This is a genomic window from Streptomyces chrestomyceticus JCM 4735 (assembly GCF_003865135.1).
GTDB classification, from domain to species: domain Bacteria; phylum Actinomycetota; class Actinomycetes; order Streptomycetales; family Streptomycetaceae; genus Streptomyces; species Streptomyces chrestomyceticus.
The window spans coordinates 8,692,061-8,748,825 of record NZ_BHZC01000001.1 but is presented as its reverse complement, the minus strand read 5'-3'; the positions used below and the strand labels follow the sequence as shown (position 1 = coordinate 8,748,825).

Sequence of the window (56,765 nt, the reverse complement as noted above, 5' to 3'; positions counted from 1 at the left end):
CCTGCGCGGACTTCTGCGCCGCCGCTCCCCCGCCACGCCCTGCCCGGCCTGCGGCAGCACGGACGTGCTGTGGGAGGACGAGGGGGTCTACGGCGCCGGCGAACTGCTGTGGTGGTGCGCCTCCTGCCTGCATCAGTGGCACCCGGGCGACCTCGGCACCGGCGCGGACGGGGGCCCGGCGGCTCCCGCGAACGGCGCAGTATCGGTACCTCCCGCACAGCCCGCCACCACGATCACCCCACCGAAGCCCGCAGTACCGGCTCCTGCCACGCCTCCCGCGCCGTCCGTGCCCCCTGCCGCCCCTCCGCCTCCACCCCCGCTCCAGCCGCCGAACGCCCCCGCCACCGTCGCCGAACGGGTGATGCACGCCGCCGGGCTGATCCCGCTGGGCCCCTGCCCCGGCGCCTACGAGCCGTGGCCGTGCCGCTGTGCCCGCTGCGGCCGCGCGACCAGCCCCACCTACCGGCAGGTGCGGGACGAGGGCACGGGCTGTGCCTGCAGTACGGGCCGCCGCCGCAAACCGCGCTTCCTCACCAAACCCTGAGGAACCACCCGGAATCGCCTGGACCCCGCCGCCGGCCGATTTCCGCCGTTACGGCAGGAACAGCTTCCACGGCAAGGTGATCCAGACGGTCTTGCCCCCGGCCGCGGTGGGTTCGACCGTCACCTGCCCGCCCGACTCGGCGGCGAGGAAGCGGACGATCACCATGCCCCGGCCGTTGTCCTGCTGCACGGCGGCCGGCAGCCGCTTCGGCCAGCGCGGATGGTCGTCGGTGACACCGATCCACAGCCGTTCGTCGCGGTCCAGCCGGACATCGACGGTGAAGGCCGGTGACTGCCCGAACGTGTGCTGCACGGCGTTGGTGGCGAGTTCGGAGACGATCAGCCGTACGGCGTCGGCCGTCTCCGTCCCGTCCGGCAGGCCCCATTCGGCCAGTACGTCCATGACGTACCTGCGGGCCTCCGCCACCGAAACCGGTGCGCTGGGCAGAGTGAGTGAGGATTCCTGGTGGTCTGCCATCGCGACGCCGTCCCTTTCCCACCGAGGCTCGACTCCGGCCCGCCGCCGAAGGAAGCCGCCATCGCGTGCGGCCTCCCGGGCCCTTTCCGGTCCCTTCGGCTCCGGCCTCGGACTGCTCATGTGCGCCAGCCTGCCACTCATGCTGCGGCGGTGACGTGTCATCCACCAAGAAGTGCATATATCTGTCGCCCGAAGCGGTGAACTCTGCTACGCGAGACCGGATTTGCGCGGCACACTGTCGGATCGGAACCGGCCATCAGGGAGCGGGCGCATCCGCGGCGCACCCGTGGAGAAGTACGGAGGGAGCGGTATGCGGTACGGGCCCGCGGTGCGTCGCCGCAAGCTGGGCGCGGAATTGCGGCGGCAGCGGACACTGGCCGGATTGACCAGTGGTGAGGCGGCCCGGCTGGTCGGCTGGCACCAGTCCAAGGTCAGCCGCATCGAGACCGGACGCAGCGGCGCCCGGCCGGCCGACGTCGAACTGCTGCTGGACGCGTACGGCGTGCGGGACGCGGAGCTGCGCGCGCTGCTGGCGGCGCTGTGCGGGGGCGACACGCAGGACGGTGACGGCGGCAGCGGACGGCACGGCTGGTGGCACACGTACCGTGACCTGTTGCCGCCGGAGTACCGGGACTTCATCAGCCTGGAGTACGGAGCCTCCCGGGCGCGCACGCTGGAGACGACGGTGGTGCCGGGCCTGCTGCAGACGCCGGACTACGCGCGGGCGGTGACCCGCGCCACGCTGTCGGACCTGCCGGCGAAGCAGGTCGAGGAGCTGGTGGAGGTGCGCATCGCCCGCCAGGAGGTGCTGCGGGGCGAGCGGCCGCTGGAGTTGTGCGCGGTGCTGGACGAGGCGGTGCTGCGCCGGGAGGTCGGCCCGCCCGGGGTGATGGCCGCCCAGCTTCGGCACATTCTGGACGTGGGGCAATTGCCGCATGTGCGACTCCAGGTACTGCCCTTCGCGTCCGGTGTGCACATCGGCATCACCGGCCCTTTCGTTATCTTCTCATTTCCGCTCACTTCTGACTTGGATGTGGTTGTTCTCGACCACTTGACGAGTAGCCTCTACTTGGAGCAGAAAGCAGACCTCAGGGCGTACAGCGATGCGTTCGACATGCTGCGGGGGCGCGCCCTCTCGTGCGACAAGTCAGCGCAATTCATCGCCCGGATCGCCGAGACCTCGTGGGCCGGCTCCGGCGTCTGAGGAGGCACCCATGTCACTCCCGCCCGGGCACGACCCGGCCCGCACCGTGCCGCACGGCGTGCGCTGGCGGCGCAGCAGCCACAGCACCGCGATGAACAACTGCGTCGAGACGGCACGCGTCGGCTCCGGCCTGCTCGCGGTACGCGACTCCAAGAACACCGCGGGCCCGGCACTGCTGTTCACCACGGCGGCCTGGCGGTCCTTCGTCGACGGACTGGCCGACAGCCGCTTCGCCGAGGCCGGCTAAGCCGGCCCGCGCGGACGGCCGGCCCTGTCAGGTGACCGGTCCTAGCAGGCGGCCGGCGCCGTCCGTACGACGGTCCGGACCGCTTCCCTCGCCTGCCGGGGGGACAGGTCGGCGCGGGCCGTCAGGCGCAGCCGGGAGATGCCGTCGGGTACGGACGGCGGCCGGAAGCAGCCGACCACGAGGCCCGCGTCCCGGCAGTCGGCGGCCCACCGGACGGCCAGTTCCGGCGAGGGCGCCCGTACGGACACCACCGCGGCGTCCGGGCGGACGACCGTCAGCCCGGCGGCACTGAGCCGCTGGTGCAGTTCCGCCGCCACCGCGCGGACCTGGGTGGCGCGTTCCGGCTCGCGCCGCAGCAGGCGCAGCGCCGTGCGGGCGCCGCCGGCCGCCGCCGGGGCGAGGCCGGTGTCGAAGATGAACGTCCGTGCCGTGTTGACCAGGTGCTCGATCACCCGGGCCGGGCCGAGGACCACGCCTCCCTGGCTGCCGAGCGACTTCGACAGGGTGGCGGTGGCGACCACGTCCGGGTCCCCGGCGAGCCCGGCCGCGTGCACCGCGCCCCGCCCTCCGTCACCGAGGACGCCCAGGCCGTGCGCGTCGTCGACGAGCAGGGCCGCGCCGTGCGCCCGGCAGGCGTCGGCGAGGGACCGCAGCGGCGCGGCGTCGCCGTCCACGGAGAAGACGGAGTCGGTGACGGCGAGCGCCGGGCCGGCGTGGCCGTCCAGGGACTTGCCCACCGCGTCCGGTTCGGCGTGCGGGACCACGACGGTCCTCGCCCTGGCGAGCCGGCAGCCGTCGATGAGCGACGCGTGGTTGCCCGCGTCCGAGACGATCAGGCCGCCCGGGCCGCCGAGCGCGGTGACGGCGGCGAGATTGGCCGCGTAGCCGGAGGACAGCACCAGGGCGGCCTCGAAGCCGCAGAACTCGGCGAGTTCGGCCTCCAGACGGGCGTGCAGCTCGGTGCTGCCGGACACCAGCCGCGACCCGGTGGCCCCGGCACCCCAGCGGTGCGCGGCCTGCGCGGCGCCACGGGTGACCTCGGGGTGCCGGGCCAGGCCGAGGTAGTCGTTGCTCGCCAGGTCCAGCAGCGGCGAATCGACCGGCCGCGGCCGCAGCGTACGGACGAGTCCGGCCCGGCGGCGCTGTTCGCGGGCCGCATCGATCCAGCCGAAAGCGGCGGTGCGCGCGTCGGCACCCGGCCCGGTGCCGCGGCCCGGCGCGGACGTCCCGGCGGGCCCGTCGTGCGGCGGCGCCGGTACGTCGCGGAGCAGGGGCGAAGCGGCGTCGTCCTGATGCATCAGCTTCCTTCGTGTTTGTGGGCTGTCGATAGACGTTAGCGGTCGTTACACCGTCCTACGGTGTGGCCATGCACACACCCCGGATCGGCGCCCTTGTTGGGTTCCTCCATGGTCGCGGGCCATGGCCGTACGCCAGGATCGTCGCCATGGATCTGCTGACAACGCTGGTGGACAAGGGGCTGCGGCGCGAACTGCCGACCCGCGAAGAGGCGCTCGCCGTACTGGCGACGTCCGACGACGACCTGCTCGACGTGGTGGCCGCGGCCGGAAAGGTACGCCGCCGGTGGTTCGGGCGACGGGTGAAGCTGAACTATCTGGTCAACCTGAAGTCGGGGCTGTGCCCCGAGGACTGCTCGTACTGTTCCCAGCGGCTCGGGTCCAAGGCCGAGATCCTCAAGTACACCTGGCTCAAGCCGGAGCAGGCGTCCGAGGCGGCCGCGGCCGGGGTGGCCGGCGGCGCCAAGCGGGTCTGCATCGTGGCCAGCGGCCGCGGGCCGACGGACCGGGACGTGGACCGGGTGTCGCAGACCATCGCCGCCATCAAGGAGCAGAACGAGGGCGTCGAGGTGTGCGCGTGCCTCGGCCTGCTCTCGGACGGCCAGGCCGCCCGGCTGCGGGCGGCGGGCGCGGACGCCTACAACCACAACCTCAACACCTCCGAGGCCACCTACGGGGACATCACCACCACCCACACCTACGCCGACCGGGTCGAAACGGTCCAACAGGCGCAGGCGGCGGGGCTGTCCGCCTGCTCCGGTCTGATCGCGGGCATGGGCGAGAGCGACGCGGACCTGGTCGACGTGGTCTTCGCGCTGCGCGCCCTGGACCCCGACTCGGTGCCGGTGAACTTCCTGATCCCCTTCGAGGGCACCCCGCTGGCCAAGGAGTGGAACCTCACGCCCCAGCGCGCGCTGCGCATCCTGGCGATGGTCCGCTTCGTCTGCCCGGACGTGGAGGTCCGGCTGGCCGGCGGGCGCGAGGTGCACCTGCGGTCGATGCAGCCGCTGGCGCTGCACCTGGCCAACTCCATCTTCCTCGGTGACTATCTGACCAGCGAGGGCCAGGCGGGCAAGGACGACCTGGCGATGATCGCCGACGCGGGTTTCGAGGTGGAGGGCACGGACACCTCCACGCTGCCGGAGCACCGTGCGGACGCGCTCGCGGGCGGCGGCTGCGGTGGTCACGGGGGTGGCGGCTGCGGGCCGTGCGGGGACGGTGAGGCGGCGGCGGAACCGGCCGTACGGGCCGAGGCCGTTCCGGCACCTGCCGAAGAGGTGCGGACCGAAGAGGCACCGGCCGCCGCCCCGTCCGGTGAAGCCCGTACCGACCTCGTCTCCGTACGCCGCCGCGGCGCCGGTACGGAGCTGCCGCCGAATGCCTGAGGCCGCGCAGCTCTCCGTCCCCGAACTGCTGGCCCTGGACCGGCAGCACGTCTGGCACCCGTACGGCCCGATGCCCGGCCGGGACGATCCGCTGGTCGTCGCGTCGGCGTCCGGCGTACGACTGCGGCTGGCCGAACCGGTCGAAGGCCGGACCGAACTGGTCGACGGAATGTCGTCCTGGTGGTCGGCGGTGCACGGTTACAACCACCCCGTGCTCAACGAGGCCGCCTGCGGCCAGTTGGACCGGATGAGCCATGTGATGTTCGGCGGGCTCACCCACGAGCCCGCCGTCCGGCTCGCCGCCCGACTGGCGGAGATCGCCCCGGACGGCCTGGAGCACGTCTTCCTCGCCGACTCCGGTTCGGTGTCGGTCGAGGTCGCCGTGAAGATGTGCCTCCAGTACTGGCGCTCGGTCGGAAAGCCGCGCAAACAGCGGCTGATGACCTGGCGCGGCGGCTACCACGGCGACACCTGGCAGCCGATGTCGGTGTGCGACCCGGACGGCGGGATGCACGAGCTCTGGCAGGGCGCGCTGCCCCGGCAACTGTTCGCGGACGCGCCGCCTCCGGGGTTCGACGCGCCGCCGGACCCCGCGTACGAGGCGCACTTGCGCGAGCTGGTCGCGCGGCACGCCGGTGAACTGGCCGCGGTCATCGTGGAGCCGGTGGTCCAGGGGGCGGGCGGCATGGTCTTCCACTCCCCCGGCTACCTGCGGGTGCTCCGCGAGGCGTGCGACGAGCACGGCGTTCTGCTGGTCTTCGACGAGATCGCCACCGGTTTCGGCCGTACGGGATCGCTGTTCGCCGCCGGGCACGCGGGCGTCACTCCGGATGTGATGTGTGTCGGCAAGGCGCTGACCGGCGGGTATCTGACCATGGCGGCGACCTTGTGCACGCCGGCCGTGGCGGACGGGATCTCCCGGGGCGAGGTGCCGGTGCTCGCGCACGGGCCGACCTTCATGGGCAACCCGCTGGCCGCCTCGGTGGCCAACGCGTCGCTGGACCTGCTGCTGTCCCAGGACTGGGCACGGGAGGTCAAGCGGATCGAGGCCGGACTGCGGGACGGCCTCGCCGACGCCACCACTGTCGAAGGCGTGCGGAACGTACGGGTCCTGGGCGCGATCGGTGTGCTCCAGCTCGACCACGAGGTGGACATGGCGGCCGCCACGAGGGCCGCCGTACGGGAGGGCGTGTGGCTGCGCCCGTTCCGCGACCTCGTGTACGCGATGCCGCCGTACATCACCGGGGACGAGGACGTGGCACGGATCTGCGCCGCGATGCGCGCGGTGGCGCGCGAGGGCTGAGAGGGCCCGGCCCACCCCCCGTATTCATCAGACCCCGGGGGCTCCGTCGCGGAGCCCCCGGGGTGACCACCCTGCTCGACGACAGGAGAACGACGTGTCGGTGCTGTTCGTGACCGGAACGTGCACAGAGATCGGCAAGACCGTGACCACCGCGGCCCTGGCCGCGACGGCGCTCGCCCAAGGCCGTTCCGTCGCGGTGCTCAAACCGGCGCAGACCGGAGTCACCGCGAACGAACCGGGCGACGCTGCGGAAGTCGCCCGGCTCGCGGGCCCCCGCGTCACCACCGCCGAACTGGCCCGCTATCCCGAGCCGCTGGCCCCCGAGACGGCCGCGCGCCGCGCCGGCCTGCCGCCCGTACACCCCGAGGAGATCGCGGAGGCGGCGGCCAAACTGGCGGCCTCGCACGACCTCGTCCTGGTCGAGGGCGCGGGCGGCCTGCTCGTACGCTTCGACGAGCAGGGCGCGACGCTCGCCGACGCGGCGCGCCTGGCCGGAGCGCCCGTACTGGTGGTGGCCCAGGCGGGCCTGGGGGCGCTCAACGCGGTGGCGCTCACCGCGCTGGCCCTGCGCACCCACGGGATCGACTCCCCCGGAGTGGTGGTGGGGAGCTGGCCCGAGGCCCCTGGCCTCGCCGCCCGCTGCAACCTCGACGACTTCCCCCGGGCGGCCGGCGCTCCGCTGCTGGGCCGCGTGCCGGAGGGCGCCGGGAGCCTGCCGCCGGAGCGGTTCCGCGCGCAGGCTCCCGACTGGTTGGCCCCCGCTCTGGGCGGCACCGCCGCGCTTTGACAGTGGTGTCCCGGCGCGGCACGGCGGACACTCGAACCGGTGGACGTCGTACGGCGAAGGGATCCGGCCATGTCGCAGCGCACGCGGGTCGAGCGAGGAGTCGTGCACCATCCGGTCTTCGCCCGGTGGTACGCGCGGCTCGCGGACCATCGCGCCGGACTCACGGAGCTGCGGCGCGACATGCTGGCCGGGCTCTCGGGCCGGGTGATCGAGATCGGTGCCGGTACGGGCGCGAACTTCGCCCACTACCCCCGGACCGTCGCGGAGGTCGTGGCCGTCGAACCCGAACGCACCCTGCGGCAGCGGGCCTTGACCGAGGCGGCTCGGGCCGGCATCCCGGTGGACGTCGTACCGGCCACGGCGGAAGCCCTGCCGGTCAAGAGCGAAGCCTTCGACGCCGCGGTGGTGTCGCTGGTGCTCTGCTCGGTACGTGACGTGCAGCGTTCCCTGTCGGAGCTGCGGCGGGTCCTGCGGCCGGACGGCGAACTGCGCTTCTTCGAACACGGACGCTCCCTGCGCCACGGCCCCGCCACCGTGCAGCGCGCCCTGGACCGCACGGTGTGGCCCCTGCTGATGGGCAACTGCCACCTGGCCCGCGACCCGCTGGCCGAACTGCGCACCGCCGGCTTCACCGTCAGCACCTACCGCCGCAGCAGCATCCTGGGCCCCGGCCCCGCCCTGCCGTGGACGGTACTGGGCGTGGCGCGACCAACCGAAGAGGGCCGACGGGAGGATGAGGACCGGCGGGAGAAAGAGGGCCGACAGGATGAGGCCGGCGGCTGACGACCAGACCTGAGGTTGACGCGCCGGGCCGGTGCCCCGCCCTAACGTCTGGCACATGATCAGATTCTTCCGGGCGGCCGGAACCGCCGCCCTGTCCCTGATGCTCGGTCTTCCCCTGCTCCCCCAGCCGCTCGCTGCGGCAGCGGACACCGCGTCCCCGTCCGCCACGCACAGTACGGACCGTACGGACCCGAAGGCCACCGCGCGGCTGCGCCTGCCCGCCCCCACCGGCCCGTACGCGGTCGGCCGTTCCACACTCCCGCTCACCGACCACAGCCGCCGCGACCCCTGGGTGCCCACGGCGACGTCCCGCGAGCTGATGGTCGGCCTCTACTACCCGGCGCGGCGCGGTACGGGCACGTCCGCGCGGTACGCCACCGTCGAGGAGAGCCGGTACCTGATCAAGGCCCAGGGCTGGGAGAACGCGATCACTCCCGAGGACTTGAGCGCCACGGCCGTACACAGCCGCACGGACGCCCGCCCCGCGTCCGGCACGTACCCGCTGCTGATCGTCTCGCCCGGCTTCTCCGCGCCCGGCTACTCCCTCACCAGCCTCGCCGAGGACCTGGCCTCCCGGGGCTATGTCGTCGCGACGGTCGACCACGCCTACGAGAGCACCGGCACGGCCTTCCCCGGCGGCCGGATCCTGACCTGCGCCGCCTGTGAGCAGGTGTACGGCACCGAGGACGGCTTCCGGCGCGCGGCCGTCGGCCGGGGCCAGGACGTCTCGTTCGTCCTGGACCGGCTCACCGGGCCCGGGTCCGCCTGGCGCTACTCCCACCTGATCGACGAGAAGCGCATCGGCATGGCCGGACACTCGCTCGGCGGCGCGAGCGCCGTCTCCGCCATGGCGCACGACAGCCGCATACGGGCCGGCGTCAACATGGACGGCGCGTTCCAGGACCCCGTACCCACCACCGGTCTCGGCTCCCGCCCCTTCCTGATGCTCGGTACCGACAACGAGGTGCACCGGCCGGGCGGCCGGGACCGTACCTGGGACCTGGCCTGGAGCCGGCTGAACGGGTGGAAGCGCTGGCTGACCGTGGCCGGGGCCGACCATTTCACCTTCAGTGACGCCCCCGTCATCGCCGACGCGCTCACCCCGCCTTCCGCTCCCCAGCAGCCCCCGCTGTCCGGGCAGCGCTCGGTCGCCCTCACCCGTGCCTACGTGGCGGCGTTCTTCGACCAGCACCTGCGGCACCTGCCGCAACGTCTCCTCCAGGGCCCCACGAAGGACAACCCGGAGGTGATGTTCCACAGTCCGGCACCGGCCTCCCCGGCTGCCGGCTGACGACCGGGCCGTCCGCCGGTCCCCGGGCCGGGCCACGGCGTCCGGAAGCGGGCCCGTGGGGGATGCCAGGACGACGGATGCTGTCCTACTGTCGTGGCCCATGCGGGAGTTGCCGCCCCGTAAGGCACGGGGCCGACGTCGGGAGGCTGACGTGTCCACACCGGTCCCGGGTACGGCGGAGGGTGCCGCGGACGGCGGCGGGGCGGCCGCGCGAGCGGTGTCGCTGGTCAAGACGTACGGGACGGGCGAGGCCCAGGTCGTGGCGCTGGACGGCGTCGACGTGTCGATCGGGCGGGGGCGGTTCACCGCGGTGATGGGGCCCTCCGGTTCGGGCAAGTCCACCCTGATGCACTGCCTGGCGGGGCTGGACACGGTGTCGGCGGGCCGGGTGTGGCTGGGCGGCCGGGAGATCACCGGCCTGGACGACCGGCAGTTGACCCGGCTGCGCAGGGACCAGGTCGGCTTCGTGTTCCAGTCGTTCAACCTGCTGCCCACCCTGACGGCCGAGGAGAACATCACCCTGCCCATGGACATCGCGGGCCGCAAGCCGGACCGGGAGTGGCTGCGCGAGGTGATCAGCACCCTCCGGCTCGGTGACCGGCTGCGGCACCGGCCCTCCCAGCTCTCCGGCGGGCAGCAGCAGCGGGTGGCGTGCGCCAGGGCCCTGGCCGCCCGCCCCGCGCTGATCTTCGCGGACGAGCCGACCGGCAACCTGGACTCCCGCTCGGGTCTGGAGGTGCTCCAGACCCTGCGGGAGGCGGTGGACGGCCTCGGGCAGACGGTCGTGATGGTGACCCATGACCCGAACGCGGCGGCCCACGCCGACCTCGCGCTCTATCTGGCGGACGGCCGGATCGTGGACGAGATGACGCGGCCCACCGCGGAGTCCGTACTGGCGCGGATGCAGGTCTTCGCGGCGGGCCCGAGGCCGTCCCCGCCTCCCGGGCCGGCCCCTGATTCCGGCCCGCTCCCGAACGGCTGACCGGCCGTGCTGCGGGCCACGCTCCGGAGCTTCTTCGCGCACAAGGGCCGGCTGCTGCTCTCCGCCCTCGCCGTGGTGCTCTCGGTGGCGTTCGTGGTGGGCAGCCTGATCTTCTCGGACACCACCGGCGCCACCTTCGACCGGCTCTTCGCCTCGACCGCTTCGGACGTCCAGATCACGCCACGGCAGGACTTCGACGCGCCGGGCGGCATCGGTTCGGCCGTGACCCCGACCGTGCCGGCCGCCCTGCGGGACCGGGTCGCCGGGGTACGGGGCGTGGCGGACGCCCGGCTCGACGTACAGGTGGAGCGGGTGACCGTCACCGACGCCCGCAACACGCCGGTGGGACCGACCCGGAACGCGCCGTCCATCGCCACCAACTGGGCCCCGGGCGAGCGCAGCCCGGTCCGGGTGACCGAGGGCCGCCCGCCGCGCGGACCGGACGAAGCGATGGTCGACCGGGACACCGCGGACCGGGCCGGCGTACGGATCGGTGACACGCTGCACGTCATCGCCCCGCCGGGCACCTTCCCCGTACGGGTCGTCGGCATCGCCGCCTTCACCACCACCAACCCGGGCTCCTCCTTGGTCTTCCTGGAGACCCGGGCGGCCCAGCGCGGCCTGCTGGGCAGTACGGACCGGGCGACAGGAGTGTCCGTGGACGCCGCGCCCGGTGTGCCGGACCGCGTGCTCGAACGGCGGATCAGCGCCGCGCTGGGGGCCGGCGCCGCCGCGTACGACATCCGGACGCGGGCCGAGCAGAAGAAGACGCAGGCCGAGCAGTTGGGCGACTTCCTGCGCGTGCTGAAGTACATGATGGTGGGCTTCGCGGGGGTCGCCGTCCTGGTCGGCGTCTTCCTGATCGTCAACACCTTCTCGATGCTGATCGCGCAGCGCACCCGGGAGCTTGGTCTGCTGCGGGCACTCGGCGCCGACCGCCGCCAGGTGCGCCGTTCGGTGCTGCTGGAGGCGTTGCTGCTGGGCGTCGCCGGTGCCACGGCCGGGCTCGCGGCGGGCGTCGGGCTCGCGGTGCTGCTGGTCGTCGCGATGGGCTGGTTCGGGCTGCGGCTGGACGCGGCCGATCTGGTGCTGAACTGGCCGACGGTGGTCGTCGCGTACGTCGTCGGGGTGGGCGTGACCTTCGTCGCCGCGCTGCTCCCCGCGCTGCGGGCGAGCCGGGTCTCCCCGATGGCCGCCCTCGCCGACCTGGAACTCCCGGGTTCCGGGCGCCCGCTGCGTCTGCGCGCCGCCGCCGGGTCACTGGTGGGCGCCGCGGGGCTGGCCGCACTGGCGGGCTGTGCGCTGAGTGACCGTACGGCGGTCGCCGGGTCGCTGCTGGCGCTCGGGGTGGTGCTGACGCTGGTGGCCGGGGTGATCACGGGGCCGCTGCTGGTGCGTCCGGTGATCCGGTTGCTCGGGCGGGGCCTGGAGCCGGCGTTCGGCGTGGTGGGGCGGCTGAGCCGCCGCAACGCGCTGCGCAATCCCCGCCGTACGGGGGCGACGGCGGCGGCCCTGATGATCGGGCTGGCGCTGGTGGCCGGCCTGTCGGTCGCCGGGGCGTCGGCGGCCGCCTCCATCGCCCAGCAGATCGACCGGACGCTGGGCGCCGACTTCGTCGTGCAGAACGCGTCGCTCGCGCCGTTCTCCGACGAGGTCACCGACCGGGTGCGCGCGACCCCGGGGGCCGGCACGGTCGTACGCCAGCGGATCGTCCCGCTGAAGCTGCGGCTGTCGGGCGGCCGGTCGGTCACGACGGTGGCCGGGGCCTTCGACCGGGACTTCGACGCCGTGGCGAAGGTGACGTACGCGGCGGGGAACACCGAGGCGGCGCTGGCGCCCGGACACGTCGGCATCCAGGCGGAGTTCGCGCGGGAGTACGGCCTGCGGGTGGGCAGCCGGCTGGACGCGGTGCTGCCGTCCGGGAAGCCCGCCCGGTTCACGGTCGGCGCGCTGACCGAGAACGCCGGTTCCGGGCCAGGCACCCGGGGCGGTGTCTTCATGGGGATGGCCACCCTGGAGAAGTACGCGCCGGGCGGGCAGAATTCCGTGCTGTACGTGAACGCCGCGGACGGCACCGACCCGGCGCGGTTGCGGGCCGGACTGGAGCGGACGCTGAAGCCGTTCCCGCAGGTCCAGGTGCACGACCGGGCCGACTACAAGGAGCTGGTCAGTGGTCAGATCCAGGGACTGCTCAACCTGCTGTACGGGCTGCTGGGGCTGGCCGTCGTGATCGCGGTGCTGGGCGTCGTCAACACGCTGGCGCTGGCGGTCGTGGAGCGCACCCGTGAGATCGGGCTGCTGCGCGCCGTCGGCCTGTCGCGGAAGCAACTGCGCCGGACGATCCGGCTGGAGTCGGTGGTGATCGCCCTGTTCGGCGCGGTCCTCGGGCTCGGCCTGGGACTGGTCTGGGGTGCCGCCACACAGCGGGTGCTGGCGCTGGAGGGGCTGACGGCGTTCGCGGTGCCGTGGCCCACGGTGGCCGCGGTGGTGGTCGGGTCGGTCCTGGTCGGGCTGCTGGCGGCCCTGCTGCCCGCGCTGCGCGCGTCCCGGCTCGACGTGCTGGCCGCCATAGCCCATGAGTGACGGACGCGCCCGCATCCCGTCCGGCTCCGACCCACATCCCGTTTCCCGAGGGGGCCCCATGCCACGCCCGTTCCGCTTCGGCGTCAACATGATCACCATCGAGTCGGGGCCCGCCTGGCGGCAGAAGTGCCGCCGGGCCGAAGCCCTCGGGTACGACGTGCTGCTCGTCCCGGACCACCTGGGCCGGCCCGCGCCCTTTCCCGCCCTGGTCGCCGCCGCCGAGGCCACCGAGCGCCCGCGCCTGGGCACCTTCGTCCTCAACGCGGGCTTCTGGAACCCTGCCCTGCTCGCCCGCGAGGTGGCCACCACCGATCTGCTCACCGACGGCAGACTCGAACTGGGCCTGGGCACCGGCTACGTACGCGCCGAGCACGACCGGGCGGGCCTGCCCTGGGGCACCCCCGGCGAGCGGGTGGACCATCTCGCCCGTACGGTCGAGGAGCTGGAGCGGCTGCTGGGCGACCCGGAGCACGCGCCGAAGGCGGCCCAGCAGCCCCGGCCGCCCCTGCTGATCGGCGGCAACGGTCCGCGCATGCTGCGCCTCGCCGCCCGGCACGCCGACATCGCGGCCTTCACCGGCGGCCGGGCCGCGCCCGGCAAACCGGAGGGCACCCTCGCACTCCTGACGCCGGACGAGCTCGACGCCGCACTCACCGTCTACCACCGGGCCGCCGCCGACCGCCCGGCACCGGCCGAACTGAACATCCTGGTCCAGCGGGTCACGGTCACCGGCGACCGGCGCGCCCTCGCCCGCGAGATCGCCGCGCACGGCCTCGGCGTGGACGAGGAACAGGCCCTGCGGATCCCGACGTTCCTGTTCGGCACGGTCGCGCAGATGGCCGAACAGCTCCGCGAGCACCGCGAGCGCTACGGCTTCTCGTACATCACCGTGCTGGACCCCTCCCTGGAGGCGTTCGCGCCGGTCATCGAGGAGCTGAAGGGCAGTTAGCGCGGCCGCGGCCCGCCGTACGGACCGGGACGCGCGGCCTTCGTTCCGTACGGGTACGGCGTCTCGTCATACGAAAGCTGATGGCGGCGCTCCGCCGTTCCGTGCTTGGCTCACCCACATGATCGATCTGCAGATACGGACGGCCGTACCGGACGACGCGGAGGCGGTGCTCGCCTTCTGGCGCGAGGCCGCGGAGGGCACCTCCATCACGGACGACGCGGACGGGGTGACCCGGCTGATCGGGCGGGACCCGCAGGCCCTGATCCTCGCGGAGTCCGGCGGCACCCTGGTGGGGACCGTCATCGCCGGGTACGACGGCTGGCGGTGTTCGCTGTACCGGCTCGCGGTACTGCCCGCGTACCGTCGGCAGGGGGTCGCGACGGCGCTGCTCGAAGCGGCCGAGCGGCGTTTCCTGGCCGTGCGGGGCCGGCGCGGGGACGCCATGGTCCTGGAATCGAACGAGCGGGCCCAGCGAGCGTGGTCGGCCGCCGGCTACCGGCGCGAGGACCACTGGCGACGCTGGGTGAAGCCGCTGGCGGGGGCCTGATCCGGCCCGTCTCCCCCGGCCCTGCCCCCTCCGTGCCGGAGCCCGCCACCTGTTTTGCTCATCCTTTACCATGGATACTTCTCTGTCTCCCGATGAAAGGAGTGAGCGTCCAGCCATGGGCGAGCCTCCCAGTTGTCCTTCCGTCCTCCCCCGGGGCGCGAACCTCCCGGTCCTGTTCGATCATGGGACGGAGGTGACCCGATGACCGAGCTGCTCCTCCTGGCCGTGGCCCTGCTCCTGACCCTGGCCTGCGGCGTCTTCGTCGCGGCCGAGTTCTCGCTGACGACCGTCGAGCGCAGCGACCTCGAACGTGCCGCGGAGCGCGGTGAACGCGGCGCGGACAGCGCCCTCACGGCCGTCCGCAGCCTGACGTTCCAGTTGTCCGGCGCCCAGCTCGGCATCACCGTGACCGGCCTGGTCATCGGCATGCTCGCCAAACCGTCGATCGCCGCCCTGCTGGCCGGCCCCCTCGACGCCCTCGGCCTGCCGCCCGCCGCCGGCGACTCCGTGGCCCTGGTCCTCGGTACGGCCGTCTCCACGGTCGTCCTGATGGTCATCGGCGAGCTGGTGCCCAAGAACTGGGCCATCTCCAGCCCGCTGCCCGTGGCCCGCCGGGTCGCCACCGCGCAGCGCGGCTTCAGCGCCGCCTTCAAGCCGCTCATCGGGCATCTGAACAACACCGCGAACCGGATGATCCGCCGGATGGGCATGGAGCCCGCCGAGGAACTGGCCTCCGCCCGCGGCCCGCAGGAACTGGTCGCGCTGGCCCGGCACTCCGCCAAGGAAGGCGCCCTGGAACCGGACACCGCCGAGCTGTTCGTCCGCACCCTCGCCCTGGCCGACCTGACCGCGGAGAACGTGATGACACCGCGCGTGCAGGTCACCGCCCTGGACGTGCAGTCCACGGCGGAGGACGTGGCCGTCGCGACGCGCGCCACCGGCCTGTCCCGCTTCCCCGTCTACCGAGGCAGCCTGGACACCGTGGTGGGCGTCGCGCACATCAAGGACGTGCTGGCCCTGCCCGCCGAGCGGCGCTTCCGCCACCCGGTCGCCGAGCTGCTGCGCGAGCCGCTGCTCGTACCGGAGACGCTGACCGTCGACCGGCTCCTGGACCGGCTGTCCGGCCGGCAGACGATGGCCGTGGTGATCGACGAGTACGGCGGTACGGCGGGCGTCGTCACGCTGGAGGACATCGTCGAGGAGGTCGTCGGCGAGGTACGCGACGAGCACGACCCGATGGAGACGCCGGACCTGGCCCCGGCGGGCGAGGACGCGGACGGCCGCGCCCGCTACGAGGCGGACGGCGCGGTCCGCCTCGACCAACTGGAACAGATCGGCCTGAAGCTGCCGGAGGGCCCGTACGAGACCCTGGCCGGCCTGATTGCCACCGAGCTGGGCCGTATCCCGGCCGCCGGGGACAGCCTGGAGGCCGCGGGCTGGCGGATGGACGTCCTGGACGCCTCCGGCCACCGCGCGGCGCTGGTGCTGCTGCACGCGCCGCCGCCGGACAGCGCTGCCGACGAGACCGGGGAGGAGACCCGATGACCGCGCTCCAGTTGTTCATCGGCCTGCTCACGCTGGTCGTCAACGCGTTCTTCGTGGGCGCCGAGTTCGCGATGATCTCGGTGCGCCGCAGCCAGATCGAGCCGTACGCCGAGGACGGCGACCGCCGTGCGGACCGGGTCCTGTGGGGGCTCCAGCACGTCTCCGGCGTGATGGCGGCCGCGCAGCTCGGCATCACCCTGTGCACCCTGGTGCTCGGCGCCGTCGCCGAACCTGCCATCGCCCACCTCCTGGAGCCGGCCTTCGACGCGGTCGGCATGCCGGACGCCCTGGTGCACCCCATCTCCTTCGTGCTCGCGCTGGCCGTGGCGACGTACCTGCACATGCTCTTCGGCGAGATGGTGCCGAAGAACGTGGCGCTGGCCGAGCCGGTGCGTACCGCGCTGCTGCTGGGGCCGCCGCTGGTCGCGCTGACCCGCGCGCTGCGGCCGGTGATCTTCGCGATCAACGCGTTCGCCAACACGCTGCTGCGCCTGCTGCGGGTGGAGGCGAAGGACGAGGTGGCCGCGACGTTCTCGGACGACCAGCTCGCGAAGATGGTCGAGGACTCGCAGGCCGCCGGGCTACTGGACGACCGGGCGAAGGAGCGTCTGCGGGACGCCCTGGAGCTGGGCCGCCGTCCGGTCGCCGACGTGGTGGTGCCGGTCGAGAAGGTCGTCACGGCCCGGCTGGGCATCACGCCGGAAGGCGTGGAGGAGCTGACCGCGACATCCGGTTTCTCGCGCTTCCCGGTCGTCGACAGCACCGGGCGCATCCTGGGGTACCTGCACGTCAAGGACGCGCTGGACGCCTCGCCGCGGGATCTGCCGTTCCCGCTCTCCGCGCTGCGGCCGATCGCCCGGGTACGGGCCGGGACACCGCTGGACGACGTCCTGTCGGCGATGCGCGCCTCCCGTACGCATCTGGCGGCGGTCATCGGCAACGACGGGCGCCTGGCGGGGCTGGTCACGATGGAGGACGTGCTGCGCGAGCTGGTGCTCCAGCAGCAGCCCACGAAGGCCGCACCGGCCGCGGGGGCGTCCCGGAGGTAGGATTCCTCCGCCATGGAGATCAATGCCACCTACACCAGTTTCGTCGCGGTGGGCGACAGCTTCACCGAAGGCATGTCCGACGCGCTGCCGGACGGCTCGTACCGGGGCTGGGCGGATCTGCTGGCCGCCCGGCTCGCGGCCCGTACCCCCGGCTTCCGCTACGCCAATCTCGCGGTGCGCGGCAAGCTGATCGGGCAGATCCTCGACGAGCAGACCGGTCCGGCGGCCGCGACCGGCGCCGACCTGGTCACACTGGTGGGCGGGCTGAACGACGTCCTGCGGCCCAAGTGCGACGTGGACCGGGTCTGCGCCCTCCTGGAGGAGGCCGCGGGCCGGCTGGCCAAGGACTGCGGCCGGCTCGTCCTGATGCGCAGCCCCGGCCGGCAGGGGCCGGTCCTGGAGCGGTTCCGGCCCCGTATGGAACAGCTCTTCGCCCACATCGACGCGCTGGCCGTACAGCACGGCGCGATCGTGGTGGACCTCTTCTCCTCCCGCGCACTGGCCGACCCCCGGATGTGGGCCGAGGACCGGCTCCACCTGAACACGGCGGGGCACGAGCGGGTGGCCGAGGCCGTCTGGCAGGCCCTCGGCTTCCCCGCCGAGTCCGACTGGGACGCGCCGCTGCCCGCCTTCGTCCCACCGGGATGGGCGGCCCGGCGCACGTCGGACGTGCGCTTCGCGCGGCAGCACCTCGTACCGTGGATCGGCCGGCGCCTGACCGGCCGGTCCAGCGGGGACGGCCGCGCGCCTAAGCGTCCTGAGCTGCTGCCGTACGAGGACGTGCGGCAGCGGGAGGACTGAGGGGGACGGAGCCTGTCCGGCCCGTGCGCCCTCACTCCCCCGAGCGGGCCGTCGTCCGTGCGTAGTGCTCGGCGATCTCGTCGCTGGTCGTCAGCCACACGCCGGGGTGATTCGCGATGTGCTCCAGCGCCTGGTCCAGGTACTTGTGCCGGAACGGCTGGTTGATCACGAACGGGTGCAGGACCAGGGACATCACCCGGCCGCTCGTCGCGGAGTCGGCGTAGAGCTGGTCGAGCTGGTCCTCGACGATCCGGACGAAGTCCGGCCCGCTGAGGCTCTTGCCGACGAACAGGCTGATGTCGTTGACCTCGATGGAGTACGGCACGCTCAGCATGCCCGGGACGTTCAGCCGGTACGGCTGGTCGTCGTTGGCCCAGTCGAGCACGTAGTCCAGGCCGAGTCCGGCGAGCAGCTCCGGCGTACGGAAGGTCTCGGTGAGCGCCGGGCCGAGCCAGCCGCGGGGACGCCGGCCGGTGGCCGCCTCGATGGTGCCGACGACCTCCGTCAGGTAGGCGCGCTCGTCCTCGACGCTCATGTCCGCCTGGAAGGTGGAGTTGTCCCGGCCGTGCGCGACCCACGCCCAGCCGCGCGCGCGGCCCGCCTCGATGATCTGCGGGTAATGGCGGGTGACGTCGGAGTTGAGCATCACGCTGGCGCGCAGGCCGTGCCGGTCGAGGCTCTCGATGAGCCGCCAGATGCCCACCCGGGGACCGTAGTCGCGCCAGCCGTAGTTCAGCGGGTCGGGCGCCAGACCCGCGGTGCCCGGGAAGATGCTGGTCGAGGGACGGTCGACCTGGTAGTGCTCGACGTTCAGCCCCACGTAGAAGGCGACGCGGGCGCCGCCCGGCCAGCGGATCGGCTCCCGGTCGACGATCGGGCTGTAGTCGAAGAGTGCGTTGTCCATCGTCCCCCGCCTCGGGCCGGTCCGGTGTCCGCGCGGGGCGCCCGTACGGGGCACCCGCGCTCGATGTTCACGCTATCGCGAACATGATCGGATCACGTCGTGACTCCCGTCACACCCGCGCCTCCGGCGGCAGTTCCAGCCGGCCGGCGAGCCGCCCTCCCCCGCGCTCATGACGCGTAGCAGGAAGTCCCCGCGCCCACCGCCGCGGTGGCGGTGGCGATCAGGCCGTCGAGCCGTTCCCGGGCCTGCACCAAGTCGTCGATCTGCCGGTCGATGCGGTCCCGCTCACCGGAGAACCACGTGAGCAGTTCCGGGGTGGCGACGCTGCTCTCGCACGCCAGCAGCGTTCGGATCGACTTGCTGGGCAGCCCGGCGGCGTAGAGCTGCCGGATCAGCCGGACGCGGTCCACCGCGGCGTCCTGGTAGAGCCGCTGGCCACTGGGACTGCGTTCCGAGGAGAGCAGTTGCTGCTCCTCGTAGTAGCGCAGAGCGCGCACGCTCACGCCCGTCCTCGTGGCGAGTTCACCGATCCGCATCGCGCCCCCTGGGATGTCCCGCCCCATGTGCTCCGCCTCACAGGGCTTGCCTCTGACGTCAACGTCAGCTTTTAGCGTAGCGAACGCACCACCGACCCCTTCCCGTACGCCTTAAGGACACCCCTGTGACCAGCCTCTTCGACAGTTTTTCGCTCAGCGGCCTGCGGCTGCCCAACCGCCTGGTGATGGCCCCGATGACCCGGTCCCGCGCCTTCGCCGACGGCATACCGAACGCCTCGGCGGCGGCCTACTACGCACAGCGGGCCACCGCCGGACTGATCGTCAGCGAGGGCGTGCAGCCGAGCGCGCAGAGCCAGTCGAACCCCCGCACACCCGGCCTGCACAACGACGCGCAGGTCGCCGCCTGGCGGCCGGTGACCCACGCGGTGCACGCCAACGGCGGCCGGATCTTCGCCCAGCTCATGCACGCCGGCCGGGTCGGCCACCCGGCGGTCGCCGGCCACCACCCCGTGGCGCCGTCCGCGGTGGCCCTGCGGGGCACGGTGTTCGGCCCCGAGGGGCGGCTGCCCGCCCCCGTCCCCCGCGCCCTGTCCACCGGCGAAGTGCCGGGTGAGGTACGGGCCTTCGCCGACGCGGCGCGGCGGGCGGTCGACGCCGGGTTCGACGGCGTCGAGCTGCACGGGGCGAACGGCTACCTCATCCAGCAGTTCCTCTCCTCGAACGCGAACCTGCGCACCGATGCCTACGGCGGCTCCGTCACCGGTCGCATCCGTTTCGCCGTCGAGGCCGCGGAGGCCGCCGCCGACGCCATCGGCGCCGACCGCGTCGGCATCCGCCTCTCACCCGGCGGCACCATCTGGGACATCACCGAGGACGACGTGCCCCGACTGTACGGCGCCCTGTTCGACGCGCTCTCCCCGCTCGGTCTCGCCTATGTCCACGTCATGGCCACCGCGGAGGAAGACCTGCTCGTCTCCCTGCGCAAGGCATGGCCGAACGCCTTCATCCTCAACCCCGGGGGCCAGATCGCACCGCGACCGGGCAACCGGGAACTCGGCGAGCACTGGCTCGGCCTCGGGGCGGACCTCATCAGCTACGGACGCTCCTACCTCACCAACCCTGACTTGGTCGAACGTTTCCGGGCCGGGCTGCCACTGCGCGACACCGATCCGGAGACATGGCAGAAGGGCGGCGACACCGGATACCTCGACTTCACGAGCCACCAGTACTGATCCGGGGCCGGAGCAACCGGCCCACGCGGCCCCGGGCTTCGGACCCGGGGCCGCTGATCAGTACGACACCCGACAGTCACCCCACCCTTCCAAGGGGGCGCGCGTCAGCACCACCGCGCCCCTTTTAGCAACCATCAGATGTTTACGCCTCGCGAACGCAAAGGCGCCCCCTTTCACGCCGTACCGGCGGCACACTTCCACCTGTTTCGCTTATTGCCGCACACGGCCCCCTTGTTCACCAACGGCCGTTCGCCTCACTCCTGTTCACCTCCGGAGGAAATGTGCCCGTACCGGACCGCGTCCCCGACCGTGTCCCCGGTTCCGCAGCCGAAGAGAGCGCCCCCGACCCGTCCGATCCGTCCGGCCCGTCCCCGGACAGCGTGCTCACCAGTCTCAGCACCCGGGCCGCGCGCCAACTGGCGACCACCACCAAGACACCGCCCCAGATGCAGGCCATCACGTCCCGATGGCTGCTGAAGATGCTGCCGTGGGTGGACGTCAAGGGTGGCACCTACCGGGTCAACCGGCGCCTGCAGCTCCGTACCGGCCGTGGCCGCGTCCAGTTCGAGCACAACGGCGCGGACGACATCAAGGTGATCCCGCGGACCCTCACCGAGCTGCCGGTCCTGCGCGGCTACTGCGACACCGAGGTGCTCAAGGACCTCGCCGGACGCTTCCGGGTCCGGGAGGTCCGGCCCGGTCAGGTCCTCTTCGAGGCGGGGCAGCCCGCCACCGAGGCGTACCTCGTCGTCCACGGCCGGTTCCTCCGCTACGCGCCCGGCAAGTACGGCGAGGAGGAGGTCGTCGGCGTCGTCACGGACGGCGACCAGATCGGGGACGAGGCGATCGGCCGCCCCGACCCACGGTGGCTGACGTCGGTACGGGCCGAGACCGCAGGCGTCCTGCTGGCGCTGCCCTGGGACACGGTCCGGGAGGTCACCGACCGCGCGCCCTCCCTGGCCGCGCACCTGGCCGCGTACGCGGAGCGGCAGCGGAGGCCGATGAACCGCCGGGGCGAGGCGGACGTACCGGTGCAGGCCGGACACGTCGGAGAACCGTCACTGCCCGGCGGCTACGTCGACTACGACCTCACCCCTCGGGAGTACGAACTCTCGCTGACCCAGAGCGTGCTGCGCGTGCACTCCCGGGTCGCCGATCTCTACAACGAGCCGATGGACCAGACGCAGCAGCAACTCCGGCTCACGGTCGAGGAGATCCGCGAACGCCAGGAGTGGGAGCTGGTGAACAACCGGGAGTTCGGGCTGCTGCACAACACCGACTACGGGCAGCGCATCAGTACCCGCACCGGCCCGCCCACCCCCGACGACATGGACGAGCTGCTGTCCATGCGCCGTAAGACCCGGCTCTTCCTGGCCCATCCGAAGGCGATCGCCGCCTTCTTCCGGCAGTGCAACAAGCGCGGCCTGGTGCCGGGCTCGGCGGACGTCAACGGGCACCAGGTCCCGGCCTGGCGCGGCGTCCCGATCTTCCCGTGCGGCAAGATCCCCGTCGGCGAGACGCACACCAGCAGCATCATCGCGCTGCGGACCGGCGAGGACGACCAGGGCGTCGTCGGCCTGTACCGGACGGGTCTCCCCGAGGAGCACCAGCCCGGCCTGAACGTCCGCTTCATGGGCATCGACCAGTCCGCCGTCATCAACTACCTCGTCACCGCCTACTACTCGCTGGCCATCCTCGTGCCGGACGCGGCCGGTGTCCTGGAGAACGTCCAGCTCGGCCGGACCGCCGACTGACCAGTGGAGTACGGACCATGAGCACATCCAGTACCACCGCCACCAACGCCGCGTTCAGGATGCCCGGCCCGCCGAGCCTCGCCCCGGCCCGGCCGACCCGGCGCGGCGGCGCCGTCCCCGGGCTGCGGTACCGGCCGGCCGCCCCGGCCGACCCGGAGAAGGCCGCGGAGATCGACCGCAGACTGGAGGAGTGGGCCCGCGCGCTGGACCTGTTCCCCGCGCAGTGGACCGGCGACTTCACCGGCTTCCAGTTCGGCCGGGCCGTCGTCCTGCAGCACCCCGCCGCGGCCGACCTCGAACGCCTCACCGCCGCGGGCAAGCTGCTGCTGGCTGAGAACATCGTCGACACCTGCTACTGCGAGGAGGACGAGGGCAAGGGCGGCGCGCGCCGCGGCCTGGGCGGCCGGCTGATCATCGCCCAGTCGGCCCTGGACCCGTTCCACGGCACTCCGGAGACGGAGCAGGAGTGGCGCCAGGGCGTGCAGGCCGACGGGCCCCTGCGCTCGTACTACTGGGCCCTGAAGGACTACGCGGCCCTGGCGACCCCCAGCCAGGCCGGCCGGTTCGTCCACGACATGGCCCGGCTGCACCTCGGCTATCTCGCCGAGGCGTCCTGGGCGGAGGCACGGCACATGCCGCGTGTCTGGGAGTACCTGGTCATGCGGCAGTTCAACAACTTCCGCCCCTGCCTGTCGATCGTCGACGCCGTGGACGGCTACGAGCTGCCCGAGGCCGTGTACGCCCGCCCGGAGATCCAGCGGATCACCGCCCTGGCCTGCAACGCCACCACCATCGTCAACGACCTGTACTCCTTCACCAAGGAGCTGGCGAGCGACCCGGACCATCTGAACCTGCCCCAGGTGGTGGCCGCCAACGACCGGCGCGGCCTGAAGGCCGCCTACCTGAAGAGCGTCGACATCCACAACCAGATCATGGAGGCGTACGAGACGGAGGCGGCCGAGCTGGCCGAAACCTCCCCGCTCGTGGAGCGCTACACCCGGAGCCTGTCCGACTGGGTGGCCGGCAACCACGAATGGCACGCCACCAACAGCGACCGCTACCACCTGCCCAACTACTGGTAGACCGATCCAGCGCACCACGGCAAGGAGTCACCGTTGACCACTGCGCACGTCCCCACCGCACGCCCGCTCATGCCGACCCACTCCACGTACCAGGCCCGCGTCGCGGACTACTGGAACACCGAGGAGAACCCGGTCAACCTGGAGCTCGGCAAGATCGACGACCTGTACCACCACCACTACGGCATCGGCGAGGCCGACCGGTCCGTACTGGACGAGCCGGACCCCGTCCGGCGCCGCGAACGCCTCACCGGTGAACTGCACCGCCTCGAACACGCCCAGGCCGAACTGCTCGCCTCCCACCTCGGTGCGCTGACGCCCGGCGACCGCGTCTTCGACGCCGGGTGCGGGCGCGGCGGCGGCAGCGTGGTCGCGCACCTGCGCCACGGCTGCCACACCGACGGGGCCACCATCTCCGCCAAGCAGGCCGACTTCGCCAACGAGCAGGCCCGCAAGCGCGGTATCGCCGACAAGGTGCGCTACCACCACCGCAACATGCTCGACACCGGCTTCGCGACCGGCGCGTACGCGGCGTCCTGGAACAACGAGTCGACCATGTACGTCGAGCTCGACCTGCTGTTCGCCGAACACGCGCGGCTGCTGCGGCGCGGCGGTCGCTATGTGACGATCACCGGCTGTTACAACGACGCCTACGGGCGCGCCTCCCGCGAGGTGTCCCTCATCAACGCCCACTACATCTGCGACATCCACCCACGGTCGGCGTACTTCCGCGCGATGGCCCGCCACCGGCTGGTCCCCGTACACGTCCAGGACCTCACCGAGGCCACCCTGCCGTACTGGGAACTGCGCAGCCAGGCCGACCACCTGGTCACGGGCATTGAGGAAACCTTTCTGACCGCGTACCGCAACGGCAGCTTCCAATACCTGCTGATCGCCGCCGACCGGATCTGAGGAACACTCCGGAACCCCGCCGGGCCGGCCACGGGCCGCCCGGCGGGGCCGCCGCGTTTTCCGGGGCTCTCTTCAGCACCTTCCACGGCGACTTGAGCGGCGGCAGCACCAGCCCAGCGCTGGCTGCGCAGCTCATCCAGCGGATCGAGTTGTCTGGTGTCGTGCGCGAGTGGCAGCGGCTCGCAGTACGGCCCATGCATTCATCCACTGCGAGGGCTACGACCATGACCGCTGGTGGTATGCCTCGGCGAAGGTCGCGGAACTGCCCGAAGGCTACCGCAAGTTCATCGCGTAGCCGCCAGCGCGCGAAGGTGCAACCTTTCGCGGGGCGTCAGGCCACAGCACGCGTCATGGGCGAACGGCTACCAGCAGATCGACAACATAGGTCTCATCCACCACTTCCTGAGGGAAATCCGCACGCAGTCGTTCGCGCTCCTCGGTGAGGAAGGCACGGTTTGCGCTCTGGTCGAGGATGAGGAAGGCGGAGTGGCTGCTGATGTTGGCGAGGTGGGTGTCGAGGGAGACGGTGCGCTGCCAGCGGATGTGCCGGCGCGTGACCTGTAGGCCGGTCAGACCGGCGAGCCGGACGGCTTCATGGTCATCGGGACGCGCCGCAGAGCGCGGGGGCACCCCGCAGTGCTGCGCGATGCGCTGGTGCTGGGCGTGGATCCACGGCACGTCGAAGGCTGTGGTGTTCCACCAGACGGCGAGCACACCGCCCGGTCGCAGGACCCGCAGTGCCTCTGGGACCGAGCGGCTGGTGTCGGTCCACTGCCAGGACTGCGCGTAGGTGATGAGGTCGTGCGAGGAACCCGCGAGGGGCAGACGGTTGCCGTCACCGCGGACGATCGGTACGTCCGGCAGACCCCGGCGGAACTCGGCAGCCATCGCCTCCCCGGGTTCCACGCCGATCACCTCGGCGCCCCGCTCGCGCAGGAGCGCGGTCGCAAGGCCCGTGCCCGCACCGACATCGGCGGCGCGCACCTCGGCCCAAGGACGCTGCAGGAACTCCTCGACCGCGTCGAAGAGCGCCGGAGGATACGAAGGACGGCTCGCCCCGTACTGGGCGGCAGCGGAATTGAACGCATGAGCACGTGAGCTGACAGCCATCTGCTCATTATCGCCCCCGGACCCCGGTTCCGGTGATCGTTTTTGGCCGTGGACGTCAATGACGGACCTACGACGAGCGCGCGGTGCACCAGATGCTGGACGTACGGGAACTGCGCGAAGCAGGGCTGCCGGGGGGGAGGACATCCGCCAGGTAGCACCCTGTCTTCAGACTTCGGTGCTGATACAGGCTGAGCGGTTTTGGTGTGAAACTGGCGACCTCGCATATTCGGGAGTCGCGTATACCTAAGCCGCTGAGCGTTCACGGTCACCATGAGTGACCGCCAAGTGCGCGATGCTTTGGTGACGATGCGGGGTTTGCTGGAACGACAGCGAAGGTTTCCAAGGGCGCTTGGAGCTCCCGCCTGATATCAGGTCAGCCAGCCTGTAGATCGTTTCAGTCTCCGTTGCGGAATCGAGGGCGCGAAGGAATTCGTTACCTCCATTTCGCGATACTTGCCACATCTCCAAACCGGCAGCGCGAGCTTCGCTGGCGCCGAAGAGCGCCACTTGGTTGTAGCTCTTCCTGAGCTCGGTTCGCAGTTCGCACCACCGAGATTCTGTATCAGCTCGCCTGGAGGCATCGTCAGATCCGAGCCGGCCATCGAAGGTCCCACGTATGCCTTCAGGCGCTGATGACTCCGCTGAGTGTGACTTGTGACTGCAACGGTGATCCGTTGCGTCTCGGTCTCCATCGCTCCTTGCATTGCTGTTCCGATGAACCATGCCTGCGACAACGGGACCGCAAGCGAGCCACAGCCGGCAAGAGTGCTGCGTTCTTGAGTGGATGGGATGGTGTCGACCTGGCGGCTTGCCGCGGTGCGTCCCCGCTGGGTGAGAAAGCGCAGTTGGCGGAGCCGGAGTTCCAGCGCTTCCGGGGGCATGGGCTGTCCGGGGCCCGGCGGCCCAGGTAGTCCAGCATCATCCCGACGAAGGGGGCCGGACGGGCGACGTAGGGGCACCGAGCGCAGGAGCGGGCCGATATACGCCAGAATCCTGCCGCGAGGGTCAGCCTCCAACACCTTAGGCCCGGGCAGGTGATCCGACAGCGCTGCCGTGAGAACGGGGGCTGGTTCCGGTTCTTGCGAGCCCTCGCCGAATTTCAGAGGGACACCCGCGCCGTGCTGTTCTGCCAGCGGCAGAACAGCGGCCGGAATGGGCTCGACGATCACTACAGTCCAGTCTCATGACGAAGATTACGACGCGGACGGTCGAATACCCGGCCGACGGTTTGACGATGATCGGGCACCTCGCCCTCCCGGCCGGTGTCGACCGCCGGCCCGCAGTGCTGCTCGGACCAGAGGGCATGGGGCTCAGCGACGTCGAGCGCCGCCGGGCCGATGCTCTCGCCGAGCTGGGATACGTAGCGCTGGCCTTCGACCTCCACGGCGGGCGCTATTTGGATGACCCCGAGGAGATGCTGGCCCGTTGCATGCCACTGCTCGCTGATCCCGACCGGATGCGGGGCATCGGCCATGCGGCGCTCGACGTGTTACGCACCGAACCGCGGACCGACCCCGACCGGATCGCCGCCGTCGGCTACGGCACTGGGGGCGCCGTCGGGCTCGAACTCGGTCGCGATGGTGTCGATCTGCGCGCGATCGGCACAGTCAACGCACTGACCACGGGCCGACCGGGCGAGGCGGCGCACATTCGCTGCCCGGTGTGGGCCGGGGTCGGGTCGGAAGACCCGATCATGCCGCCCGCGCAACGGAACGCGTTCACCGCCGAGATGCAGGCCGCGGGCGTCGACTGGCGCCTCACGGTTTACGGCGGCGCCTTGCACGCCTTCCACCACCCGCCGGTCGACCATCCTGCGGTCCCCGGCGTCGGCTACCACGCACGGCACGCGCAGCGAGCCTGGCGCGATGTCGTCGCCCTGCTCGCCGAGTGCCTGCCAGTGATGGAGGAGCTAGGGGCGTGCCCCAGGTAAGCATGCTGGCGTCGGGCCTGGTCGGCGTCAGGCACTGACAGCCCCCTCCCCTCAAGCCCACACAGCAGAAGCGCATTCGGGCGGATGCTCGATCGCGAAGACGCGTCCGCAAGGGCCTCTACGGTGATCACCGCGACCTGCGGCGGCAATGGAGGGGTGAGACGGACGTAATGATCGAACCAGTGACCGAGTCCGGTAACGGGGCGCGCTTCGGCTCCCGCGCGCCCGGACGGTGCCATTATCCGCCCCGCCGTCGTCGTACATCGCGACTGTCGAGCCGTACCTCACCGGCGCCGACATCGCGAAATCCTTCGCGCAGCCCTGCCGAACTCGCTGACGACCAGGGGGTGGATGCTCACCGGCGAACCGGCGCCGACCGGCCCCGCACGCCGCGGCGCGAAGCCGCCCACCTTCCCCGTCACCGCGATCGACAACTGGGCGCAGCCGGAAAGGTACGGGCCGAACTGGCGGCGGCGCGAGCGGACGAGATGGACACCGACACCGTCAACCGCGAACTGTCCGTCGCCGACCAGGCGATCGGCCGGGAGCAGTGCCAGGGCTGGATCACCGGGGATCCGACGGTCGGCATCGAGCGGCGGCCGGCGCCGCCGGACCGCACCAAGGCCCTCGCGGAAAACCAGATCGCCGCCTTGTGGCGCCTCGACATCGCGCTACGGGAGAAGACGCAGTGCTGGCCACCCCCCTCGCCTCACCCGACGACTTCGAGAGCCTGGACGGCTGAACACTCCATCGGCTCCGCCACAGCGCCCTGACCCACGACGCGGAGGACGGCACTTCCAACCCGATACCGCTGGCCCGCTCCCGCCACGCCTCCGTCCGCTCCGTGGAGCGGTACGCCCGCCCCGAGCATGAGAACCGCGTCAGCCCCCTCGGAGCCCCGGCGGACGTTCGCGGTAAGACTGCTCTACCCCCAGGGACTGACGTCCCAGCCGCGCGGGGCGAGTCCGCGCGTGACGTGTTCGCCGATGGCCTTCCGCCGCTGTTGGCTCGCCACGCCTGGATCGTGGCGCACTCGCCCGAGCAGTGCGCGGGCCGCGGATGCACCTCGGCCAAACGCGCTGCACCTGCCACTCGTCCAGGAGCGGGTGCGTTGGTGCTCACCGGCATCCAACTGCTGCGCCTTACGGGCCGTCTGCGCTGAACTGATCGGCGCGCGTTATCCCATGGAGGTACTTGCACGGACACGGAGCCGTCGCCTCACATCACGGCCAGCGGAACCTCAGCCGGCCAGCAACCTGGCAGCCCCTCCGTACAGCCGTCACCCTGGCATTTCGGGACGCTGCATGGCACGTGCTGGGCCGTCGCCGAAGCCGAGACCGACCACGGGCAGGGCCCAGGACGAAGGCGCCGACGCACGACACAGGCCGAGCACTGGTCACCGAGACGCCCCCCCCGCACGCTTTCAGGGCGTCGCCGGACGAGCGCTGCGCCCTGTCAACCACTCGGCCGACAGGGCGCAGACATGGTTACCTCCACGCCACACATGAAAGCCATCTTGGCAAGATCGTCCCCATAATCAAGAATGGCTCATTCGGTCGCGCCAAGAAAACCAATTTAGAGAAATCAGAACCCCTGACACATTAACCACCATCAACGGGTTAATGCGAAGGCATATCAGACACCACTAGCTCTTGGTGCAGTCCTTGTCCTCCTCGGTCCCGTCACTCTGAACTGCCCACCCGTTCGTGGCCGACGACCACTTCCAGTACACCGCGTGCAGCCGCTCCCCCTGCTGCGTGTTCGTCAGAAGCGAGCTTCCGTTACGCGCGTACTTCCAGCCGACCCCCTCGACCGTGCTGACGATGTTCTTCTTCCAGTCGTTCTTGTCCGCCTGGCCGTTGTACAGGCCATACCAGTCCTGGTATCCCCTGCGCTGGCCGTCGTAGCCGATTTCTACCTTCCGGTCAGTGCAGGTGAGCGCACGGACGACGGGGTCGGCTCCGCCCCCGGGTCCGCCGTCGCCGTCCTCTGCCACCGCGGTGACAGCAGTGCCCGCGAGAAGAGCGCCCGCGAACGCGAACATCAGAACCTTTCGCACATTTCCTCCTGTGGCCTATCGATGATGCATTGGACGAGCAGGTTCAATTAAGAAACTACTCTCCAGGAGGTAATGCGAAAATCCCTCGCACGAGCGGTTTGAGGAATACCAATCATATGAGAGCACTATCACTTGAGAGCGGCAGAGCGGCCGACTACAGCGCATACCGCTGCTCACCCGCCACGCGGCACTTGATCGCATCGGACGCCTTCTCGGGCCCCTGCGCCGTGGCCTCTGCGTGTTGCCCCGAGGCTAAGTTTTTCTCTGGCGCCGCACTCCCAAGCGTCAGCGACGCCTCGTACTGCAGCACCGTGCAACCGTACGAACCGGACACACACTCTTGAGGGAGGAGTGGCACCTGCCAGGGGGTACCGTTCCCCTGGCGCACTTCTCCACCTGGGAGGCCGCCGTGACATCGCCACTGAACACCGGGAAGCGGCCCGACTACCCGCCGAAAACGCCTCCGCCACCGAAGCGCCCGGTCGAACCCCCGCGGCCCAACCAACCCAAGCACGTCCCGGCGCCCGCGAACCGGCACCGGGTCAGCATGGCCAACCGGCGCGGCGCGAACTGGCCGCTGGAATCCCAGCCGTGGGCACCCGCCGGGGCCCGCAAACGCGTCGTGAAGCAGTTGCAGAAGTGGGGGTACCGGCCCGACGGCGAGGCCGTGGGCGCCATGGTCGTCCTCATGGTGGAGGCCGCGGTCGGTGACGGCGGCCGGCGCGTCAGCCTCCATCTCGCCGACCAGGATCAGCAGGCCCTCGTCCTGGTGCTCAGCCACCAGCCCGGCCCCGCACCCGACGACACCGTCCTGCCCCGCCTCGCCGCACTCGGCGCCACCAGTTGCGGCACCGACAGCGCGCCCGACGGACGCCGTCTGTGGGCCCTGCTGGACCTGTAGACACGACGCGGCTCCCGCCGTGACGGGGGCCTCATCACGCCGCCGCCCGCATCGCGGGATAGCGGCGGTCATGAATGGCGTAACGGGGCGGCAGGGTCGTGGACAGATCGCATTTCCCCAGGTCAAACGGCCTTTTGACCTCGCGGGCGGCCGACCCGGCCGCCCGCCGAAGCCCCCGCCGCCGGCCGGCCACGAGGTGCGCTTTCCGTCGGTGCCCAACGCCATCGACTACCTGCGGTCGGTCTCGAAGAACCTCCGCCGCGCCCCGCCGAGCCCGCGAAAGCTGGAGTACGTGGTGCTGAACCTGCACGCCGACACCGAGGTCCTGCTCAAGGCTCTCCTCGCCCGGGTGCACTGGACCCAGGTCTTCCGAGACCTCGGCACCGCCAGCCACCGCCGCTATGGGTCCGGCGGCTTCGAGAGCTGCACCCTCACCCATACTCTTGAGCGCCTGAAGAAGATCGCCGACGTCACCGTCGGCGCCCGGGCGGCCAAGAGTCTGAGCATCCTCGCCGCCTGGACAACGCACTTCTGCACCACGGCCTGCACTCGATCTCGACCCGGGAGATCGAAACCCGCGTGGGCCAGGTTCTCGATTTCCTCATCGACTTCATCCTGGCCGAGCTTTTGCCCGCCATTCCCGAGCGCGAGGTGGACCTCGCAAACTGCCGGCTGCGGCTGACCTCGTACACGGCCCTGCAGGTGCCCGTCTGCCCCGCGACCCGCCTCGCCCGTCTGCAGGGCGAACTGGCCCTTGTCACGGACCGCACCCTCGCCTGCCCCATCTGTAGCGAGTGGGCCCTGGTCACCGGCGGCGGCAAGGGCGGGTCTGCCGTTTCTGCCACGCCCGGTGGTCCCGCCCGACGACCGCCCTCGTCTCCTGGAGGAAGGCCAACTGGGGCGATGCCGATCAGCGCCCCCAGATCACCTGTCCGCAGTGCGGCACCGACGATGCGCTGCTGGAGGTCTGGGTGCTGCTGGCCGATGCGCCGAGCTTGTCCCGGTCGCTGTTCGGGAGCTGCGTCATCGCGGAAAGAACGGACCCGCACGAGGCCCCCGGGCAGCGACTTGGCCGAAGCCCCGGCGCTGCAAGCAGACGGGCAGGTGTTGGGTGGGGCCCCGCCGCTCCCGCCAGACGCTGAGAGAGCGACCGGAACTCCGATCGTCGCGCCTGGCTCAGACCGTCGAGGACCGCTCCTCGGGGAGGAACCCCAGCTCCATCCGCTCGCGCGGCGGACGCCTCGCACGCGGCGCCCGCCGGAGCTACGCTGCAGACCCGCATCGGCACGGACGGTGACGCGGCTCCGCTTCCGTGCGGCGAGCAGCCGGTCCGACTCACATGCGTCTCGTATGCGTGAGCCGAGGGGTCGGTGGCCGTGCGCTGACCTGGCCCGTAGGTGCCCCGCCTGGGCGTCATGGGTACCAGGGACGGCAGGTAAGCTCTCGTTACGTGACTGCCAAGCCCCGCATTCCGAATGTCCTGGCCGGCCGCTACGCCTCCGCGGAGCTCGCCGTCCTGTGGTCCCCCGAGTACAAGGTCAAGCTGGAGCGCAAGCTGTGGCTGGCGGTGCTCCGCGCGCAGAAGGACCTCGGGGTGGAGGTGCCGGAGCAGGCGCTCGCCGACTACGAGCGGGTGCTGGACGACGTCGACCTGGCCTCGATCGCCGAGCGGGAGAAGGTCACCCGGCACGACGTGAAGGCCCGTATCGAGGAGTTCAACGCCCTCGCCGGGCACGAGCAGGTCCACAAGGGCATGACCTCCCGCGACCTGACCGAGAACGTCGAGCAGTTGCAGATCCGGCTGTCGCTGGAGCTGATGCGCGACCGTACGGTCGCCGTCCTGGCACGGCTGGGGCGACTCGCCGGTGAGCATGCCGAGCTGGTCATGGCGGGGCGTTCGCACAACGTCGCGGCGCAGGCCACCACGCTGGGCAAGCGCTTCGCGACCGCCGCCGACGAGCTGCTGGTGGCCTACGGGCGGCTGACCGACCTGCTGACCCGCTACCCGCTGCGCGGCATCAAGGGCCCGGTCGGCACCGCGCAGGACATGCTGGACCTGCTGGGCGGCGACGCCGCGAAGCTGGCCGAGCTGGAGCAGCGGATCGCCGGGCACCTCGGCTTCGGCCAGGCGTTCACCTCCGTCGGGCAGGTCTACCCGCGCTCGCTGGACTACGACGTGGTCACCGCGCTGGTGCAGCTCGCCGCGGCGCCGTCCTCGATCGCCAAGACGATCCGGCTGATGGCCGGCCACGAGCTGGTGACCGAGGGCTTCAAGCCCGGTCAGGTGGGCTCGTCCGCGATGCCGCACAAGATGAACACCCGCTCCTGCGAGCGCGTCAACGGCCTGATGGTCATCCTGCGCGGTTACGCCTCGATGGCCGCCGAGCTGTCCGGCGACCAGTGGAACGAGGGCGACGTGTCCTGCTCGGTGGTGCGCCGGGTCGCGCTGCCGGACTCCTTCTTCGCCCTGGACGGTCTGCTGGAGACGTTCCTGACCGTGCTGGACGAGTTCGGCGCCTTCCCCGCCGTCGTCGCGCGCGAGCTGGACCGCTATCTGCCCTTCCTCGCCACGACCAAGGTGCTCATGGGTGCCGTACGGGCCGGGGTGGGCCGTGAGGTGGCGCACGAGGCGATCAAGGAGAACGCGGTCGCCGCGGCGCTCGCCATGCGCGAACAGGGTGCGGAGCGCAACGAACTGCTCGACAAGCTGGCGGCGGACGACCGGATTCCGCTGGACCGTGCGCAGTTGGACGCGCTGATGGCGGACAAGCTGTCCTTCACCGGCGCCGCCGCCGACCAGGTGGCCGCCGTCGTGTCGCGGATCGAGGAGATCACCAAGCAGTACCCCGAGGCCGCGGCGTACGCGCCGGGCTCGATCCTGTGAGGCTCTGCTGAGATGGGATTCACTCCCGAGGAACTGCAGGCCGCGCGCGGCCGCCTCGTCCCCGACGTGGCGGCGCCCGGCCTGCGGGTGCTTTTCTGCGGTATCAATCCCGGGTTGCTGTCGGCCGCGACCGGTCATCACTTCGCCCGGCCCGGCAACCGCTTCTGGCCCACCCTGCACGCGTCCGGCTTCACCCCGCGGGTCCTCAAGCCCGCCGAGGAGCAGGAGCTGCTCGACTACGGCCTGGGCATCACCAATGTCGTGAAGCGGGCCAGCGCCCGGGCCGACGAGCTGACCACGGAGGAGTTCCGCGAGGGCGGGCAGGAGCTGGCCGAGAAGGTGCGGCGGCTGCGGCCGGAGTGGCTCGCGGTGGCCGGGGTGACGGCCTATCGGGTGGCTTTCGACGACAAGCACGCCAAGGTCGGGCCGCAGGAGCGGACGATCGGCGACACCCGCGTCTGGGTGCTGCCCAACCCCAGTGGGCTCAACGCGCACTATCCGCCGGCCGCGCTGGCGGAGGAGTATGCCCGGCTGCGTGTGGCGGCTTTCGCCGACGAAGCCGAGGAAGGTGACGCGCGGGACGTGTGAGGCGCGCGTTACGGGTAAGGCGTGCGTTATGTGTAGGGCGCACGGGATAGTGGGGCCGTGCCGAGCGTTTAGCCCGTTCGGGAACGTTGCGCCGGGTGGATACGGCCAGTGAGCCGACAGTCCGCCCGGCGTTCCGTTAGCCCCATTCGTGCCGCTCCTATGCTGGTTATGCCGATTTCGACCTTTACGTTGATACTCGGAGTTACCGATGTGCCGCTCAGCCCCTAGCGACAGGACGAGATGACTACCGGTCAGCCTCAGCCGCCGCGCGTCCGGCGGAACAAGCGGTCGGACGGAGGAAGAAACTCCGACACCGACCGGCTGCTGCGCACCCTGCTGCGCCGACGCAAACACCAGCTCAGTGTCGAGGAAGTCACCGTCACCCCCGGACCGCAGGTACGCCGCGCGGTCACGGCGGCCGCCCTCGGCAACATGATGGAGTGGTTCGACTTCGGGGTCTACGCCTATCTGGCGGCCACGATGGGCAAGGTCTTCTTCCCGTCCAGCTCCCCCGGCGCCCAGCTCGTCTCCACTTTCGCCACCTTCGCCGCCGCCTTCCTCGTGCGGCCGCTCGGCGGTCTGGTCTTCGGACCGCTGGGCGACCGCATCGGACGGCAGCGGGTGCTGGCCGCCACCATGATCATGATGGCGATCAGCACCTTCGCGGTCGGCTTCCTGCCCGGCTACGACTCCATCGGCTTCGCGGCGCCGCTGCTGCTGCTCCTGTGCCGACTGGTGCAGGGCTTCTCGACCGGTGGTGAGTACGCCGGTGCCACGACCTACATCGCCGAATACGCCCCGGACAAGCGCCGCGGCTTCCTCGGTAGCTGGCTCGACTTCGGCACCTTCGTCGGCTACGCCCTCGGCTCGGGCCTGGTCACCGTGCTCACCGCCGTACTGGGCACGGACGGATTGGAGAGCTGGGGCTGGCGCATTCCCTTCATGGTGGCCGGGCCGCTCGGTCTGATCGGCCTCTACATGCGCATGAAGCTGGAGGAGACCCCGGCCTTCAAGCAGGAGGCGGAAGCCGCGCGGCAGCAGGCCGAGAACGCGAGCTCCGGCGACACGCCCGTCGAGGAGGCCCGGCAGTCCGGCAAGGGCCGGCTGAAGGAGATCTTCGCCGGGCACTGGGAAGCCGTGCTGATCTGCATGGGACTGGTACTGCTGTACAACGTCACCAACTACATGGTGACGTCCTACCTCCCGACCTTCATGACCGAGACGCTCGGCGAGGACGCCACGACCGCCCAGCTCATGGTCCTGGGCACCATGGTCGTCGTCGCCCTGACGATCACGACCGTGGGCCGTACCTCGGACCGGTGGGGCCGCCGGCCGGTGTTCATGGCGTCCAGCATCGCGCTCGTCGCGCTGGCCTATCCGGCGTTCCTGCTGATCCGCGAAGGCGGCATCCTGATGCCGGCCTTCGGGTGCCTCATCCTGGGTCTGCTGCTGGTGTGCTTCGCGGGCACCTCCGCCTCGACGCTGCCGGCGCTCTTCCCCACCCATCTGCGTTACGGGGCGCTGTCCATCGCGTTCAACATCTCCGTCTCGCTCTTCGGCGGTACCACCCCGCTGGTCGCCTCCGCGCTGGTGGAGTCCACGGGCAGTCACATGATTCCCGCGTACTACCTGATGATCGCGGGTGTCATCGGCTTCATCGCCGCCTTCTTCCTGCACGAGACGGCGGGCAAGCCGCTGCGGGGCTCCGGCCCGATGGTCGAGACCCCGGAACAGGCCCGCGAGCTGGTGGCGCACAGCCGGACCGAGGCGGGACGCCAGGCCCGGGACATCTGGATCCGGCTGCGGCACCCCTGGGCGCACCACCGCGACAAGCAGCACGACCAGGACAAGTAGGCCGAGCCGGGCGGACAGCCCGCAGAACGAGGCAGGGACGGCCGCGCCGGTACGGTCCGCGCGCGGCCCCCGCATCCCACGGGCCCCGAACGGGTGGCGGTGGCGGTGCAACTGGTCCACACCGGGCCGGCGGCACCGCCGCCGCCACCCGTTTCCCGTGGTCAGCGCACCGCATCCGCCCGGCCCACCGCCGCCAGCAGTTGGAAGACCGGCATCTCCGGCCCGCCCTCCCCCAGGCCGACCGCGATCCAGCGCCCTTCGGCACGCCAGGCGTGCACCCGCGGGACCTGGCCGCACAGGACGTCGAGCGGCGGCCGGACCGGCATCCCCATGGCCACCCGCTCCAGATGGCCCGCGAGGTCGAGCAGCTCGGGCTCGCCCCAGCGTAAACAGAGAGCCGATATGAGTCCCTCCAGCTCGGCGCGGTACTCCTGCGCGGTCTCCTCGACGTCCGCCGGGTCGGCGTCCCAGAGCTGCTCGTCGCCGCGCAACTGGGCGACGTGGAATCCCGGGCCGCTCTGGACCATGGCGGAGCGGACCGGCTCGTCGGGGAAGTCGCGGCGGAGGAGGAGGTCGATGGCGGTGAGATGCTGTGCGGTGGTGGTCGTGTGCGTCATGCCGTCAGTAAACAGCCAGGGTCTGACAATTGGCTCCGCGTCAGGCTCCGGGGGATCTCGGCGGCTCCCGCCGAGTTCCGAAAATCGGCGGAACGCGCACCGGCCCACGGCCACCGTGCAGCCGCCCGTACAGCCCGCCGGGAAGCCCCGGCGCGGTGCCCGGGACTCGCCGCACACCGGCTGACCGGCTACGATCCGCCACACACGCAATGCGAGGGAGACGGACGTTGGGGCGGCTAACCGGCGGGGACCCCTCCCTGCTGCGACGGATCAACTCCGCGGTGGTACTGCACGCGCTGCGCGCCGCAGACTCCCCGACGCTCACCCACCTCGTGGAAGTGACCGGCCTGTCCCGGCCCACCGTCGAGGGCGTGGTCGAGGGCCTCATCGAGGCCGGCCTGGTGGCCGAGGCGCCCGCCGACGAAGGCACCGCCCGCCGCCAGGGCCGCCCGGCTCGCCGCTTCCGCTTCCGTACGGAGGCCGGGCATCTGCTCGGCATCGAGATCGGCCCGCACCGGGTGGCCGCCCTGCTGTCGGACCTCGGCGGGCGGGTGCTCGGCTCCGCGCAGCGGGCGGTCGAGGAGTCGGCGTCCGCCGACGACCGGCTGGAGAAGGTACGGGCCGCGGTGGCCGAGCTGCTGCGGCGGGCGGGCGTGGCCCGCAGTTCGCTGCGGGCGGTCGGGGTGGGCAGTCCCGGCATCGTGGAGGCGGACGGCACCGTACGGCTGGGCACGGCGCTCCCGGGCTGGACCGGCCTGCCGCTGGGCGACCGGCTGCGCCGCTCCTTCCGGTGCCCCGTCCTGGTGGAGAACGACGCGAACGCCGCCGCCGTGGCCGAGCACTGGAAGGGCGCGGCCGCCGCTTCGGACGACATCGTGTTCGTCCTCGCCGGGCTGAGCCCGGGGGCGGGCGCGCTGATCGGCGGGCGGCTGCACCGGGGCTTCGGCGGCGCCGCCGGGGAGATCGGCGCACTGCACCTACTGGGGCGCGAGGCCACCCCGGAGAAGCTGCTGTCCACGACCGGGCAGCCGCTGCACCCGTTGGACGAGGCACAGGTGGCGCGGGTGTTCGCCCTCGCGCGTGACGGGGACGCGCGGGCCCGGGACGCGATGGACCGTTTCCTCCAGCGGCTGGTGCACGACGTCGCGGCGCTGGTGCTGGCCCTCGACCCGGAACTGGTGATCGTCGGTGGCTGGGCCGCCGGCCTGGACGACGTACTGGAACCCCTCCGCGCCGAACTGGCCCGCTACTGCCTGCGGCCGCCCCGGGTGGCCCTGTCCGTACTCGGCGAAGCGGCGGTGGCCACGGGCGCGCTGCGGCTCGCGCTGGACCATGTGGAGGGTGAACTGTTCGCGGTGGACGGAGCGGTCACGGCGCGGGGGTGAGGGGCGCAGGTGAGGCGGGGCCCAGGTGAATAGGGTGCGCCGGGTGCGCCGTAATGGTCGTCGCCCTGGCGGCCCCGCGGTATGGGCCGCCGCCGTAGCGCTGGGCCTCTGATGGGGAGCGGACAATCCGTGATCCTGGGGGGCGCCGCTCGTACTGATCTGCGGGGGCACGCTCGCCCTGCCCCCGCCCCATCTGCCGAGCTGTCCGCTTCCTCGACGCGCAAGGGACGGACACCGCCTTGCCCACCGCACGCGGCAAGACGCCCTCATAGGCCAGCGGCGACGCACCCGCTGGAACGATCCTGCGACCCGTGCTTCGCGGTCCTCGCACCGTTCACCACGGGTGTCGTCTCGGCCACCCCGCCGACCGGGGTCGCGACCGCGGTGCTCGGGTTCGGCCGGCCGTAGCTCGTCGCGCGCCTGGCCAGGGTGGCTGGCTCCGCCGTGGCCGTCGTGAGCGCTCCGTACACCTGGCGTTCCGTAGGTCCGGTGACTCTCCGCCTCCTGGGCCCTTCGCGGGCGATGGTGCCAGCGAACCGGATAGACGAGCTGCCTGCCCGGCGCGCGGACACGACGGTCGCGCAGGCTGCCGAGATCCGACGGAACGAACGGCACCTGCACGGCGGGGCCAAGGCCCGGCTGGTACCACTCGGGCTGTCCCTGGCGACCGCGGATAGGCCGGCGGCGACCGCCCCGACCAGGCCAAGGCGCCCGCCGGCCCTGTCCCCAAACCGGCGTCTCGCGAGCCTGACCGAACGTGAGCTCTCCGTGCCCGGCCTCATAGTCGAGGCACTGTCCAACCAGACCATCGGGCAGCGACTCTTCCTCAGTGAGAGCTCCATCAGCAAGCGCGCCGCCTCCAGGCCCGGCGAACTGGGCATCACCGATGACGACAGCAACAACCGCCGCGCCCACGCTGTCCTCAACCCGCCCCGGCGTGACGCGGAGGCGTTGTCAGACCCCCGGCTAGTGTGCTGACAGTTACCTCGGAGACCGGCCACGCAGGCGTCACAGGGCCGGTCACGGGGCCGAGCCGGGGAGAGCGCGATGAGTGAGGGACAGGAGTCGGCCACGTATCCGTCGTCCGCCGGATATGCGCGGGTCAACGGGCTGGAGCTGTACTACGAGGCCCACGGCACGGGGCAGCCGCTGGTCCTGCTGCACGGCGGGCTGCTCACCATCGACCTCACCTTCGGCGGCATACTGCCCGCGCTCGCCGCGACGCGGCAGGTCGTCGCCGTCGAGCTGCAAGGGCACGGGCACACCGGTGACATCGACCGGGACCCGACGCTCGCGTATCTGGCCGACGACGTGGTGGGGCTGCTGGACCACCTCGGGATCGACCGGGCGGATTTTTTCGGATTCAGCCTCGGCGGACTGACCGCCCTTCAGCTTGCGGTCACCTGTCCCGCTCGGGTGAACCGGCTGGTGCTCGCCTCCACCCACTACCGGCCCGACGGCTACCACCCGGACATTCTCGACCCGCGGGCCCAGTTGGGCTCCCGGCGGATGCCCACCGAGAGCGACTTCCAGGAGATGTACGAGGCGTACGCGAAGGTCGCCCCCGACCCCGGACGCTTCGAGGCGTTCGCCGAGAAGCTGCAACCGACGGTGCATGCCTTCGAGGGCTGGCCCGCCCGGGACCTGGCCGGCCTGGAAGCGTCCGTCCTGCTGCTGGTGGGGGACACCGACTTCGTCCGGCTGGAACACGCCGTCGAGATGCATGAGCTGATCCCCGGCTCACAGCTCGGGGTGCTCCCGGGGACGACCCACAGCAATCTGCCGCGGCGCGCCGACCTCGTCGTGCCGATGGTGCGGGCCTTCCTGGCACCGTCGGCCGACGCGTCGCCGACCGGTACGGCGGAGGGGAGCCGGTGACCGATGAGCCCCCGCGCCGCCCCCGCTTCCCGCACTCCCCCGCTCAGCCGCGTCCGGTGTCGATCACGCAGAAGCGGTTGCCCTCGGGGTCCGCCAGGACGACGAAGTCGGCGTCGTCCGGGTAGCGGTCCCAGTCGACCCGCCGGGCACCCAGGGACACCAGGCGCTCGACCTCGGCGGCCTGGTCGGCGGCGTCGCCGGCGTACAGGTCCAGGTGGACCCGTGGATGCTCCTGGACGGGCGTCTCGCTCCGGCCGATCGACACCTGGACCCCGGCCCCCTGCGCGGGCTTCAGGACCACCCAGTCGTCTTCCGTCTCCTCGCGTGGCTCGTACCCCAGGGCGTCCGCCCAGAAGGCGGCCGCACGCCGCACGTCCGAAGCACCCAGCACGACCGATCCGATCTTCAGCATGGGGCGATTGTCGCGCAGCGGCGCTCCGGTGGCGGCAGGGATGCTCCAGTATGTCCTAGCTCGCGAGGACAGTGACTCCCGCGTCCGTCTCGTTGTCGCCGAAGGTGAGCCGGCAGGTGTCGGCGCGGTAGGTGGACAGGGCGACGGCTGCGGTGCGGCCGCCCGCGAAGTAGCGGGTGGTGACGACGAGGACGGGGGCGCCGGGCAGGCGGTCCAGTTCCTTGGCGTCGTCCGCGCGGGCCGAGCCGAGTTCCACGGACCGGTCCTGGCCTTCCAGTTCGAGCTGCTGGAGCTCACGCAGGACGGTACGGGCCCGCGCCGGGGCGTCCACGGCGGCGCCGGCGGCCGTTTCGGCCTCCGGTACGGAGCGGGCGGGTACGTAGAGCTGCTCGGCGGCGACCGGCTGGCCGTGGGTGACGCGGCTGCGGTGCACGACGTGCACCTGCTCGCCGGGCGCCAGTTCCAGATGGCGCGCCACGGCCGCGGGCACGTTCTGCGACTCGACGGCGTCGACGGGCTGCCAGTCGTCACCGGGCGTGCCCGGCCAGGTGTGGCGCGCGGGGTCGACGGCCACGCCCACGCGGGGCGGCGCGACGGTCGTACCCACACCGCGACGGCGCTGCAGCCGGCCTTCCAGCTCCAACTGTTCCAGCGCCTGCCGCAGGGTGGCGCGCGCGACGCCGAACCGCGCCGCCAGCTCGCGCTCGTTGGGCAGGATCTCACCGACCGAGAACTCCGAGTCCAGCGCCTCGCTGAGCACGGTCTTGAGGTGCCAGTACTTCGGCTCCGGCGCCGTTTCGAGCTGCGTGGTCCCCACCCTGTCCTCCGCCATGGCCGTCTTCCCGGCGGAGGTGGTCCCCACCGGAGTGCGGGCCCGTCCCGAGCCCGTACGTGCGCCCGGATATGAGCGCTTCTTTATTAAAGGTTGTTGCAGTATCCCTGTGACGATATGGCCGCCCCCACCCTTGGTCAAGACCAATCGACCGATCCGTTCACGGCCGGTGACCGCGACCGCGGCCGGTCGGCCTGCCGATCATGCTCACGCCGCTGCACATCTGGTCCGTTCACGTTCCGGCCGCCGACGCGCTGCGTGACGAGGACTCCCCGGTCGGGACAGCGGTACGGGACGGGCTGGTGAAAGCCCCGGGGCGGGGGCCGGGCCGAGGCCAGGGCGGCGGAAGGCTCACACCGGCTCGGCGAGTGACCCCAGCTTGTCCGGGTTACGGATGATGTACACGGTCTGGATCCGACCGTCCACCACATCGACCTGGAAGACCGCATCGGCCTTGCCCCCGGAGAGCACCAGCAGCGCGACTCCACCATTCAGCTCCCGGAAGACGAACTCGGCCGACGGGATGCCGGCCCGGGCCACGCCGAGCAGGAAGCGGCCGACCTTGTCGGCGGTCTCGATGATCCGCAGCGGCGCCTTGGCCTTGCCACCGCTGTCGCCGACCAGCCGTACGTCCTCGGCCAGCAGACTCAGCAGCCCTTGCAGGTCGTCACCCGCCGCTGCCGCGAGGAAGCGCTCGGTCAGGTCGCGCTGCCGGGCCGGGTCGACCTCGAAGCGCGGGCGGCGCTCTTCGACGTGGCGCCGGGCGCGGCCCGCCAGTTGGCGCACCGCCGCCTCGCCGCGCTCCAGGATGGCGGCGATCTCGGCGTACGGGTAGCCGAATGCCTCGCGCAGCACGAACACCGCGCGCTCCAGCGGCGACAGCGACTCCAGCACCACCAGGATGGCGAGGGTGACGGACTCGGCGAGAACGGCGCGTTCCGCGGTGTCGGCGGCCGTGTCGCCGAAGTCGGTGGCCAGCGGCTCGGGCAGCCAGGGGCCTACGTACGCCTCGCGGCGCGCTTGGACCTGCCGCAGCCGGTCGATGGCCAGCCGGGTCGTGACACGCACCAGATAGGCACGCGGTTCGCGGACCTGCTGCCGGTCGGCGGACGACCAGCGCAGCCATGCCTCCTGCACCACGTCCTCGGCGTCGGCCGCCCGGCCGAGCATCCGGTAGGCCACGCCCAGCAGTACGGGTCGGTGCTCCTGGAAGACGTCGGTCGCGGAGTCGGTGCGCACGCCTTCATCCCAACGGGCCGGCCGGGCGTTGTCCAGCGGGGACACCCGTGAGGTGGCCGGTTCGGGCGTGGTGTGCGGGCACCGGCCGGAAGAACCGGGACCGGTGCGGCCGCCGTGGCGCCCGTTCCGCCGTACTCTGCAAGCCTCCCGGAGTTCACCGTCCGTTCGGCGGCGGGGCACCGGGTGCCGGTACGAACGGGAACGTCACCAAGATCGGTCGTATTACGGGAGGTTTCACATGGCGCAGGGATCCGGCAGAGCCGTCAACCGGCGGTCGGTGCTGCACGGCGCGGCGCTCGGCACCGCGGCACTGGCCCTTCCCGCCGCCGCGAACGCCGCGGGCGCGGGCGGTTCGGCAGCGGGCGCCGTGCCCCGTACAGCAGTGGCGCAGGCGCGGGCCGGGCGGCCGAGTGCTCCGTGGGGTGTGCAGACCGGGGATGTGACGACCTCCTCCGGGCTGGTGTGGGTGCGGTCCGACCGGCCGGCCCGGATGGTGGTGCAGACGGCGGCGACCGAGTCGTTCCGCAACGCCCGTACCTGGCACGGCCCGGTGCTCGGCCCCGGTACGGACTTCACCGGCACCACCGCGCTGCACGGTCTGCCGTCCGGCGAGCAGATCCACTACCGGGTGCTGCTGGCCGACCCGTACGACTACCGGCGTACGGGCGAGCCGGTCACCGGAACGTTCCGTACCGCCTCGGACCGGCGCCGCGACGGTGTGCGCTTCACCTGGTCGGGCGACCTCGCCGGGCAGGGCTGGGGCATCAACCCGGAGCTGGGCGGCTACCGGATCTACGAGGAGATGCGCCGCCGCGATCCGGACTTCTTCCTGTGCAGCGGCGACAACATTTACGCCGACGGTCCGATCGAGGCCAGTGTGCGACTGCCCGACGGCAGGATCTGGCGCAATGTGACCACCGAGGAGAAGTCGAAGGTCGCCGAGACGCTGGCGGAGTACCGCGGCGCGTTCCGCTACAACCTGCTGGACGCGAACCTGCGCCGCTTCAACGCGCAGGTCCCCACCATCATCCAGTGGGACGACCACGAGGTGCGCAACAACTGGTACCCGGGCCAGATCCTGGACGACGCCCGGTACACGGAGAAGGACGTGGACGTGCTCGCGGCCCGGTCGCTGCGGGCGTTCCGGGAGTACTTCCCCATCCGTACGCTCCGGTCGGACCGGGGCGGCCGGGTCTACCGGGTGATCAATCACGGTCCGTTGCTGGACGTTTTCGTACTCGACATGCGCACGTACCGGAACGCCAACTCCCCCAACCGGCAGACCGACGACCGGCAGGGCATCCTCGGCGCCGAGCAGTTGGCCTGGCTCAAGCGCGCGCTGTCGCGGTCGCGCGCCGTGTGGAAGGTGATCGCCTCCGACCTGCCGCTGGGACTCGTGGTGGCGGACGGCAAGACGGACTTCGAGGCGGTGGCGCAGGGGGACCCGGGCGCGCCGCTGGGCCGGGAGCTGCAGATCGCCGAGCTGCTGCGGCACATCAAGCACCACCGCGTCACCGGTACGGTCTGGCTGACCACCGACGTGCATTACACCTCCGCCCAGCACTACGACCCGTCGCGCGCCGCCTTCAAGGACTTCGCGCCGTTCTGGGAGTTCGTCTCGGGCCCACTGAACGCGGGCGGCTTCCCGGCCGTGCCGCTGGACGGCACGTTCGGCCCCGCCCAGCCCTTCGTCAAGGCGCCGCAGCGGGCGAACGTCTCCCCCGCCGAGAGTCCGCAGTACTTCGGCGAGGTGGACATCGACGGGGACAGCGGCGAGCTGACCGTACGGCTGCGCCAGGACAGCGGGCAGGTTCTGTTCAGCCGGTCGCTGCAGCCGGGGCGGGTGGGGCAGCCGGGACGGTAGGGAGCGGTGTACGGGGTGGGAGAGGCGTACCGGGTGGGAGAAGCGCACCGTGCCGGCCGGGCCGCAAGCGGGCAGGTGGCAAGCACCGCGCCCGACGAGGTGACCGGCGCGCCCCGCCGCCTTTGCCGCGATTGTGTCCTTTACCCATCGGTCACAGAGCGTTCTCGATCAGGCAACACCCGTCGGCGACGCTGGTCTGCATGACTGACGCGACATCTGCCAAGAGCGCCCGCCGCCACCACTGGCGGCGGGACCTGGTCGAGCTGGCGGCCCTGTTCACCGCGGTGTCGGTGGCGGACGCCGTCGCCAACACCATCGTGCACGGCCCGTCGGGGCCGGTGCTGCTGTGCTGCTCGGCCGTCGTCCTGCTCGCCACGGCCGGGTTCCACACCTGGTGGTCACGGCGCCACGACCACGCTCCGCCGCCGACCGATACGGGCGCCGCAGCGCCCACCGCTCCGGCCGTTCCCGAGGGGCAGCGGCAGGAGACGGCGCTGTGGCGGATGCGTACGACCGTACGGGACCAGCCGGGCAGTCTCGCCGCGCTGTGCACGGCCCTGGCCGGGCACCAGGTGGACATCCTCAGCCTGCAGACCCATCCGCTGTCGGAAGGGACGGTGGACGAGTTCCTGCTGCGCGCCCCCGTCCCGCTGCCCGCCACCGAACTGACCCGGACGGTCGCCGCGGCGGGCGGCTCCCACACCTGGCTGGAGCGCGCGGACGCCCACGACCTGGTGGACGCCCCCACCCGGATGCTGGGGCTGGCCACCCGTACGGCGCTGGACTCCGCCGAGCTGCCGCTCGCGCTACGCCAGTTGCTGGGCCGCTGCACCATCCGTTCGGTGCCCGCGGCGGCCCTGAAAGGCCGCCCGCCCGCCGAACAGGTGCCGGACGCGGGCATCCTCGAAGAGCACCGCATGACATTCCGTGACCCGTCCGGGGGAACCGTCACCATCGAACGCCCGCATCTGCCCTTCACGCCCACCGAGTTCGCGCGGGTACGGGCGCTCGTCGAGCTGGACGCCCGGCTCGGCCAGCGGGTGCCGCCGCGCCGCGACGTGCTGACCCTGCCCGAGGGCAACGCCATCACGGTCCGCCGCGCCGACACCTCGGACCTGGCCGCCGCCCGTGAGATGCACGACCGCTGCTCGGCCCGGACGCTGGCACTGCGCTACCAGGGCCCGGTCGCCGACGCCGAGCGCTACCTGAACCATCTGCTCACCCCCCGCTTCGGCCGCACCCTCGCGGTCGAGACGGCGTCCGGCCGGCTGGTGGCCCTCGGCCACCTGCTGTGGGACGGCGAGGAGACGGAGGTCGCGCTGCTGGTGGAGGACGCGTGGCAGCGGCGCGGCATCGGCTCGGAACTGCTGCGCCGGCTGGTCGGCATGGCGGCCGACGCGGGCTGCGCGAGCGTGTACGTGATCACGCAGGCGTCGAACACCGGCATGGTGGCGGCGATGCGGGGCCTGGGGCTGCCGCTGGACTACCAGATCGAGGAAGGGACGCTGGTGATCAGCGCCCGGCCGAAGGGGCTGCCTGCCCGGCGGGAGCCCGTACGGCCGGAGGCGGCGGCCCGCGTCGTGCCGGGGGCCGGGCCGCAGGCGCCGTGACGGCGTGACCGCGCGGCGCCCGGGTGCGCGAAGGAAAGTGGGGCCGGCCGGTACGCGAGCGCTCGTACCAGCCGGCCCCGGCGGTACGGAAACCGGTGCGGATCGGTGCCGTACCTCGGTGGTTCTGGGCCGTTCTGCGGTTCCGGGCCATTCTGTGATCCCGGGCCATTCTGTGATTCCGGGCCGTCCTGTCGGTGCCGTCCCGCTCAGCCCGTCCCGCGGTCCTCAGCGGCTCGTCGAGGACCCGGCGTGCTGCTCAGACCTGCTCCCACAGCGACGGTGTGTTCGCGGGCTCCCAGCCGGACTGCGCCTGGTGGCCCTGGAGGCAGCGGTAGGTGGTGCCGTCGTACGTGACCTCGGTGCCCGCCTCGTAGACGGTGCCGGCGGCCCAGGTGGTCTCGCCCGGCTGGCCGGGGCCGGGGTTCTCGGAGCCGCTGGTGCCGGTCTTCAGGGTCAGGCCGTAACCCTGGAGCAGCGGGTTGATGGGCTGGTAGTAGGTCGTGCCGCCGGAGCGGCAGTTGCCGGACCCGCCGGAGGTGACACCCTGCGCCTGGCTGCCGGAGATGAAGGAGCCGCCGGAGTCGCCCGGCTCGGCGCAGACCGAGGTCTTGGTCACGCCGCTGACGGTGCCCTGCGGGTAGGTGACGCTGGTGTTGTGCTGCTGGACCGTGCCGCAGTGCCAGCCGGTGGTGGAGCCGGAGCGGCAGATCGAGGCGCCGACCGCCGCCTGGGTGGAGCCGGCGACCCGTACGTTCTGGCCGCCCTGTCCCTTGACGTACGGCGTCGAGGTCCAACTGCTGTTGGCGGCGACCCAGGCGGTGTCCCGGCCCGGGAAGGTGGACGCCTGGAAGCTGCCCTGAGCGGCCTGGTTGTAGCCGGTGGTGGAGGTCCCGGCGCGGCCGCAGTGGCCGGCGGTGGCGAAGCCCTGCTGGGTGCCGCGGGTGATCGCGAAGCCGACGGAGCAGCGTCCGCCGCCCATGTAGTACGCGTCGCCGCCGCGGATGTCGTAGAGCGGGCGCGGGCGTTCGGCGGTCGCGCCGACGCTGACGAGGCCGCGGTCCGCTCCGCTGGCCGCGACGAACGACCGGGCGGCGGCCGGGTCGGCGGCGCGCAGTTGCACGGTGTTCGTCCGGACGTCGACGGCCCAGGAGGACGCTTCGGGAGCGGCCCGGCGCGCCGACGCGCGGTCCAGCTTGTCCTTCGCGGCGTCGAGTTGGGCGAGGCTGTGCGGTACGTGGACGGCGCGCGCACCCGCCGCCCGTACGGCCGCCAGGCGTGCGGCGTCGGTGGTGGCCACGGTGAGGGTGGCGGACTCGGTGCCGCTGACCCAGGCGCCGGCGAAGGACGCGCCCAGCGCGTTGTGCAGGCGTCCGGCGACCGCGCCGGCTTCCGCCTCGTTCGCCAGGCGTCGTTCGGCCTGTGCCCGGTCGAGGCCGAGGTCGCGCTTCATCGCCTGGAACACGGCGTCGGACGTGGCGCTGACGGACAGGGTCTCGGCGGCCGAGCGGTGGGGGGCCTGCGGGGACGTCGAGTCCGCCCGTACGGTCTGGGCCGTCGCCGAGCCGGGCAGCGCGGTCAGGACGAGCGCTCCGACGGCGGCGATGACGGCACACGCGCTGGTTCGGGCGTGTCTGTGGCGCATGGGGGAGGTCTCCTCGGTCTCGGGGGGGTGGAGGTGCCGAAAAAGTAGGTGCCGTGTGCCGGCCCGGAGAAGATGTCAGTTGTCCTTCTGCCAGGTGTTATGGATGGCGGGTGGGACTCACGGGTAGTCGATGGGGCTTACAGGTGGTCGGTGGGCCTTACGGGTGGTCGGTGGCTCTCGGCGGCCACGGGCGGCCGGGAGCCGCCGACCGCCCCTCCGCGCTCCACGGTGGCCCGGGATCGGCCGCGTCCCGGTGATCGGCCGGGTCGCCGTGGTCGGCGAGCCACTGCGTGTAGCTGTCGCTGCGCGCGGCGGCGTCGGCGTGCGCGGCGCGTGCCTGGGCGACGACCTCGGCGGCCGAGTCGGCGGCGGGAGTGCCCGGGTGCCAGCCGACGAGATGGCGCCAGGTCAGGGGCGTGCCGGCCAGCGGTCTGGTCACCATGCCGGGAGTGGGGGGCAGCGTCGCGCGGCACAGGCCGGCGGCCCGGCCGACCTGGACGAGGTGGATGCAGGACGCGGTGTCGGTCTCGTAGACGCGGGTGGGGGTGAAGCCGGCGCGGGCGCAGGCGAGCGTGAAGCAGTCCGCGAAGCAGCCGTCACCCGGTACGTCCGCCCAGGCTTCCGCCGCCAGTTCCGCCAAACCGATCTCCCGCTTGCCGGCCAGCGGGTGGCGCTCGGCGAGCATGACGAAGACCGGGTCCACCGCGACCTCCCGCCAGGTGAGCCGTTCGGGCTCGGGGGCCGGGCTCTCCCCGCACGCCCCGATCAGGGCGAAGTCCAGCCGTCCGGCGGTGACGGACGCGGCGATCTCACGCTCGGACCAGGTGGTGAACGTGGTCACCGGCACGCCCGGGCGGACGGTGGCAAGCCGGTCCACCAGCCCGCCGAGCAGCGGTCCGTGGGTGCCGCCGAGCCGGAGGCCCGTCACGGCGCGGCCGGCGCTGGTGAACCGTACGGCCTCCTGCTGGAGTTCGCTGATCGCGGGCAGCACCACGCGGGCGCGTTCGAGCACGAACTCCCCCAGGGCGGTGGGCCGCACGCCGAAGCGGCCGCGCTCGAAGAGCCGGCCGCCCAGGGTGCGCTCGATGCGTTTGAGCTGGGCGCTCAGGGCGGGCTGGGCGAGACCGAGCCGGGCGGCGGCCTTGGTCAGGCTGCCCGCGTCGGCAATAGTCCGGATCGTCTTCAAATGCCGCAATTCCAGGTCCATTCTGTGAGCTTGGTGGTCCGCTCCGGGCGGGAGCAAGAGTCCGGTACGGACCAATGACGGCCGTGTCACCAGGCGCGGCGGCCGGTGCCGCGGCCCTCCGCTCCCGTTCGCCCTGCGCGGACGCGGCGCCCCGGCGGGAACGTACGGCGCGCTGATGATGACGTACCGGGGGCATCCGTACGAGGATGGGGCGCATGTCCCACACCACTGCTTCCGACAACGCGCCCCTCCCCCGCCAGGTCGCCGACGCCTACGTCGACGCCCTGGTCGACCTGGACCCCATCACCGGTACCTTCCTCGGCGTCCCGGAGAGTTCGAGCCGGCTGCCCGACTTCTCACCCGCCGGCCAGGAAGCCGTGGCCCAACTGGCCCGTACGACGCTGGACCGGCTCGCCGAGGCCGAGCGGCGGCCGGGCGGGGACAGCGAGATCGAACGACGTTGCGCCCGGCTGCTGCGGGAGCGGCTGACCGCGGAACTCGCGGTGCACGAGTCGGGCGAAGGGCTGCGCACGGTGAGCAACCTGCACACGCCGCTGCACTCGGCACGCGAGGTCCTGATGATCACGCCGGTCGAGACGGACGACGACTGGGCGGCGCTCGCCCAGCGGCTGCGGGCGATGCCCGCCGCGCTGGCGGGCTACCGCGCCTCGCTGGAGGCCGGCCTGCAGCGGAACCTGCTCGGCGGGCCGCGGCAAGTCGAGACCGTCATCGGCCAGTTGGACACATGGATCGGTACGGACCGCAGTTGGTTCGCCGACCTGACCGAGCCGGGCCCCGCGGCGCTGCGCGCCGAGCTGGACGCGGCGGCGGCGCTGGCGACCGGCGCGCTGGTGGAGCTGCGCGACTGGTTCCGCGACCGGTACGCCCCGGCGGTCGAGGGTGCGCCGGACGTGGTGGGCCGCGAGCGCTACGCCCTCCTCGCCCGCTTCTTCAACGGCGCCGACCTGGACCTGGACGAGGCCTACACGTACGGCTGGTCGGAGTTCCACCGGCTGCACGCCGAGATGGTCAAGGAGGCCGAGAAGGTCCTGCCCGGCGCGAAGACCCCGTGGGATGCGCTGGCCTGGCTGGACGAGAACGGTGAGGCCGTGGTGGGCGTCGAGGAGACCCGCCAGTGGCTCCAGGCGCTGATGGACCAGGCCATCGAGGCGCTGGACGGCACCCACTTCGACCTGGCGGAACGGGTCAAGCACGTCGAGTCGCGGATCGCGCCGCCCGGCGGCGCCGCGGCCCCGTACTACACCGGCCCGTCACTGGACTTCTCCCGCCCCGGCCGCACCTGGCTGCCGACGATGGGCAAGACCCGCTTCCCGGCGTACGACCTGGTCTCGACCTGGTACCACGAGGGCGTGCCGGGCCACCACCTCCAGTTGGCGCAGTGGGCGCACGTCGCCGAGGACCTCTCGCGCTACCAGACGACGGTGGGCATGGTCAGCGCCAACGCCGAGGGCTGGGCACTGTACGCCGAGCGGCTGATGGACGAACTGGGCTTCCTGACCAGCGCCGAACGCCGGCTCGGCTACCTGGACGCGCAGATGATGCGGGCGGTCCGCGTCATCATCGACATCGGTATGCACCTGGAACTGACCATTCCGGCGGACTCGCCGTTCCACCCGGGTGAGCGCTGGACGCCGGAGCTGGCCCACCAGTTCCTCGCCCGGCACTGCAGCCGCCCCGCGGACTTCGTCGAGAGCGAGATCATCCGCTACCAGGGCATGCCGGGCCAGGCCATCGGCTACAAGCTGGGCGAGCGGACGTGGCTCGCCGGGCGCGAGGCGGCGCGGCAGCGGCACGGCGCGGACTTCGACCTCAAGGCGTGGCACATGGCGGCGCTGTCGCAGGGGTCGCTGGGTCTGGACGATCTGCTGGCCGAGCTGTCACGGATCTGAGGGGCCGCGTTCGCGGGGGCCGCGGGTTTCCGCTGCCCCCGCGCGCATCCGTACCGCATTCCGGTCGTCCGGCTCAGGTGCCGGCGGTACGGACTTTGTCGGCGGTATGGATCTCGTACCGCCAGAAAGCGCGGTGCCGCCAGAATTCCACGGCCGACAGGGTGTTCACGGAATGCCGGCGCAGCCGCGCGGCCCGGAATCCCGCACCGGGCAGCGTTCCGATCACGGCGAAGCACCGGAGCATCGGCCACATACCGCGGGAGATGTCCTCCACGCCGCGCACCGAGAATCCGGCTTCGGCGGTCAGGCGTTCCAGCGTGCCGTAGGTGAAACGCTGGAACGACGGCATCGCGGCCCAGTCGTTCAGCTCCCGGAACATGTCGGCCGCCGGTGCCGGCATCCGGGCGGCGGCCTCCCGGGCGTACTCGAACATGACGAGCCGACCACCGGGTTTGAGCACCCGGTGGAACTGCTCCAGCACCGCCTCGGCGTCCGCCGCGTGCACCAGTGTCTCCATGGTGTAGACGGCGTCGAAGCTCTCGTCGGGGAAGTCCAGGGTCGCGTAGTCGCTCTGCGAGAAGGTGAGCAGATGGTCGAGGTTGCGGCGGCGTGCCCGGCGCCGGGCCTGGCCGACATGGGCGTCGAGCAGGTCCACCCCGTGAATGCGCAGTCCGAAACGGCCCGCCAGCCGGCCAGCCACGTCGCCCACGCCGCATCCGGCGTCCAGCACGCGCGCGCCCGCCGGCTGTGCGAGCGTCTCCCCCATTCTGTCTTCCATTCGGCGCAGCGCTTTCGACCAGGCCCACGGGGAATCCGTCGAGCGGTAGAAGCCGAAATGCTTGGTGCCGTTCAGAAAGAGCCGGTATCCCAGCCGAGAACCCGGCTGACGGTAATATCGGATGACTTCGCGTACGTTGCTCGCATTGCTCACCTTCAGCACCATGCCAGCCCGTTCGCGGCCGGTACATCGCTTGCGTACCAGAACCCCCTTCTGGGGTAGCGAAGACGGAGCCCGGAAGTGACGATCACCGGCAAAAGCCTTGATCCACAGGGGATTCCACTGCTAGACACCTCCCATGACCGGCTATTCCCCTGACGCCACCGACTGGCGCATCCTCGACGTCCTGCAGCGCAACGGCCGCGCGGGGTACGCCGAACTGGCCCGCGCCGTGAACATGTCCGCGAGCGCGGTGACCGAGCGGGTACGGCGGCTGGAGGAGGCCGGGGTGATATCCGGGTACGCCGCGGTGGTCGACCCGGCGCGCGTCGGGCTGTCGGTCCTGGCCTTCGTCCGGCTGCGCTATCCGAACGGCAGCGACGCCGCCTTCCACGGCCTGCTGGAGAGCACGCCCGAGATTCTGGAGGCGCACCACGTCACGGGCGACGACTGCTTCGTCCTGAAGGTCGCCGCCCGCTCGATGAAGCACCTGGAGGAGGTGTCGGGCCGGATCGGGGGGCTGGGCGCGGTGACGACCAGCGTCGTGTACTCCTCGCCGCTCCCCCGGCGTCCGATCAGCGCCTGAGGCGCTCGCCCACGTCCGGTCGCCCCACGTCTGGCCGCCCCACCGTCCGGCCGTCCCGCTGTTCCGGTCAGCCCGGCACCCGGTGGCGTATGGACGACCCCGCGCGGTCCTTGACGACCTCCAACTGGGCCGGGATGCGCTGCCGGAGGTCGGCGACGTGGCTGACGATGCCGACGCTGCGGTCCCGTTCGCGCAGTGAGTCCAGGACGTCCAGCACCTCGTCCAGGGTCTGTTCGTCCAGGCTGCCGAAGCCCTCGTCGATGAAGAGGGTGTCCAGGCGGGTGCCGCCCGCCTCGTCGGTGACGACGTCGGCGAGGCCGAGTGCCAGGGCCAGTGACGCGAAGAACGTCTCGCCGCCGGAGAGGCTGGCGGTGTCGCGTTCGTGGCCGGTCCAGGCGTCGATGACGTGCAGTCCCAGGCCGGAGCGGCGCGCGCCGCCGGCCCGTTCGTCGGAGTGCACGAGTGTGTAGCGGCCGGAGGACATGCGGTGCAGGCGCGCGCTGGCGGCGGCCGCGACCTGTTCGAGGCGGGCGGCCAGGACGTAGGACTCCAGGCGCATCCGCCGTTCGTTCTCCGCCGACGTACCGGCGGCAAGGGCGGCGAGGCGGGCAATGCGCTCGTACTCGGTACGCAGGGGGGCCAACTGCCGGGCATCGGAGTGGGCCCGCGCGCTGAGACGGTCGAGTTCGGTGCAGCGTTCCTCGGCGGCGGCACAAGCCGTACTGGCAGTACGCAGTCTGCGGCCGGCGTGCTCCAGTTCGGCCTGCGCGCGGCCCGGGTCCGCCGGCGGAAGGCTTGCTGCGGCGACCGCCTCGGGGTCGGCCAGCTCGGCTTCCACCGCGGCCGTCTCGGCTTGGTGGCGGTCGAGGCGCTGCTGCAGGGCGTTCCAGTCGGCGTCGCTCAGCAGCGCGGCGGACGCGTCCTGCGGGGTGTCGAATCCGGCGCGGTAGGCGGCGTCGGAGAGCTGGGCGTCGGTCTCCTTAAGGCGCTGGGCGCACGCCTCGGCCGTACGGGCTGCGCCTGCGGCCTCGGCCAGCAACGCGACCTGCCGCTCCAGGCGGCGGGCACGCTCGGCGACGCTCGCGAAGCCGCCGCGCGCCTCCTCCAGCGCGCTGTCGAGCGAGGCAAGTTCACGGTCCAGGGCTTCACGGTGGGAGGTACGTGCGGCAGCGCGGCGCTCGGCCTCCTGCTGCTCGGTGCGGCGGCGCTCGTACTCGCGGTCGGCGCGCGCGGACGCTTCGCGGGCGGCATGCAGGTCGGCTCCCGCGGCCCGCTCGCGCGCGTACGTCTCGCGCAACTCTTCTTCGGCGCGCGAGAGTTCGGCGACGGGAGTGTCCCCGGCGGTCGCCGCAGCGGCGGCCCGTTCCTCCTTCAGGGACTGCTGGGCGCGCTCGGCGTCCTGACGCGCGGACTCGGCCTGCCGGTAGGCGTCCAGCGCCGCTTCCTCGGCCGTACGGTCCACGTGTCCGGCTCCGGTACGGGCCGGGGCGGGGTGCTCGGTGGCGCCGCACACGGCGCAGGCGGTGCCGTCCTCCAGTCCGGCGGCGAGTTCGGCCGCGATGCCGCGCAGGCGGCGGTCCTTGAGGTCGAGCCAGTGTTCGTGGGCCGCCGCCGCACGCTCCCGGGCGCGCAGCACGTCTTCGTCGGCGGCCCGCAGGCTCTCCGTGAGGTGGTCGCGCCGCCGCGCGGCCGCCAGCCGCTGCCGGGCCGGGTCGAGCTGCGCGTGCAGTTGTTCGGCACGCGCCGCGGCTTCCTGGGCGGCCTCGATGCGCCGCTGGTTCTCCTGGTGCGCCGACTCCCGGTTCGCGAGCCACGCGGCGGCGTCCACCAGCGTCTGCTCGTCGGCCCGCGCCTCCCGCTCGATCCCGGCGCGTTCCGCGGCGATCTCGGCGGCGCGGTTCTCGGCCCGGCGGGCCGCCGTCAGCGAACCGAGGTCCTGCCGTAGTTCGCGTTCGAGAGCGGCGAGCCGTTCGGCGTCCGCGCCGGCCAGATCGGGCGGCAGCTTGGCGCGTCCGCGCCGCTCCTCGGCCTGTGCCGTCCCGTGCTCGCGCCAGGCCGCGTCGCGCAGCGCCAGGGCAGGGGCGACCTCGGCGGCCGCGCGGGCCCGCGCCAGCCGGTCCCGGGCCCGGTCCCGCTCACCGGACTGCGCCGCCAGCTCCGCCGCGCGCCGCTGCGCCTCGGCGTACCGGCGCTGGAGGCGGTCCCGCTCACGCTCCTCGTCCGCCCGCGCGCGGGCGGCGGCCTCCGCCGCCTCGGCAGAGCGTACGGCGAGCCGGGCGATGTCGTACCGCTCGCGCGCGTTGGCCCTGGCGACGGCCGCCCGTACCAGTACGGCTTCGGCGAAGCCCGGCTCGCCGGGGCTCGGCGCCTCGGCGGCCTGAGCGGTGGCGGTCTTAGCGGAGTCCGGCCCGTGCTCCGACCCGTACTGCCCCGGCCCGTACTGCCCTGGTACGAGCGCGGTGGCGGTCGCCGTACCTCGGGAAGACGCGGCCGTACCGGCAGCGCGCGCCGCCCGGCCCGTACCCCTGCCCGTGCTGCCCCGGCGGCCCGGGGCCGGGGCCGCTTCCGGGGCGCGCCCCGGCGCGGGGACCGAGGGGTCGACGAGATCGGCCGACTCGCCCGCCGCCTGGTCCATCCGGTGGGCGAGCCCCAGCAGCCGGTCGTCCCCGGCGGACACCTGGTCGGCCGCGGCCTTGCGACGGGTGGCCAGTTGCTCTTCGAGGGCGGCGAACCGACGGGTGTCGAAGAGCCGTCCCAGCAACCGGGCGCGGGCCTCGGCGTCCGCGCGCAGGAAACGCGCGAAGTCCCCCTGGGGCAGCAGGGCGACCTGGCAGAACTGCTCCTTGTTCATGCCGAGCAACTGGCCGATCTCCTCGCCGATCTCCTGGTGGGAGCGGCTGAGCGCCTTCCAGTGCCCGCCCTGGGCGGGGCCTGTGCCTGTTCCGCCGTCGCCGGTCACGTACTCGCGCAGCCGGCTCTGCGCCTTCTCGCGGGTCGTGCCGGTCCCGCGCTTCTTCGGGCGGGGCTGCTCCGGCAGCCGGGTGATCTCCAGCCGCCGTCCGCCGACGGTCAGTTCGAGGACCACCTCGGTCGGCGTCGACGGGTCGGCGAGGTCGCTGCGCAGCGCCTGGCCGCTCTGCCGCGTCCCCGGCACGGTCCCGTACAGGGCGAAGCAGACAGCGTCCAGGATGGAGGTCTTGCCCGCGCCGGTCGGCCCGTGGAGCAGGAAGAGACCGGCCCGCGCGAGCCGGTCGAAGTCGATGGTCTGGGTCCGTCCGAACGGCCCGAAGGCCGTGACCGACAGCCGGTGCAGCCTCATCCCGCCGCCTCCCGCAGCACGTCGTCGGCGCGTACCTCGTCGAGCGCCGAGCGCAGTACGTCCCGCTCCTCGTCGTCCACGCCGCGCCCCGGCCGTACGTGGGCGACGAAGTCCTCGGCGATCTCCTGGTCGCTGCGGCCGCGCAGCCGCTGCGCGTACGAGGCGAGGGCGCGGGCGGCTCCCTCCTCCGGTTCGAAGGCGAGGCTGAGGATGTGCGGGAAGCGGGCGGCGAGCCGGGCCATGGGTTCGTGCGGGCGGGCGGAGTCGGTCAGCGTCGCCTCCACCCACGCCTCCTCGTGGACGTCGTGCGCCGGGTCGGCCAGCAGCTCCTCCAGCTTGCCGCGGAGGCGGGCCAGCGGGCGGGGCACCGGGCAGTCCAGGCGCTCGGCGGTCACCGTGCCCGCGGCGTCCAGGTCGACCAGCCACATGGACTTGCGGTGCCGTTCCTCGGAGAAGGAGTAGGCGAGCGGGGAGCCGGAGTAACGGACCCGGTCGGTGATCGTCTGGCAGCCGTGCAGGTGCCCGAGGGCCGCGTAGTCGACGCCCTCGAAGACGGCGGCGGGCACCGACTCCACGCCACCGACCGTGATGTCCCGCTCACTGTCACTGGGCGCGCCACCGGTGACGAAGGCGTGCGCGAGCACCACCGACCGGGTGCCCGCGGGCCGGGCCGCCAGGTCGTCGCGCACCCGGTCCATGGCGGCGCCCAGTACGTGCGCGTGGTCGGCCCGCTCGGCGCCGAACTCGTCCTTGACCAGGGCCGGTTCCAGGTACGGCAGTCCGTACAGGGCGACCTCGCCGTACGCGTCGCGCAGCACGACCGGGGTGGCGCAGGCCGCCGGGTCGGTCCGCAGGTGGATGCCGGCCTGCCCCATCAGCCCGGAGCCGACCCCGAGGCGGCGGGCGGAGTCGTGGTTACCGGAGATCATGACGGTGGGCACGCCCAGCCCGGCGAGCCGGTGCAGGGCGTCGTCGAAGAGCTCTACGGCGGCCAGCGGCGGTACGGCGCGGTCGTAGACGTCGCCCGCGACGAGGACCGCGTCGACCCGCTGTGTACGGACCGTCTCGACGAGATGATCGAGAAAGGCGCGCTGCGCGGTGAGCAGGTTCACCCGGTGGAACGAGCGCCCGAGGTGCCAGTCGGAGGTGTGCAGAAATCTCACAGCGACACTCCGGCCTGCATCTTCGTCCTTCCCCGGGCACCGGCTCGGCACCGGGTCGGCACGAGCCTGCATATCAGCACGACCGACTTTAGTCTCTGCGGGTCTCTTGTCCCTCACTGGCCTCGGCGGAGGGCTACTGCGGGCTCGGCGGGGGAAGGGCTATTCGCTCTCGGGCATGGGGCGGGTTCGGCCGCTTCCCTACGTTCGGGCGTCCAATAGCGCCGCACCGCTTCAGGGTCCTGTGACGTCTCCGAGGTGATCGTTTCCCCTTCTTCGCCCGACACACCGCCGCCGGCCTCCGGCGACTCGGCCGAGAGCAACCTCCGAACGGCCAAGGCCGCGATCCCCGTCACCACTGCCCCTGCCCCTGCCCCGCACACGCGCCGGAATGTAGGCTTCCGCACAGCCCGCCACCTCCTGAAGGTCTGACAGCGCCCGGTCACTGGACGTGATAGCCGCAGTTCGCAGCGTCACGCGTCGACCGCCGGACACTCGCCGCGGTGGGGCTCACGTTAGGGCCGCGAAATGCGCCCTGCCCAGGATGGACACCTTCAGCGGCCTGGCCGTCCGGAAGCCGCTGGACCGGGTGCCGCCTCCTCGCGCACCGCCAGCCGGCGCCTCCGCCCCGGACGCACCGAAGGCGCCGGTCCACCCACCGGCGCCTTCGGGGTACATCGGCGGGCCGTCAGGACTGTGTCGCCTGCTGCCC

The 56,765-nt window shown here is 72.1% G+C and carries 49 protein-coding genes (2 of these 49 running past the window's edge); 33 read left to right on the top strand and 16 right to left on the bottom strand.

Going from position 1 to position 56,765, the window contains the following annotated elements:
* On the top strand, positions 1–544 hold the 3' portion of the coding sequence (locus EJG53_RS37810; RefSeq protein WP_125048661.1) for a hypothetical protein. 5 nt of this gene lie to the left of the window's left edge; 544 of the gene's 549 nt are visible here — the last part of the coding sequence; the start codon falls outside the window, past its left edge; it ends in the stop codon at positions 542–544.
* 48 nt (positions 545–592) lie between these two features.
* Here the strand turns inward: EJG53_RS37810 and EJG53_RS37805 are convergent, their stop codons facing one another.
* Positions 593–1,021, bottom strand: coding sequence for an ATP-binding protein (locus tag EJG53_RS37805; protein WP_125048660.1), 429 nt, complete (start codon positions 1,019–1,021; stop codon positions 593–595).
* A gap of 310 nt (positions 1,022–1,331) precedes the next feature.
* Between EJG53_RS37805 and EJG53_RS37800 the strand changes: the two genes are divergently transcribed.
* Both EJG53_RS37800 and EJG53_RS37795 read left to right on the top strand, forming a co-directional pair.
* Positions 1,332–2,225, top strand: a complete 894-nt coding sequence (locus EJG53_RS37800) for a helix-turn-helix domain-containing protein (RefSeq protein ID WP_125048659.1) — start codon at positions 1,332–1,334, stop codon at positions 2,223–2,225.
* 10 nt (positions 2,226–2,235) lie between these two features.
* A complete protein-coding gene (locus EJG53_RS37795) occupies positions 2,236–2,472 on the top strand; it encodes a DUF397 domain-containing protein (RefSeq protein ID WP_125048658.1) in 237 nt (78 codons plus the stop codon).
* Positions 2,473–2,513: 41 nt separating this feature from the next.
* On the opposite strand, the gene EJG53_RS37790 is transcribed toward EJG53_RS37795, so the two are convergent.
* Positions 2,514–3,770 (bottom strand): 8-amino-7-oxononanoate synthase, encoded by a 1,257-nt coding sequence (locus EJG53_RS37790; RefSeq protein WP_125048657.1) that lies wholly within the window; start codon positions 3,768–3,770, stop codon positions 2,514–2,516.
* Between the two features lie 146 nt (positions 3,771–3,916).
* On the opposite strand from EJG53_RS37790, the gene bioB reads away from it, so the two are divergent.
* From bioB to EJG53_RS37730, 12 genes are all read left to right on the top strand, one after another.
* On the top strand, positions 3,917–5,152 hold the full coding sequence (gene bioB / locus EJG53_RS37785; protein ID WP_125048656.1) for a biotin synthase BioB: 1,236 nt from the start codon (positions 3,917–3,919) through the stop codon (positions 5,150–5,152).
* Positions 5,145–6,455 carry an adenosylmethionine--8-amino-7-oxononanoate transaminase gene (locus EJG53_RS37780; protein ID WP_125048655.1) on the top strand — a complete coding sequence of 437 codons (1,311 nt, stop codon included), beginning with the start codon at positions 5,145–5,147 and terminating at the stop codon, positions 6,453–6,455. Before bioB ends, EJG53_RS37780 begins: the two co-directional genes overlap by 8 nt.
* Before the next feature lie 94 nt (positions 6,456–6,549).
* Positions 6,550–7,242: a dethiobiotin synthase gene (gene bioD, locus EJG53_RS37775; protein WP_125048654.1), complete on the top strand. Its 693-nt coding sequence runs from the start codon at positions 6,550–6,552 to the stop codon at positions 7,240–7,242.
* Positions 7,243–7,311: 69 nt separating this feature from the next.
* Positions 7,312–8,025: a class I SAM-dependent methyltransferase gene (locus EJG53_RS37770; protein WP_125048653.1), complete on the top strand. Its 714-nt coding sequence runs from the start codon at positions 7,312–7,314 to the stop codon at positions 8,023–8,025.
* 55 nt (positions 8,026–8,080) lie between these two features.
* Positions 8,081–9,316 (top strand): alpha/beta hydrolase family protein, encoded by a 1,236-nt coding sequence (locus EJG53_RS37765; RefSeq protein WP_167515228.1) that lies wholly within the window; start codon positions 8,081–8,083, stop codon positions 9,314–9,316.
* Between the two features lie 151 nt (positions 9,317–9,467).
* Positions 9,468–10,298: an ABC transporter ATP-binding protein gene (locus EJG53_RS37760; protein WP_125048652.1), complete on the top strand. Its 831-nt coding sequence runs from the start codon at positions 9,468–9,470 to the stop codon at positions 10,296–10,298.
* Positions 10,299–10,304: 6 nt separating this feature from the next.
* Positions 10,305–12,881: an FtsX-like permease family protein gene (locus EJG53_RS37755; RefSeq protein WP_125048651.1), complete on the top strand. Its 2,577-nt coding sequence runs from the start codon at positions 10,305–10,307 to the stop codon at positions 12,879–12,881.
* A gap of 58 nt (positions 12,882–12,939) precedes the next feature.
* Entirely contained in the window at positions 12,940–13,830 is an 891-nt protein-coding gene (locus tag EJG53_RS37750; protein WP_125048650.1) for an LLM class F420-dependent oxidoreductase, read from the top strand.
* Between the two features lie 118 nt (positions 13,831–13,948).
* Complete coding sequence (locus EJG53_RS37745) at positions 13,949–14,377, top strand: GNAT family N-acetyltransferase (RefSeq protein WP_125048649.1); 429 nt, start codon at positions 13,949–13,951, stop codon at positions 14,375–14,377.
* A 201-nt stretch (positions 14,378–14,578) separates the two neighbouring features.
* On the top strand, positions 14,579–15,922 hold the full coding sequence (locus tag EJG53_RS37740) for a hemolysin family protein (protein ID WP_125048648.1): 1,344 nt from the start codon (positions 14,579–14,581) through the stop codon (positions 15,920–15,922).
* A complete protein-coding gene (locus tag EJG53_RS37735; RefSeq protein ID WP_125048647.1) occupies positions 15,919–16,971 on the top strand; it encodes a hemolysin family protein in 1,053 nt (350 codons plus the stop codon). The genes EJG53_RS37740 and EJG53_RS37735 overlap by 4 nt, the downstream gene beginning before the upstream one ends.
* A 12-nt stretch (positions 16,972–16,983) precedes the next feature.
* On the top strand, positions 16,984–17,772 hold the full coding sequence (locus EJG53_RS37730) for an SGNH/GDSL hydrolase family protein (RefSeq protein ID WP_125048646.1): 789 nt from the start codon (positions 16,984–16,986) through the stop codon (positions 17,770–17,772).
* 31 nt (positions 17,773–17,803) lie between these two features.
* Here the strand turns inward: EJG53_RS37730 and EJG53_RS37725 are convergent, their stop codons facing one another.
* Both EJG53_RS37725 and EJG53_RS37720 read right to left on the bottom strand, forming a co-directional pair.
* Complete coding sequence (locus tag EJG53_RS37725; protein ID WP_125048645.1) at positions 17,804–18,676, bottom strand: polysaccharide deacetylase family protein; 873 nt, start codon at positions 18,674–18,676, stop codon at positions 17,804–17,806.
* A gap of 167 nt (positions 18,677–18,843) precedes the next feature.
* Entirely contained in the window at positions 18,844–19,212 is a 369-nt protein-coding gene (locus tag EJG53_RS37720; RefSeq protein WP_125049848.1) for a MerR family transcriptional regulator, read from the bottom strand.
* Positions 19,213–19,337: 125 nt separating this feature from the next.
* On the opposite strand from EJG53_RS37720, the gene EJG53_RS37715 reads away from it, so the two are divergent.
* The 4 genes from EJG53_RS37715 to EJG53_RS37700 all read left to right on the top strand — a co-directional run bounded on the left by EJG53_RS37715 (position 19,338) and on the right by EJG53_RS37700 (position 24,150).
* Positions 19,338–20,405, top strand: coding sequence for an alkene reductase (locus EJG53_RS37715; protein ID WP_125048644.1), 1,068 nt, complete (start codon positions 19,338–19,340; stop codon positions 20,403–20,405).
* A gap of 281 nt (positions 20,406–20,686) precedes the next feature.
* On the top strand, positions 20,687–22,159 hold the full coding sequence (locus tag EJG53_RS37710) for a family 2B encapsulin nanocompartment shell protein (RefSeq protein WP_125048643.1): 1,473 nt from the start codon (positions 20,687–20,689) through the stop codon (positions 22,157–22,159).
* A 17-nt stretch (positions 22,160–22,176) separates the two neighbouring features.
* The gene (locus EJG53_RS37705) at positions 22,177–23,241 is read left to right on the top strand and encodes a family 2 encapsulin nanocompartment cargo protein terpene cyclase (protein ID WP_125048642.1); all 1,065 of its coding nucleotides are present in this window, start codon (positions 22,177–22,179) and stop codon (positions 23,239–23,241) included.
* A 33-nt stretch (positions 23,242–23,274) separates the two neighbouring features.
* Positions 23,275–24,150, top strand: a complete 876-nt coding sequence (locus tag EJG53_RS37700; RefSeq protein ID WP_371858773.1) for a geranyl diphosphate 2-C-methyltransferase — start codon at positions 23,275–23,277, stop codon at positions 24,148–24,150.
* A gap of 348 nt (positions 24,151–24,498) precedes the next feature.
* Here EJG53_RS37700 and EJG53_RS37695 read toward each other — a convergent pair whose 3' ends face one another.
* Positions 24,499–25,260 carry a class I SAM-dependent methyltransferase gene (locus tag EJG53_RS37695; RefSeq protein WP_125048641.1) on the bottom strand — a complete coding sequence of 254 codons (762 nt, stop codon included), beginning with the start codon at positions 25,258–25,260 and terminating at the stop codon, positions 24,499–24,501.
* A gap of 1,183 nt (positions 25,261–26,443) precedes the next feature.
* On the opposite strand from EJG53_RS37695, the gene EJG53_RS37690 reads away from it, so the two are divergent.
* Together EJG53_RS37690 and EJG53_RS43065 are read left to right on the top strand one after the other, a co-directional pair.
* A complete protein-coding gene (locus tag EJG53_RS37690; RefSeq protein ID WP_125048640.1) occupies positions 26,444–27,190 on the top strand; it encodes a dienelactone hydrolase family protein in 747 nt (248 codons plus the stop codon).
* A 488-nt stretch (positions 27,191–27,678) separates the two neighbouring features.
* Complete coding sequence (locus tag EJG53_RS43065; protein ID WP_244955506.1) at positions 27,679–27,963, top strand: hypothetical protein; 285 nt, start codon at positions 27,679–27,681, stop codon at positions 27,961–27,963.
* Between the two features lie 872 nt (positions 27,964–28,835).
* Here EJG53_RS43065 and EJG53_RS37680 read toward each other — a convergent pair.
* Positions 28,836–29,249, bottom strand: coding sequence for a hypothetical protein (locus EJG53_RS37680; protein WP_125048639.1), 414 nt, complete (start codon positions 29,247–29,249; stop codon positions 28,836–28,838).
* Between the two features lie 547 nt (positions 29,250–29,796).
* Between EJG53_RS37680 and EJG53_RS37675 the strand changes: the two genes are divergently transcribed.
* The 5 genes from EJG53_RS37675 to proP all read left to right on the top strand — a co-directional run bounded on the left by EJG53_RS37675 (position 29,797) and on the right by proP (position 35,476).
* Positions 29,797–30,150 (top strand): hypothetical protein, encoded by a 354-nt coding sequence (locus EJG53_RS37675; RefSeq protein ID WP_244955505.1) that lies wholly within the window; start codon positions 29,797–29,799, stop codon positions 30,148–30,150.
* 70 nt (positions 30,151–30,220) lie between these two features.
* Complete coding sequence (locus EJG53_RS37670) at positions 30,221–30,832, top strand: hypothetical protein (protein ID WP_125048637.1); 612 nt, start codon at positions 30,221–30,223, stop codon at positions 30,830–30,832.
* A 768-nt stretch (positions 30,833–31,600) separates the two neighbouring features.
* On the top strand, positions 31,601–33,034 hold the full coding sequence (gene purB / locus EJG53_RS37665; RefSeq protein WP_125048636.1) for an adenylosuccinate lyase: 1,434 nt from the start codon (positions 31,601–31,603) through the stop codon (positions 33,032–33,034).
* A gap of 12 nt (positions 33,035–33,046) precedes the next feature.
* Positions 33,047–33,622 (top strand): G/U mismatch-specific DNA glycosylase, encoded by a 576-nt coding sequence (gene mug, locus EJG53_RS37660; protein WP_125048635.1) that lies wholly within the window; start codon positions 33,047–33,049, stop codon positions 33,620–33,622.
* A gap of 321 nt (positions 33,623–33,943) precedes the next feature.
* A complete protein-coding gene (proP, locus tag EJG53_RS37655) occupies positions 33,944–35,476 on the top strand; it encodes a glycine betaine/L-proline transporter ProP (protein ID WP_218041989.1) in 1,533 nt (510 codons plus the stop codon).
* A gap of 161 nt (positions 35,477–35,637) precedes the next feature.
* Here the strand turns inward: proP and EJG53_RS37650 are convergent, their stop codons facing one another.
* Positions 35,638–36,093, bottom strand: a complete 456-nt coding sequence (locus EJG53_RS37650) for a hypothetical protein (protein ID WP_125048633.1) — start codon at positions 36,091–36,093, stop codon at positions 35,638–35,640.
* Between the two features lie 227 nt (positions 36,094–36,320).
* On the opposite strand from EJG53_RS37650, the gene EJG53_RS37645 reads away from it, so the two are divergent.
* The 3 genes from EJG53_RS37645 (at position 36,321) to EJG53_RS37635 (ending at position 39,356) form a co-directional block, all read left to right on the top strand.
* Positions 36,321–37,478, top strand: coding sequence for an ROK family transcriptional regulator (locus EJG53_RS37645; RefSeq protein WP_125048632.1), 1,158 nt, complete (start codon positions 36,321–36,323; stop codon positions 37,476–37,478).
* A 522-nt stretch (positions 37,479–38,000) separates the two neighbouring features.
* A complete protein-coding gene (locus EJG53_RS44055; protein ID WP_371858772.1) occupies positions 38,001–38,456 on the top strand; it encodes a LuxR C-terminal-related transcriptional regulator in 456 nt (151 codons plus the stop codon).
* A gap of 69 nt (positions 38,457–38,525) precedes the next feature.
* Positions 38,526–39,356, top strand: coding sequence for an alpha/beta fold hydrolase (locus EJG53_RS37635; protein WP_125048631.1), 831 nt, complete (start codon positions 38,526–38,528; stop codon positions 39,354–39,356).
* A 43-nt stretch (positions 39,357–39,399) separates the two neighbouring features.
* Here EJG53_RS37635 and EJG53_RS37630 read toward each other — a convergent pair whose 3' ends face one another.
* The 3 genes from EJG53_RS37630 to EJG53_RS37620 all read right to left on the bottom strand — a co-directional run bounded on the left by EJG53_RS37630 (position 39,400) and on the right by EJG53_RS37620 (position 41,839).
* Positions 39,400–39,768 carry a VOC family protein gene (locus tag EJG53_RS37630; RefSeq protein WP_125048630.1) on the bottom strand — a complete coding sequence of 123 codons (369 nt, stop codon included), beginning with the start codon at positions 39,766–39,768 and terminating at the stop codon, positions 39,400–39,402.
* 55 nt (positions 39,769–39,823) lie between these two features.
* On the bottom strand, positions 39,824–40,585 hold the full coding sequence (locus tag EJG53_RS37625) for a GntR family transcriptional regulator (RefSeq protein WP_125048629.1): 762 nt from the start codon (positions 40,583–40,585) through the stop codon (positions 39,824–39,826).
* A 366-nt stretch (positions 40,586–40,951) separates the two neighbouring features.
* Entirely contained in the window at positions 40,952–41,839 is an 888-nt protein-coding gene (locus EJG53_RS37620; RefSeq protein ID WP_125048628.1) for an RNA polymerase sigma-70 factor, read from the bottom strand.
* A 238-nt stretch (positions 41,840–42,077) separates the two neighbouring features.
* Here EJG53_RS37620 and EJG53_RS37615 point away from each other — a divergent pair, with 238 nt between their 5' ends.
* Positions 42,078–43,703 carry an alkaline phosphatase D family protein gene (locus EJG53_RS37615; RefSeq protein WP_125048627.1) on the top strand — a complete coding sequence of 542 codons (1,626 nt, stop codon included), beginning with the start codon at positions 42,078–42,080 and terminating at the stop codon, positions 43,701–43,703.
* A 200-nt stretch (positions 43,704–43,903) separates the two neighbouring features.
* Positions 43,904–45,313 carry a GNAT family N-acetyltransferase gene (locus EJG53_RS37610; protein ID WP_125048626.1) on the top strand — a complete coding sequence of 470 codons (1,410 nt, stop codon included), beginning with the start codon at positions 43,904–43,906 and terminating at the stop codon, positions 45,311–45,313.
* A gap of 256 nt (positions 45,314–45,569) precedes the next feature.
* Here EJG53_RS37610 and EJG53_RS37605 read toward each other — a convergent pair whose 3' ends face one another.
* The gene (locus tag EJG53_RS37605; protein ID WP_125048625.1) at positions 45,570–46,955 is read right to left on the bottom strand and encodes a carbohydrate-binding protein; all 1,386 of its coding nucleotides are present in this window, start codon (positions 46,953–46,955) and stop codon (positions 45,570–45,572) included.
* Between the two features lie 157 nt (positions 46,956–47,112).
* Positions 47,113–48,162, bottom strand: a complete 1,050-nt coding sequence (locus EJG53_RS37600) for a LysR family transcriptional regulator (RefSeq protein ID WP_244955504.1) — start codon at positions 48,160–48,162, stop codon at positions 47,113–47,115.
* 194 nt (positions 48,163–48,356) lie between these two features.
* Between EJG53_RS37600 and EJG53_RS37595 the strand changes: the two genes are divergently transcribed.
* A complete protein-coding gene (locus tag EJG53_RS37595) occupies positions 48,357–50,051 on the top strand; it encodes a DUF885 domain-containing protein (RefSeq protein ID WP_125048624.1) in 1,695 nt (564 codons plus the stop codon).
* Positions 50,052–50,124: 73 nt separating this feature from the next.
* On the opposite strand, the gene EJG53_RS37590 is transcribed toward EJG53_RS37595, so the two are convergent.
* A complete protein-coding gene (locus EJG53_RS37590) occupies positions 50,125–50,994 on the bottom strand; it encodes a class I SAM-dependent methyltransferase (protein WP_125048623.1) in 870 nt (289 codons plus the stop codon).
* 133 nt (positions 50,995–51,127) lie between these two features.
* Here EJG53_RS37590 and EJG53_RS37585 point away from each other — a divergent pair, with 133 nt between their 5' ends.
* Positions 51,128–51,574, top strand: coding sequence for an Lrp/AsnC family transcriptional regulator (locus EJG53_RS37585; RefSeq protein ID WP_125048622.1), 447 nt, complete (start codon positions 51,128–51,130; stop codon positions 51,572–51,574).
* Positions 51,575–51,641: 67 nt separating this feature from the next.
* On the opposite strand, the gene EJG53_RS37580 is transcribed toward EJG53_RS37585, so the two are convergent.
* The 3 genes from EJG53_RS37580 to EJG53_RS37570 all read right to left on the bottom strand — a co-directional run.
* Positions 51,642–54,893, bottom strand: coding sequence for an AAA family ATPase (locus EJG53_RS37580; RefSeq protein WP_125048621.1), 3,252 nt, complete (start codon positions 54,891–54,893; stop codon positions 51,642–51,644).
* Positions 54,890–56,056: an exonuclease SbcCD subunit D gene (locus EJG53_RS37575; protein ID WP_125048620.1), complete on the bottom strand. Its 1,167-nt coding sequence runs from the start codon at positions 56,054–56,056 to the stop codon at positions 54,890–54,892. Before EJG53_RS37575 ends, EJG53_RS37580 begins: the two co-directional genes overlap by 4 nt.
* A 685-nt stretch (positions 56,057–56,741) precedes the next feature.
* Positions 56,742–56,765, bottom strand: partial view of an SCO4651 family lipoprotein gene (locus EJG53_RS37570; RefSeq protein ID WP_125048619.1) — the final stretch only. Its footprint extends 864 nt past the window's final position; 24 of the gene's 888 nt are visible here — the last part of the coding sequence; the start codon falls outside the window, past its right edge; its stop codon occupies positions 56,742–56,744.

What these genes read in the sequence shown, in the direction of transcription:
- EJG53_RS37805 (WP_125048660.1), bottom strand. Translation starts at nt 1,021, where the DNA reads ATGGCAGACCACCAGGAATCCTCACTCACTCTGCCCAGCGCACCGGTT.
- EJG53_RS37800 (WP_125048659.1), top strand. Translation starts at nt 1,332, where the DNA reads ATGCGGTACGGGCCCGCGGTGCGTCGCCGCAAGCTGGGCGCGGAATTG.
- EJG53_RS37795 (WP_125048658.1), top strand. Translation starts at nt 2,236, where the DNA reads ATGTCACTCCCGCCCGGGCACGACCCGGCCCGCACCGTGCCGCACGGC.
- EJG53_RS37790 (WP_125048657.1), bottom strand. Translation starts at nt 3,770, where the DNA reads ATGCATCAGGACGACGCCGCTTCGCCCCTGCTCCGCGACGTACCGGCG.
- bioB (WP_125048656.1), top strand. Translation starts at nt 3,917, where the DNA reads ATGGATCTGCTGACAACGCTGGTGGACAAGGGGCTGCGGCGCGAACTG.
- EJG53_RS37780 (WP_125048655.1), top strand. Translation starts at nt 5,145, where the DNA reads ATGCCTGAGGCCGCGCAGCTCTCCGTCCCCGAACTGCTGGCCCTGGAC.
- EJG53_RS37770 (WP_125048653.1), top strand. Translation starts at nt 7,312, where the DNA reads ATGTCGCAGCGCACGCGGGTCGAGCGAGGAGTCGTGCACCATCCGGTC.
- EJG53_RS37765 (WP_167515228.1), top strand. Translation starts at nt 8,081, where the DNA reads ATGATCAGATTCTTCCGGGCGGCCGGAACCGCCGCCCTGTCCCTGATG.
- EJG53_RS37750 (WP_125048650.1), top strand. Translation starts at nt 12,940, where the DNA reads ATGCCACGCCCGTTCCGCTTCGGCGTCAACATGATCACCATCGAGTCG.
- EJG53_RS37745 (WP_125048649.1), top strand. Translation starts at nt 13,949, where the DNA reads ATGATCGATCTGCAGATACGGACGGCCGTACCGGACGACGCGGAGGCG.
- EJG53_RS37740 (WP_125048648.1), top strand. Translation starts at nt 14,579, where the DNA reads ATGACCGAGCTGCTCCTCCTGGCCGTGGCCCTGCTCCTGACCCTGGCC.
- EJG53_RS37735 (WP_125048647.1), top strand. Translation starts at nt 15,919, where the DNA reads ATGACCGCGCTCCAGTTGTTCATCGGCCTGCTCACGCTGGTCGTCAAC.
- EJG53_RS37730 (WP_125048646.1), top strand. Translation starts at nt 16,984, where the DNA reads ATGGAGATCAATGCCACCTACACCAGTTTCGTCGCGGTGGGCGACAGC.
- EJG53_RS37725 (WP_125048645.1), bottom strand. Translation starts at nt 18,676, where the DNA reads ATGGACAACGCACTCTTCGACTACAGCCCGATCGTCGACCGGGAGCCG.
- EJG53_RS37720 (WP_125049848.1), bottom strand. Translation starts at nt 19,212, where the DNA reads ATGCGGATCGGTGAACTCGCCACGAGGACGGGCGTGAGCGTGCGCGCT.
- EJG53_RS37705 (WP_125048642.1), top strand. Translation starts at nt 22,177, where the DNA reads ATGAGCACATCCAGTACCACCGCCACCAACGCCGCGTTCAGGATGCCC.
- EJG53_RS37695 (WP_125048641.1), bottom strand. Translation starts at nt 25,260, where the DNA reads ATGGCTGTCAGCTCACGTGCTCATGCGTTCAATTCCGCTGCCGCCCAG.
- EJG53_RS37690 (WP_125048640.1), top strand. Translation starts at nt 26,444, where the DNA reads ATGACGAAGATTACGACGCGGACGGTCGAATACCCGGCCGACGGTTTG.
- EJG53_RS43065 (WP_244955506.1), top strand. Translation starts at nt 27,679, where the DNA reads ATGGACACCGACACCGTCAACCGCGAACTGTCCGTCGCCGACCAGGCG.
- EJG53_RS37675 (WP_244955505.1), top strand. Translation starts at nt 29,797, where the DNA reads ATGGCCAACCGGCGCGGCGCGAACTGGCCGCTGGAATCCCAGCCGTGG.
- EJG53_RS37670 (WP_125048637.1), top strand. Translation starts at nt 30,221, where the DNA reads ATGAATGGCGTAACGGGGCGGCAGGGTCGTGGACAGATCGCATTTCCC.
- mug (WP_125048635.1), top strand. Translation starts at nt 33,047, where the DNA reads ATGGGATTCACTCCCGAGGAACTGCAGGCCGCGCGCGGCCGCCTCGTC.
- EJG53_RS37650 (WP_125048633.1), bottom strand. Translation starts at nt 36,093, where the DNA reads ATGACGCACACGACCACCACCGCACAGCATCTCACCGCCATCGACCTC.
- EJG53_RS44055 (WP_371858772.1), top strand. Translation starts at nt 38,001, where the DNA reads ATGGTGCCAGCGAACCGGATAGACGAGCTGCCTGCCCGGCGCGCGGAC.
- EJG53_RS37635 (WP_125048631.1), top strand. Translation starts at nt 38,526, where the DNA reads ATGAGTGAGGGACAGGAGTCGGCCACGTATCCGTCGTCCGCCGGATAT.
- EJG53_RS37630 (WP_125048630.1), bottom strand. Translation starts at nt 39,768, where the DNA reads ATGCTGAAGATCGGATCGGTCGTGCTGGGTGCTTCGGACGTGCGGCGT.
- EJG53_RS37615 (WP_125048627.1), top strand. Translation starts at nt 42,078, where the DNA reads ATGGCGCAGGGATCCGGCAGAGCCGTCAACCGGCGGTCGGTGCTGCAC.
- EJG53_RS37610 (WP_125048626.1), top strand. Translation starts at nt 43,904, where the DNA reads ATGACTGACGCGACATCTGCCAAGAGCGCCCGCCGCCACCACTGGCGG.
- EJG53_RS37605 (WP_125048625.1), bottom strand. Translation starts at nt 46,955, where the DNA reads ATGCGCCACAGACACGCCCGAACCAGCGCGTGTGCCGTCATCGCCGCC.
- EJG53_RS37600 (WP_244955504.1), bottom strand. Translation starts at nt 48,162, where the DNA reads ATGGACCTGGAATTGCGGCATTTGAAGACGATCCGGACTATTGCCGAC.
- EJG53_RS37595 (WP_125048624.1), top strand. Translation starts at nt 48,357, where the DNA reads ATGTCCCACACCACTGCTTCCGACAACGCGCCCCTCCCCCGCCAGGTC.
- EJG53_RS37590 (WP_125048623.1), bottom strand. Translation starts at nt 50,994, where the DNA reads ATGGTGCTGAAGGTGAGCAATGCGAGCAACGTACGCGAAGTCATCCGA.
- EJG53_RS37585 (WP_125048622.1), top strand. Translation starts at nt 51,128, where the DNA reads ATGACCGGCTATTCCCCTGACGCCACCGACTGGCGCATCCTCGACGTC.
- EJG53_RS37580 (WP_125048621.1), bottom strand. Translation starts at nt 54,893, where the DNA reads ATGAGGCTGCACCGGCTGTCGGTCACGGCCTTCGGGCCGTTCGGACGG.